42 protein-coding genes (2 of these 42 running past the window's edge) are annotated in these 57,671 nt (G+C 52.3%); 22 read left to right on the forward strand and 20 right to left on the reverse strand.

The annotated features are described in order from the left end of the window. The 13 genes from Kalk_RS10050 to Kalk_RS10110 form a co-directional block, all read right to left on the reverse strand. Positions 1-434: the 5' portion of an RCC1 domain-containing protein gene (locus Kalk_RS10050; protein ID WP_101894119.1), read on the reverse strand. Its footprint begins 1,180 nt before the window's first position; the window shows 434 of its 1,614 coding nt (coding positions 1-434); it begins with the start codon at positions 432-434; its stop codon lies off the left edge, out of view. Between the two features lie 35 nt (positions 435-469). Beyond that, a complete protein-coding gene (locus tag Kalk_RS10055; protein ID WP_101894120.1) occupies positions 470-2,575 on the reverse strand; it encodes a hypothetical protein in 2,106 nt (701 codons plus the stop codon). A gap of 106 nt (positions 2,576-2,681) precedes the next feature. Next, on the reverse strand, positions 2,682-5,366 hold the full coding sequence (locus Kalk_RS21680; RefSeq protein ID WP_324774809.1) for a LuxR C-terminal-related transcriptional regulator: 2,685 nt from the start codon (positions 5,364-5,366) through the stop codon (positions 2,682-2,684). Between the two features lie 138 nt (positions 5,367-5,504). Further along, positions 5,505-6,347, reverse strand: a complete 843-nt coding sequence (locus Kalk_RS10065) for a cupin-like domain-containing protein (RefSeq protein ID WP_158643419.1) — start codon at positions 6,345-6,347, stop codon at positions 5,505-5,507. A gap of 198 nt (positions 6,348-6,545) precedes the next feature. Next, positions 6,546-8,291 (reverse strand): methyl-accepting chemotaxis protein, encoded by a 1,746-nt coding sequence (locus Kalk_RS10070; protein WP_158643420.1) that lies wholly within the window; start codon positions 8,289-8,291, stop codon positions 6,546-6,548. A 223-nt stretch (positions 8,292-8,514) separates the two neighbouring features. Next, positions 8,515-10,824 carry a hypothetical protein gene (locus Kalk_RS10075; RefSeq protein ID WP_101894123.1) on the reverse strand — a complete coding sequence of 770 codons (2,310 nt, stop codon included), beginning with the start codon at positions 10,822-10,824 and terminating at the stop codon, positions 8,515-8,517. A gap of 201 nt (positions 10,825-11,025) precedes the next feature. Beyond that, the gene (locus tag Kalk_RS10080) at positions 11,026-13,464 is read right to left on the reverse strand and encodes an efflux RND transporter permease subunit (protein ID WP_101894124.1); all 2,439 of its coding nucleotides are present in this window, start codon (positions 13,462-13,464) and stop codon (positions 11,026-11,028) included. A gap of 186 nt (positions 13,465-13,650) precedes the next feature. After that, a complete protein-coding gene (locus Kalk_RS10085) occupies positions 13,651-14,976 on the reverse strand; it encodes a DUF1302 family protein (RefSeq protein WP_101894125.1) in 1,326 nt (441 codons plus the stop codon). Position 14,977: 1 nt separating this feature from the next. Beyond that, entirely contained in the window at positions 14,978-18,139 is a 3,162-nt protein-coding gene (locus Kalk_RS10090) for an outer membrane lipoprotein-sorting protein (RefSeq protein ID WP_101894126.1), read from the reverse strand. Between the two features lie 90 nt (positions 18,140-18,229). Further along, on the reverse strand, positions 18,230-18,649 hold the full coding sequence (locus Kalk_RS10095) for a MarR family winged helix-turn-helix transcriptional regulator (RefSeq protein ID WP_101894127.1): 420 nt from the start codon (positions 18,647-18,649) through the stop codon (positions 18,230-18,232). A 190-nt stretch (positions 18,650-18,839) separates the two neighbouring features. Beyond that, positions 18,840-19,721 carry an alpha/beta fold hydrolase gene (locus tag Kalk_RS10100; RefSeq protein ID WP_101894128.1) on the reverse strand — a complete coding sequence of 294 codons (882 nt, stop codon included), beginning with the start codon at positions 19,719-19,721 and terminating at the stop codon, positions 18,840-18,842. Positions 19,722-19,791: 70 nt separating this feature from the next. Beyond that, positions 19,792-20,379, reverse strand: coding sequence for a Crp/Fnr family transcriptional regulator (locus Kalk_RS10105; protein WP_158643421.1), 588 nt, complete (start codon positions 20,377-20,379; stop codon positions 19,792-19,794). A 201-nt stretch (positions 20,380-20,580) separates the two neighbouring features. After that, positions 20,581-22,173 (reverse strand): dipeptidase, encoded by a 1,593-nt coding sequence (locus Kalk_RS10110; protein ID WP_158643422.1) that lies wholly within the window; start codon positions 22,171-22,173, stop codon positions 20,581-20,583. 308 nt (positions 22,174-22,481) lie between these two features. Here Kalk_RS10110 and Kalk_RS10115 point away from each other — a divergent pair, with 308 nt between their 5' ends. From Kalk_RS10115 to Kalk_RS10135, 5 genes are all read left to right on the forward strand, one after another. Continuing rightward, complete coding sequence (locus Kalk_RS10115; protein WP_101894131.1) at positions 22,482-23,930, forward strand: coniferyl aldehyde dehydrogenase; 1,449 nt, start codon at positions 22,482-22,484, stop codon at positions 23,928-23,930. A gap of 127 nt (positions 23,931-24,057) precedes the next feature. Further along, entirely contained in the window at positions 24,058-24,633 is a 576-nt protein-coding gene (locus tag Kalk_RS10120; protein ID WP_101894132.1) for a hypothetical protein, read from the forward strand. An 11-nt stretch (positions 24,634-24,644) separates the two neighbouring features. Beyond that, on the forward strand, positions 24,645-26,255 hold the full coding sequence (locus Kalk_RS10125; RefSeq protein WP_101894133.1) for a GMC family oxidoreductase: 1,611 nt from the start codon (positions 24,645-24,647) through the stop codon (positions 26,253-26,255). A 144-nt stretch (positions 26,256-26,399) separates the two neighbouring features. Then, positions 26,400-27,302, forward strand: coding sequence for an LpxL/LpxP family Kdo(2)-lipid IV(A) lauroyl/palmitoleoyl acyltransferase (gene lpxL, locus Kalk_RS10130; protein WP_101894134.1), 903 nt, complete (start codon positions 26,400-26,402; stop codon positions 27,300-27,302). A gap of 6 nt (positions 27,303-27,308) precedes the next feature. Continuing rightward, positions 27,309-27,854, forward strand: coding sequence for an NUDIX hydrolase (locus tag Kalk_RS10135; RefSeq protein WP_101894135.1), 546 nt, complete (start codon positions 27,309-27,311; stop codon positions 27,852-27,854). Positions 27,855-27,867: 13 nt separating this feature from the next. Here Kalk_RS10135 and Kalk_RS10140 read toward each other — a convergent pair whose 3' ends face one another. Continuing rightward, positions 27,868-30,675, reverse strand: a complete 2,808-nt coding sequence (locus tag Kalk_RS10140) for a putative bifunctional diguanylate cyclase/phosphodiesterase (RefSeq protein WP_101894136.1) — start codon at positions 30,673-30,675, stop codon at positions 27,868-27,870. A gap of 323 nt (positions 30,676-30,998) precedes the next feature. Here Kalk_RS10140 and Kalk_RS21205 point away from each other — a divergent pair, with 323 nt between their 5' ends. From Kalk_RS21205 to Kalk_RS21685, 7 genes are all read left to right on the forward strand, one after another. Continuing rightward, on the forward strand, positions 30,999-31,154 hold the full coding sequence (locus Kalk_RS21205; protein WP_158643423.1) for a hypothetical protein: 156 nt from the start codon (positions 30,999-31,001) through the stop codon (positions 31,152-31,154). Positions 31,155-31,218: 64 nt separating this feature from the next. After that, positions 31,219-31,704 (forward strand): pantetheine-phosphate adenylyltransferase, encoded by a 486-nt coding sequence (gene coaD / locus Kalk_RS10145; RefSeq protein ID WP_199768046.1) that lies wholly within the window; start codon positions 31,219-31,221, stop codon positions 31,702-31,704. An 83-nt stretch (positions 31,705-31,787) separates the two neighbouring features. Beyond that, positions 31,788-32,039, forward strand: coding sequence for a YfhL family 4Fe-4S dicluster ferredoxin (locus tag Kalk_RS10150; protein ID WP_101894137.1), 252 nt, complete (start codon positions 31,788-31,790; stop codon positions 32,037-32,039). 81 nt (positions 32,040-32,120) lie between these two features. Next, positions 32,121-33,815 (forward strand): gamma-glutamyltransferase, encoded by a 1,695-nt coding sequence (ggt, locus tag Kalk_RS10155; protein WP_101894138.1) that lies wholly within the window; start codon positions 32,121-32,123, stop codon positions 33,813-33,815. Between the two features lie 75 nt (positions 33,816-33,890). After that, positions 33,891-35,069, forward strand: a complete 1,179-nt coding sequence (locus Kalk_RS10160) for an efflux RND transporter periplasmic adaptor subunit (protein ID WP_101894139.1) — start codon at positions 33,891-33,893, stop codon at positions 35,067-35,069. Then, positions 35,066-38,209: an efflux RND transporter permease subunit gene (locus Kalk_RS10165; protein ID WP_101894140.1), complete on the forward strand. Its 3,144-nt coding sequence runs from the start codon at positions 35,066-35,068 to the stop codon at positions 38,207-38,209. Before Kalk_RS10160 ends, Kalk_RS10165 begins: the two co-directional genes overlap by 4 nt. Positions 38,210-38,262: 53 nt before the next feature. After that, complete coding sequence (locus Kalk_RS21685) at positions 38,263-39,342, forward strand: NINE protein (RefSeq protein ID WP_101894141.1); 1,080 nt, start codon at positions 38,263-38,265, stop codon at positions 39,340-39,342. 65 nt (positions 39,343-39,407) lie between these two features. Here the strand turns inward: Kalk_RS21685 and Kalk_RS10175 are convergent, their stop codons facing one another. Together Kalk_RS10175 and mutM are read right to left on the reverse strand one after the other, a co-directional pair. Continuing rightward, positions 39,408-39,743: a hypothetical protein gene (locus Kalk_RS10175; protein WP_101894142.1), complete on the reverse strand. Its 336-nt coding sequence runs from the start codon at positions 39,741-39,743 to the stop codon at positions 39,408-39,410. A gap of 169 nt (positions 39,744-39,912) precedes the next feature. Beyond that, on the reverse strand, positions 39,913-40,725 hold the full coding sequence (gene mutM / locus Kalk_RS10180) for a bifunctional DNA-formamidopyrimidine glycosylase/DNA-(apurinic or apyrimidinic site) lyase (protein WP_101894143.1): 813 nt from the start codon (positions 40,723-40,725) through the stop codon (positions 39,913-39,915). A 154-nt stretch (positions 40,726-40,879) separates the two neighbouring features. Between mutM and Kalk_RS10185 the strand changes: the two genes are divergently transcribed. The 6 genes from Kalk_RS10185 to Kalk_RS21210 all read left to right on the forward strand — a co-directional run bounded on the left by Kalk_RS10185 (position 40,880) and on the right by Kalk_RS21210 (position 48,931). Further along, positions 40,880-42,901, forward strand: a complete 2,022-nt coding sequence (locus tag Kalk_RS10185; protein WP_101894144.1) for a hydantoinase/oxoprolinase family protein — start codon at positions 40,880-40,882, stop codon at positions 42,899-42,901. A 108-nt stretch (positions 42,902-43,009) separates the two neighbouring features. Then, complete coding sequence (locus tag Kalk_RS10190) at positions 43,010-43,843, forward strand: response regulator (protein WP_101894145.1); 834 nt, start codon at positions 43,010-43,012, stop codon at positions 43,841-43,843. After that, positions 43,840-44,679 carry an HDOD domain-containing protein gene (locus Kalk_RS10195; protein ID WP_101894146.1) on the forward strand — a complete coding sequence of 280 codons (840 nt, stop codon included), beginning with the start codon at positions 43,840-43,842 and terminating at the stop codon, positions 44,677-44,679. The genes Kalk_RS10190 and Kalk_RS10195 overlap by 4 nt, the downstream gene beginning before the upstream one ends. Beyond that, positions 44,676-45,749, forward strand: coding sequence for a response regulator (locus Kalk_RS10200; protein WP_101894147.1), 1,074 nt, complete (start codon positions 44,676-44,678; stop codon positions 45,747-45,749). The genes Kalk_RS10195 and Kalk_RS10200 overlap by 4 nt, the downstream gene beginning before the upstream one ends. 4 nt (positions 45,750-45,753) lie before the next feature. Then, positions 45,754-47,598: an ATP-binding protein gene (locus Kalk_RS10205; protein WP_101894148.1), complete on the forward strand. Its 1,845-nt coding sequence runs from the start codon at positions 45,754-45,756 to the stop codon at positions 47,596-47,598. A gap of 1 nt (position 47,599) precedes the next feature. Next, positions 47,600-48,931 carry an HD domain-containing phosphohydrolase gene (locus tag Kalk_RS21210; protein WP_158643424.1) on the forward strand — a complete coding sequence of 444 codons (1,332 nt, stop codon included), beginning with the start codon at positions 47,600-47,602 and terminating at the stop codon, positions 48,929-48,931. A gap of 18 nt (positions 48,932-48,949) precedes the next feature. Here Kalk_RS21210 and Kalk_RS10225 read toward each other — a convergent pair whose 3' ends face one another. The 3 genes from Kalk_RS10225 to rpmB form a co-directional block, all read right to left on the reverse strand. Then, positions 48,950-50,164, reverse strand: a complete 1,215-nt coding sequence (locus Kalk_RS10225; RefSeq protein WP_101894151.1) for an EAL and HDOD domain-containing protein — start codon at positions 50,162-50,164, stop codon at positions 48,950-48,952. A gap of 154 nt (positions 50,165-50,318) precedes the next feature. Beyond that, on the reverse strand, positions 50,319-50,474 hold the full coding sequence (rpmG, locus tag Kalk_RS10230) for a 50S ribosomal protein L33 (RefSeq protein WP_101894152.1): 156 nt from the start codon (positions 50,472-50,474) through the stop codon (positions 50,319-50,321). 12 nt (positions 50,475-50,486) lie between these two features. Then, a complete protein-coding gene (gene rpmB / locus Kalk_RS10235) occupies positions 50,487-50,723 on the reverse strand; it encodes a 50S ribosomal protein L28 (RefSeq protein ID WP_101894153.1) in 237 nt (78 codons plus the stop codon). A 263-nt stretch (positions 50,724-50,986) separates the two neighbouring features. Between rpmB and Kalk_RS10240 the strand changes: the two genes are divergently transcribed. After that, positions 50,987-52,636 carry a GMC family oxidoreductase gene (locus Kalk_RS10240; protein ID WP_101894154.1) on the forward strand — a complete coding sequence of 550 codons (1,650 nt, stop codon included), beginning with the start codon at positions 50,987-50,989 and terminating at the stop codon, positions 52,634-52,636. Then, positions 52,629-55,073 (forward strand): flavin-containing monooxygenase, encoded by a 2,445-nt coding sequence (locus tag Kalk_RS21690; RefSeq protein ID WP_101894155.1) that lies wholly within the window; start codon positions 52,629-52,631, stop codon positions 55,071-55,073. The genes Kalk_RS10240 and Kalk_RS21690 overlap by 8 nt, the downstream gene beginning before the upstream one ends. Here the strand turns inward: Kalk_RS21690 and radC are convergent. Beyond that, positions 55,016-55,690: a RadC family protein gene (gene radC, locus Kalk_RS10250; protein WP_101894156.1), complete on the reverse strand. Its 675-nt coding sequence runs from the start codon at positions 55,688-55,690 to the stop codon at positions 55,016-55,018. The two genes, Kalk_RS21690 and radC, sit on opposite strands and share 58 nt — an antisense overlap. 179 nt (positions 55,691-55,869) lie before the next feature. Here radC and coaBC point away from each other — a divergent pair, with 179 nt between their 5' ends. Together coaBC and Kalk_RS21695 are read left to right on the forward strand one after the other, a co-directional pair. Then, positions 55,870-57,081, forward strand: coding sequence for a bifunctional phosphopantothenoylcysteine decarboxylase/phosphopantothenate--cysteine ligase CoaBC (gene coaBC / locus Kalk_RS10255; RefSeq protein ID WP_101894157.1), 1,212 nt, complete (start codon positions 55,870-55,872; stop codon positions 57,079-57,081). A gap of 86 nt (positions 57,082-57,167) precedes the next feature. Beyond that, positions 57,168-57,671 carry the 5' end (the start) of a phosphomannomutase/phosphoglucomutase gene (locus tag Kalk_RS21695; protein ID WP_101894158.1) on the forward strand. The gene runs 2,136 nt beyond the window's last position, so only the first 504 of its 2,640 coding nucleotides appear in the window; the start codon lies at positions 57,168-57,170; its stop codon lies off the right edge, out of view.

Here is a 57,671-nt window from a genome sequence, read left to right on the forward strand (position 1 = left end):
TCATTTACCCAGCACATGGTCTGCAAGCCATACCAATCCTGCGACACGATGGTACCTTTTGGTTGGAATACGGCATGGGCTGATCCGCTTGAACCTTCATACTCTGAGCACAGCGCAGGGCCCCACTCCACACAGCGAGTCGGTAGCGGCACCGTACATTGAGGATCAGGGCCACACCGATCTCCCGTTGCAGAAGACCAGCCAAGAAAATCCCAATCCGATGTATTGTGCGCTTTAAGAGTAGTAGCAAAGGGAACCCATTGGGCTTGGGTATAGGTTCCGCTACAGGTATCACCACAGTGAATTGTACTGCCTCCGGTCACCAGACCTTCTCCCGATTTTGTGACTGTGATCTGATATTCCAGCGGATCACTGCACGCCATTAAAGACATAGCCACCATCAGCAACATAAAACCTTGCATTAAATACCGCATAAGAACCCATCCTTTTTAATCCCAATTAAAATGCCTTACTGTGAACCCAAACAACTTCCACCCAAAGATTCCCCTCGGATGATGGTAGGCGTTACGCCAGCCGCCAAATCCTGCAGAAAACAACCATACTGGTGTTGAGGCTGAGGATATTGAAAGGTTACATGGTGGCCAGTCATAATGCCGTCTTCTGGGTAACGCACAACCGCTACTGTACGACCAGCCTGATTACCCGCAACAGGGGAGAACATTTGATCATAACCCGCGTTTTGCAAATATGGTAACAGCTGACTTTCGACCGGCAGATCCAACTCCTCATTAACAAAGTTCGCTCCCAGGCTGATCAAATAAGGGCGCTGCATAGGCAGAGTGACTTGCTCATCATAGTGACCTTCCACCACAAGAACCTGCGGTGGCGTTGTTGCCTGTTCTGGCGTCTGTAACCACTTTGCAACCTGCACCGAGGTGTTAGCAGGTGCCAAAGCCAACTCAGCCATCGCCCACACTGGATGGAACAAGTCGCTAGAGACCGTACCGGGTTCTACATTGAGATATATGTTTTCAATGGCACCGCCTATGTCGGTTTCACCAATGGAGTAAAACAACGCCAAGCCCAAACCAAAATCACCGGCCCCTGTGGCAACCAAACCCTGGTAGCCCTCATCATTTGCAGCAACCGAAGAGGCAGTCATGGAGCCCAGCGATTGCCCCATTACAGCTTGCATATCGGTGTCGAACTGGAACGATCCTGAAGCAGAATATGCCTCGGCACACAAACTGGCGTCCACCGACATATTCATCACCAAATTTCGATATAACGTACGCTCTGCCACCATTTGGGCAAAGTTATCTCGCATGGCTTGAGGATTGAGGAAATTATAGGTGGCGTGATTCAGCGTAAACCCGGGAATCAGATCCAGCAAAATATCCAGAAGGCGCAATTGTTCCTGGTGATCTGCACCCAGATGACCCGCCATGGCAGCCGTTGCCCAGCCTCGCTGTGCGGCTACCTGAGCCGGACTGCCCATGTACAATTGCGAACCATCCGCCTGCGTCAGGCCCCGCTCGAACACTTGCGTCGCTAATCCGCCAGTGCCATGATGATAGTGCAATATTGGAAAGCCGTTGGCAGGCATCTCCTGCTTGGGAATAGTCAGAATAATCGGCGCTGTGCGAGTGCCGCGTACAATCGGATTACCATCGGCATCATACTCGATCGTTCCGCTGGTAAAAAAGGGAACCACACCTTTCTGCAACACCGGCGACTGCCAGGTGGATTCCAGCACACAGTAATCGTCTGTCTCTTCACGCAGATGCCACTCAGCATCAGGCTGCGCTGGCTCCCATTGAGAAACCTTTTCCACAACATTTTTCATATAGCGGCTGGGGTTGCCTGTGGTCCAAACTGTGGCACCGATAATGTCATCCACTGGGATGTCATTAGCGCTGATATACTGGGCCAATGGCGCGTATACATCCCTGGCGTGGCGCGCCTCTCCAGGCAGCAGCAGAGGATTCACAAACCAGGGATTGTTACCTTTTAATAAAGCGGTCAACTCTGAATTGGGTTCGACGGATGCTGAGTTACTGGCAAATTCGCGACTGACAATCATCGCGTAAGTCGTGTTTTCACGTAACGGTTTACCTATTGGGCGCACCTGCAACAGATTTGAGGGTCGGTACTGATCTGCTTCAGTTGTTACGGCAACGCTCAGTGGATATCGGGTGCCATAATCGGGTGAATCAGGGTCGATATCCACCACCTGCACCGGTGCAGCGGCGCTATCAAAATCCGAGGCCGCCATGGCAGCAATGTGAGGTGCGACACTTAAGCCAGACTCAAACTGCATATATAACGGCATCGCCGGGGAGAACCCAAAATCTGTGTGGCCAATCAAGTATTTATAGGTGATAGAGAATAGCTGTAACGGTCGCGGAAAATCACGAACATCGATTTCATTGTCATCATTACGCAAATCAGTGGGAAACCCCTGACTGAAAAATCCATCACGCCAGGATATTTTTAGTACCATCTCCTCATCATTGAGCCACCCAGCCTGACACCCCATCGCCAGAGTCAGCACCGGCACCGTAAGCGCGCCCTTTATTATTTTTTGGAACGAATCCCTTTGTGGTAAAAGCACAGTTCTTCTCCTTAAACTTTCGCTTATATTTATTATTCATAGGAAGCTAAAGCTTAAGGAAATACCCATCACAAACAATCACCCGTTCGGGTGGTTCGTTAATAACCTAATCAAACTCCTCCAAGATCCCCAAAAGGTGCGCCTTACGTAATGCCTGGGTACGATTGCTTACTTCGATTTTGCCGTATATTTTCTTCAGGTGGGTCTTCACAGTATTGATTGAGATGTAGAGCCGATCAGCAATATCTCCGTTACTTAAGCCTTGCGCTGCGGCCCGCAGCACCTCTCGCTCTCTGAGACTAAGAGGCTCCATGACAGATTTTACATCTGTATCCACTGCGACCAGATCGGTATGCGGTGGAGCAGTGACTCGCGAAGAAGCCAATTCAGAAATAGAGCATAAGACTGGGAATGCTTGCATCAGCTCATCAATATAGCGATGAAACTGGGTCTGCTGTATCAATCGCACAATACGATCAACTTTTTCATCCACAACAACATCACCCTGCAGGGCAAGATAACTTGCCAATGAAATGCAGGAGGCCATCAATGCATGCCCATTACGCTGATGACTCACGCACAGGCCAAATAGCTCTTCCGCCAAGTGGTAAGCCTTCTCATACACACCCAGATAATAATACGCGCGGGCAAGCAATAGACGGTCAGGAACCTGATCATAGCTGATCATTGGAGACTCACTATGTTCGAGGCTGCGCGCCCACTGATTAACGGCCACGCGGTCACCGGTGTGCATAGCAAGTTCAGCCGTCAGTGCCGACAAGGATGGCGCTCCCATCCTGATTCTAAATCGCGCGCTACGATCCAGCTCAATCAGTTTTTGTAACGATTCGGCAGCAGCAGGGTAATCTGCATCTTTCATGCACAACTTAGTATAAAAATCCAACGACAACCATTTCATATGGTGATTAGCATGGGCTCCTGTTAACAATGAAAGTTGTCGTTGTAAGCGTTCACGATCAATCGGCAGGCCAAGCTCATAACGCAATCCTGCCAGGCAGAAATCAACCACCATCGCGCTGACAAACTCATGCTGATGCTCATGAGTCACACCAAGCCACTGCTGCATCAGCTCCAGTTTAGCCATTGCCGATTGCAGTTGACCCGTTTGCAATGCAGTAAGATAAAAGAAACTTACTGCCACCATCAGCGCGTAAGGCTCCTTATCGTTCACCGCGCAATCCATTGACCTTTCAAACAGTATGGCAGCTCGATCCAGCTCACCGAGTAAGAAAGCATCCATTCCTTGCTCCAGGTTTACTTTAGACAACCTTGGATAATCTATCTGCCGAGCAAACCCCCACAAAGCCTGGCTGTATTCACTGCCGAGATAACCCGATAAACGCTGCGCCAGCGCTACCGTCGTCATGAACTCCACAACCAACTCTTTATCTTCCAAAGACCACTGATCGAGGGGCAACCTTGCATGCATGCTTTCTACAATCAGAGAGCCTTTATCTAAAAACAGGTGCATCAATTGAAAATGCCCTAGGTTTGCCAAACTCCAGCAGTAATGAATAAGAATGCTCAAACTGGATTCAATATAATCGTTAGGTAAGCGCTCAACACACTCCGATACCCGGAGAAAATCCCCTTGGCGACGATAACTCAACAACATGGACTGTAAACAATCACAAGCCTCAGACCATTGCTGAATTTCGATCGCGTAGTAAAAAGCGGCTTCCAAACCATCATATTGCTGCAAGTACTGAATGGCTCGATGTTGAACCTGCACGATGGCCTCGGCAGGCAGGCGTTGCTGAGCCAGCTCCAGTAGAACGTTGCGGAACAGATCGTGAAACCGCAGCTCGGTATGTCGATCTTCGGTTGCCGTCAACAGCGCCTTACTTTCCAGGCGCTGCAACAAAGAGCCGTAATCGACTGTTCCGCCTAAAACATTCTGGCACAAATCGATGGACAGCTTTGGCAACAACCCCAAGCTCAACAGGCTGCTCTGCTCCCAGGGCTCAAGGTCATTAATAACCTCGCGGATAAAGTAACCCACAACCTGTTCAGGCAATCGGGCAGGACTATTAGCAATGCTGTTGATGTGCGACTGCAAATGTTCAACAGAACTTAACTGCATGCATAGCAACTGAACCCCAACCACCCAACCGTCTGTCAAATTAAAAACGGCTTCGGCAACATGCTCACCAACTGCCTCTGCAAAACGTTTACATAGCATCAATTGGATCTGCGTGGCGGTAAGCTTAAGATCAGAAAAAGCATAAACCCGAACCGGCCTCTCCCCATACCGTTGCCGAGAAACATTAATCTCTGTACGACTGACAATTAAAATATGAAATGATTCGGGTAAATATCGCACACAATGCTGAACACCAAGCACAATGTCGGGATCGGTAATCAGATGAAAATCGTCCAACACCAGCACACCAGGCCTGCTTCCTGAGCGCTCAATAAGGTCGTTCACCAATGAACTTACAATGTCGTCAATACTACTGAACTGCCCCTCTCGGAGCTTTTGCTGCGCAAATTCACCCACACCAGGTGCAAGTTTTTGAAACGCCGCGATAAAATAGCGCCAAAATCGAGCCGGATGATTATCGTGTACATCCAGCGTCAACCACACATAATCCAACTCACTCTGTTGTAATTGCTGGGCGACCAAAGTGGTTTTTCCATATCCAGCTGGTGCATGGAGAACTGTGAGATTAGCATCTCGAATACTGCATTCATCGAGCAACGAAAGGTGATCGCGAGAAATCCATTCCGCTTTGGTTTTGGGAGTAAAGAATTTTGATTTAATTAACATGATCCTGCATTTCCCTTTTACAGGGCGGGTGCCTGCCACAATCGGCATGGCATACTATTGGCAGAATCTATTCTGGAATATCGAATCAGCAGGCGCAACTGGCCCAGGACGACAAATTATTTTAATAGATGTATAAACTCAACGCTTGCGAGCGGCAAGCAGATGCTTAACTCCATGGGCGATCATTGGTGGGATCATTTTCAATTGGTGAGTATTTCGACTCCACAGGCGTAAATACCACTGATTGATAGAGATGTTATTGTCATAGGTTGAAGCTACATAATGCCACCAGCCGGCCGGGATAAATACCGAATCACCAGGGCCGACCACAAACTGCAAGGGCCGAGTATTTTTAAAGTCCGGGAATTTCTCGGCATCGGGGGATGCCACATCAACCAGACTGATAGCAGGAATCTTGGGATTGGGATAAAGCCTGGCGGAGTCTTCAGGTGAAAACAAAGTGATGTGTTTATGACCGCAGATCTGATGATAAAAATTATGAGCAAAGTCGTAATGGCATGGCGTGGCCAAACCGGGGGTTCCAATCCAGACGTTGGTTTGCAGTAGATAATCTGCGCGCCTCAGGTATTTAAAGCGTGGTGCGTATATCTCAGGGTTAGAAAGCAAACCGGCCAGATTGGTCTGCGCAAGATACATCGGAGTCTCATTCTTGCCGCTACGCAGCAAATGCAGATACTGGTGCAACGGAATATCCACGGCCTCATGAGCCATACTATTCGCATCGAACAATACACCATCAGGCTTATTGCGCACGCTGACCGATTGATCAGGGATGTACTGGCTAACATTATCCAGAGTCCAGCTTGATGCTTTCCAGTCTGCAGTAGCGCCTTCTATAATCAAAGGCTTGCTACGCATGAAAAAATCCTGGATAAATCGACGCCGGGTAAATTCCGAAGCATGAACCCGCTCTATGAGCTCACCCTGCAAAAGCTCCTCCAGTACAACTGTTTTACCCATGACAACGCCAATCTCCGCAACCCAAATCTCAAGAAGAGCAGGGGCAACCATACGAAACAAACACTACTCTACTCGTTAAAGCATAGACCAATAATCGTACAGGATATAGCGATAGGATCACAGAAATATTCGTTAATTACTTACCAATATACAGCCTGTTTAAACAATCAGGGCTCTACTCGCCGATGTCTATAGCGTCTAAACCTTGAACTGTTGTACCAATGCCCGCATTTCCTTCAGCTCACAATTCATATTTTCTATCTCGGATTTATTAAGCTCAGCCCCGTCTAAGTTAGATCGGGAACTGTTTGATATCTTTTGAGTGCTTAGCGCTATCTCGTGGGTTACCTGGGATTGCTCGTCAACCGCGCTGGCAATCTGATTGCTCATTTGATTTATTCTTGATGCGTAATCCACCACTTTCAGCAAGGTATCATTTGCTTCTTTGGCGGTACTTATACACTCCTTAGAGCTTTCCAATCCGTTGCCCACGGCGTTTACGACCTTGACCGTACCTGACTGCAGGTTTTCGATAATCTTCTGTATCTCTGTTGTCGATGTTTGAGTACGCTGAGCGAGAGATCTGACCTCATCGGCCACCACCGCAAAGCCACGGCCCTGCTCCCCCGCCCTGGCTGCCTCGATCGCAGCATTCAAAGCCAGCAGATTGGTTTGCTCCGCAATGCCACGTATCACCTCCAATACCGACGCCACTTGGTTGCTGCACCCTTCCATTTCATGAACTTCGCTTTGTGTCTGTGCCAGCGTTTGGGAAAGACTGTTAATCGCTGCAATATTTTTTGACATGGATTCGTTGGCGGAGTTGGTCGCAGCTTCGGTCTGACTGGCAGCCTCAGACGATTCCTGAGCTCTTTCTGCAACGCTTTTTACCGAATAAGAAAGCTCGTTCGCCGAACTGGCCAACATTTCGGTTTCTTTCAGTTGCTCTTCTGACCGCTCAACCGTGCTGGCGACCATCTCAGTCATTATCTCGGAGTGCTGCACCACCGACTGGTTGGTTGAAGATACTTTTCTAACGGTTTCAGCAATTTTGTCTACAAACCGATTATAGGCTCCAGAAAATTGAGCAAGCTCATTCTTTCCCCGAACCTCCAGATGGTTAGTTAAATCACCGCTACCAAGAGAAATATCCTTCATGCGAGTTACGATACTCTGCAATGGCCTGGTAATAGAATTTGAAATGGCGTAGGAAGCCGCAAAAATCACCAGGATGATAGCGCCGGTAAATGCCAGCATACTTGATAGCCAACTATAGAATGCCTCTGCTTCATCCTCTCGATAAACACCGGTCAGCACAATCCAATCCCAAGGTTCAAAATAGGCAGCGTAGGCTGTCTTTAACTCAGCGGTTTCAGGAATAAAGTTTTCTGAGGTTTTTCTTATTAGTGGAAACTTGGTTTCCGGCTCTATGTAGTAGTAATAATCAAAAAAACCAGTGTAGGTTTCGGGGTACAGCTCGCCCAGAATTTCTAATGAGCTGTATATCGGCGAATCCCACCCCAAGCGCGCCTCTAGACTCTTTCTGATTTTCTTATCCAGTGCCGATGATTTTTCAATCTCTTCTGGCGTGTCATCGGAATAGAGAATTGTCGCGTAGGGATGAGAAATAATCAGATCGTGTTTCAGGTTATACATGTAGAAATAATTTCTCGGCCCTAACGCCATATTATTAATGGCTTTTTTGGCTTCTTTTCGGGCCTCTACCACACCCATTGAACCTTCTTCAGCGGCTTTGTAGTAAAAGTTAAGAACGTTAATCGCTGAATTCGTTAACTTGATGTACTCCGATTGCTTTAGCTGTACAAATTGCTGCTGGGCCTTGTTTATCGCCAACCCAGCCAAGAGCATTAACCCAATCAGGCAGAACCCTACCAATAGCCATATGCGTTGCCGAATTAAAAGAAACTGTAAAGCTTGACTCATATGACGCATCTCGCGGTTAATTTTTGCACTCCATCCATAAGACTAGACCATTGATGTTATTTATCAGCAAAAACTAATGCTGGGAAAATGCCTTCGATGACGGGAGGCTAAACGGCGAGAAGATCTAAGCTAACTAGGTTATTGACCAATAATGGCCCCCATACTGGCGGCCATTATTGGTTTATAGTGATTTGAATTGGATTGGCAGAAACCGACTACCCAGTCAATTTATTGAGATGCCATGAGTGTCGCATCGTTCAATCATATCGCTAATGTCACGCTGACAAATCTGCAGTTGATGATCACCATTAAAGACCCGATACACATTGAATCCATCCCGCATACGCCACACCGACCACTCACCATCATCTACACGATAACGGGTCTGGTTTTCCGCAACTTCCGGGTTTAGCAGGTCAATGGGTAGCATATCGATGTAATCATGGTGGCTGCGGGTGGCCTCCCCTACATATATATCAATTGCCTCGGGGTATGGCTCTGTGAAGGCGGCTTGCACTCTACTATTCGGCACCACTAAATTACCCGCTATTACTACTTGATCCAGACCCGGCGTGATCAACCAACGTTCCACCAGCGCAATCGAATAACCAGAAAATGTAGGAAGCGGCACCGATGCCAGACTATCCCCAATAGTGGGGATGATACGAGGCACCAATACATCCACCAAGGTCTCGATTAACGATCCAGGAATATTTAAACCGTTAAATACTTGCGTCGAATAGACTGTGACCTCTGGAATACCATCCAGAGCTACATCCACAGCATCATTGCCGACACCAACATCCAGCGGAGCACTTAATGACAGCTGCGCCGAAAACAACGGAACAAAAGCCGCAGCGTCTGGTTTTCTTACTTGCACCAGCGCAGTAAATCGCTCCATACCCAACTGCAACAACGCGCCATTAATATCATTCAAGTTCACATAGGCTGGGCTGGTGGGCTCTATACTAAACTGAATTTCGTCATCTGGGCCAACAAACTGATCCAAACCACTGATTGCGCTTAGCTCACCAATGGGTACAGCCTCAGCAATGTGAGTGAGACCACTGTAATATGCGGCCAGCAACGCCTGATTTAATGCACTGGAAGGTAAAGCAACCCCAGCATGATATGACGATCCAGACAGGGTGGTGTTTCCCAACCTTGGCAAAGATGTTTCTGAATAGATCGAACCCAAAGCACGGGGTACATTGACCGGCTCCATTGCCATTATTTGGGTATCTAGATTCATGCTGATATTCAGGCCTGCTGGCGACGCCAATGCTGTTGGATTCGTATCGACATTGAACGTTTTACCCAGAATAGGGATATCCGCTCCAGTTGGCAGATTCGCCCACAGCGGTTCAACAATTCCAGGCAGTCGTGCTGTCAGTTGATCCCGAATCAGATCAGAGATAAAACCACGCACTAGCGGTTCCACCAAATCAAAAATTGGCTCAAAAACGGATGTGATACCACTGAAATCTACTGAATAATTACTTACAGAAAGCGATGCGTTACTGGGGGACACATTGAACCGGTTATTGGCTATTGATAGAGCTGCAGTAACACTGAAATTGGGATTATCAGCAATACCTGTACCTGATGCGGTGATAGACACGCTGGGAATGTCAGGAATCGGCCAAGGCAGATCCACAGGATGGGTAGCCGCTCTAGCACGCAGCGAGACAGTAAAACGAGACATCCTCACATTGGTGGCTAAACGCGCATTCGATGTAGATGCCAAGGGGTCTGCAACAATTGCAGGCGGGGTGAAGCTCAAACCAGTCAACGTTACATTCGCGTAACCGACGCTGCCATCAGTACTGGCGATGACCGTTCCCACCAGCCCACCGGTTAGATCAGAACTGGTCAAATAAGGCTCAGCTACCCGATCAATCAGGAACTGAATACCATTATCCGTTATGGAGGCTTGCAACGTGTTCGGCAACATTGCCGATTGACTGGTGCCTCGCGGGTGGGCAAATACCGTGCGAGATAATTGCCCATAAGCATCTTCTGCATCAAAGGCAACCCATGATAAAGAGTCGTTTACAATATCTTCGACTATCGACTCATCAAATGCACCTTGATCGACGGCAGCAAAACTGCCATTAATAGACAGCGAACTGGCGCCAATATCATCCTGCAGGTAACCGGCCACCCGCAATCCATCACTGGTATCAACATCGAGTATTTGTACGACAGGCCCGACCCGGTCAATGATAAATCGAGCAGGAGCAACCGAGCCCGGATCTGTCACTTCAAAAACATTGGTGCCACTGCGGGTGAAACTGGCCAGAGAGCTGCCACTGGCAGCAACCACACCATCCCCAACCATAAACAAGCCGGTAACATCAGCTCCGTTCAACAATATAGTTAAGTCCGGCGCTTGTTCTGCGGTAAAGCTAATAACAAACTCCGCAGGAACATCAGGATGAACGCTGTTTTTCTTTGGTTCCTCAATGTTTACCGGTGAACATCCTGCAATAAACACTATGCAGAACATTACGATAATCCCTGTATTTCGCATTATTCTTCTCCTTGAACATCGTTAATTATTCATATTTCACGATGAATGCGCTGCTATCGTGGCACAACCCTATCACGTCAACTCACAATGATATACCGCTCACATTGCTAATCAGAACAAGAAGGAGAATAATGAGAGTCAAGTTAAAGTTCATCCGTCTTTTGTTTATATTATTGGCTCCGCCTCTGTGCCCAACAACGATTATTGAACAGGAGCCGCATCCGGTTTCATCTCTGCAACTGACTTATGTGGATGCTGTTGATGGTACTGCTTATTCGCCAGCACCATCAGCGCTGGCGCCAACAGATAGGTTGCCAACAAGGCCAGCACTATACAGCCAGCGGTAATCAATCCAAATATAATCATGTTGGACATCAACGACTGAGTATAAATCGAGAAACCAATGCTCAACACAATAGAGGTAATAAGCATTGCACGGCCGGTGGACAGCAGTGTTTTTTCAACTGCGTATGCTGGATCACCTGTTTTTAAATAGAGTTTTCGGAAACCATGCATAAAGTGAATATTGTCATCCACCGTCAGACCGATCGCAATGGAGCCAACCAACATAGTCAACATGTCCAGCCGAACATCCAGAAGTTGCAATATAGCCAGAACAATCAGAATGGGTAATAGTGATGGAATCATACTGAGCAGGCCAAGCTTAAGATTGCCGATTAACATGACCATCATCAATGTAATAATGATGGCAGCAAAACCATAACTTTCCGCGGTAGAAATCAGCATTTTTCCGAACGTCACCCCCATAATGGGTGCCACACCGGTGAAACTAACATCAACACCATAGGGCTGGAGATTCGCATTCAGATGATCCCTCAGCCGATCCACCAACTCTTTCGTATGGATTGCATCGAACCAGGGCGTGGTAACTGTCAGGCGGGCCGTTTGGTATGTTTTATCAACTAAATTCAGGATGTCATCTGGCTCATCCAGCTCAACCAAAAAAAGCTCCTGGCTGATTAACGCCGGATCGTCGGGCACTGCAAACTGAGCTTCGTCATTATCATGCAAGGCACGATTAGATTCCTTAATGACATTCACTACACTAATGGCCTTAACAATACGCCAATCCGGCGATTCCCACGTTACGACATCCTGCTGAATTTTATCCAACGCCTGCAGTAACGGCGCATTAATTACGCCCCGATCCTTGCCTGTATCCAAAAGAATTTCGAAACTGATGGTCGACCCCATGCGTTGCTCATAATTCTTTATTCCTTGCAGGGTTTCGTTATCTTCTGGCAGCCAGGCCAACGGGTAGTGCGAGAATTTGATCTGACTGGCAACGGCAGTTGCGGCCACAAATAGCACAACACCCGATACCACAATAATTTTTGGATACTGGGTTGAAACGCGGGCAAACCACGCCAGCATCGGTTGCAATCCTTTATTCTCATCCTGCTGCAATGGCCTGCGCTTTACTGGCAGAATTGCAATGAGACAGGGCAGAATAAAGATAGTAAGCAAGAACGCGATCAACGAACCCAGCGCACCATAGATGCCCAACGCCGAAACCGGGGTAAGATCCGAGGTAGCAAAGGAGGCAAGACCTGCAGCGGTGGTAACGCTGGTGAACAGCATAGCCAAGCCAGTGTGTCCCATGGCACTGGCCATAGCATGGTGTTTCTCATCACCTGCATCGTAGTTTCGGTAAAATATCGTGAGCAAATGGATGCTGTCACCCACACATACCGCCAATAGGAATGCAGGCAAAATGGAGGTGCTAACCTGGATCGGCGAACCCAGTATCGCCATCAAACTCATTGTGACAACTACACCAAGGGTCATAATCAAAAGCGGCATGAACACGCCAGATAATCGCCGAAAAATCATAAACAGAACCATACCAATAAGTAGATTGGCCAGCCCTGAAAACACACTGAAGTCCCGCTCCAGTATTTGCGATAACATGATCGCAATGGGCATACTACCTGTCAGTCGGATGTCGTCCGAGATAACCCCTCGATAGGGCTCGAGGATTTCCCTGATTTTGGCATCGGCCTCACGCGTTTCGTCTTCGCCCATGTAACCACGATGCCAGTTACCATTTTTATCCTTGGTAAAGTTAAAGGAATTCAGTCGCACTAACATTGCGACCATATGGCCATCTGCAGAGATTAGAAAATTTTTGTAGTTATCGCTGTTATACGTATACCGCTTGAGTTTTTCCAACTCAACAGGATCGCCGGGCAACGTTTCCGGCAACAACTCCTCAATATAAAGGGTGTCATCAGCCCCGTGGGTATAACGTGCATTTACCAGCGAATCCACTTTGTTGACGTGGGGAACTTCATCCTCCAGTTGGCGGTGAAGAGCGTGTAACTGAGTAGCAAATGTCTGCGTGAATATATCCTCCACTTCCATGGTGATGATAAACACTTCATCGCGCCCAAACGTTTCTTTGAAGGCGTCATAACGCTGTATTTCAACCGAGCCCTTTTCTAGAAACCCTTCAATACTGGTGTCCTTTTCAAGACGGCCAAGCTGCGACGCCATTACCCCGACCACAGCCAGGCAACTCAGCAACCACAACCATGGGCGTCTGCCCATAACCAAGCCCAGGGATTCAAAGCCGGTTTCGACTTTGGCTTTCCAGTTTGCTTTGTTCTTTTTATTCATGTGTTGCAGTTCGGCCTCGGGAATAATTGAGGACCAATCATGAAATTAGACGACCCATTGGTCAATAGGCCATTTGGTCTATATGGCAGTTAGATGGGCGCACCTGACATTGATAAGAACAACACAACAACACCTTATATAACAACAACTTAATATCGCCTTGTGGGCGCATAGGCTTGTTTACCACTAAAAGCCGAATTCCACTCCGAGCACCAAACGGTCGGTGTCGTCAAACTGGCCAAACAGCCCATCCAAGTCGCCATAGAAGATGTCCACACCACCCCATACACGCATCGTATCTGTCGCCTGATACACTAATTGCGATCGCACCTGGCCATCCTGGTCTTCATCGCTGTACAGCATAAACAACTCAATCTCTAAAGTTTCATTCATTAACGAACGGCGTATCAATAGCGTATGCTGCATACGTTGCTGTTGACGCACGATGTCATCTTCGTATTCCAGCAACGTGCTTTGAAACCATTGATAGCTAAGAAACCAGTCAGTAAATCCCCGATAATCCAACCCCAATACAGAACTGATTTCAGGTGTGTTGGCAATGCCATCCTCCTGCAAGCTGTTACGCACATGGTAGGTCTCAGTGCTGTAACCTGCCTCCATTCGCACAACCCAGTCGCCAAATGCGTTGCTGGCAGTGGCTCCATACAGCTGGCTGGGCTCATACACAGGTACCACATCTATCTGACCCGAACCCAATCTGAGATAGTTGACGGGTATATCCTGACGGTGATTTAAGTAGTTCAACGTTAGATCCCAGCCTGAGTAGAACAACCTGTAGCGTGCTCCGAATTCGACTTCATTAACGGGGCGCTCGACCTCGTGGATCATAACAGGCAAGGGTGCAGCACTCAGGGCTGGGCGGTATTTAGAGCTGGTGATGTAGTATGGCGTCCCCACATCAGCCAGCTTGCTGTAGGTTGCGTCGGGTATTATCAACAATTGCAGTGTGGAATCTTCACTGGTGTTGAACTCCACGTTCATCATCCACAAGGCGATGCGAGAATCCTCAAATTCATCAAGATTAAATTCACGGTAATCCTGGGGGTTTACAACATCCAATACTTTCAGCCCATCGGCTTGCCCCCACACAACCTGCTGCTTCCCCAGGCGCCAATATCCATCCCAGGCTGCAAAATCCAGGTAAGCTTCCGCCAACTCCAGTAGGCCATGATGATTGGACGCCAGCGGCCCATTGAAAGATGAGTAGTTACTCTCATCAGGATCATCCACATACAGCTTACTGTCTGCGGCTGCAACCAATTTCGGAATCAGGGTATAACGTATCGAAGGTGCAAGGTCACCACTGATTTCCGGTTTAATGGTGGTATTGGCATTCTGCAGTTCTGAGTCAGTAAGCCCTATGTCAAACTCGACTTCGATTTCAGTGTTAATTTCAATATCGGAAAAGGCAAATGCAGCACCAGACCAAACCACCGCATATATCCCAACTAGTAATAACACCAAAGCGGAAATGACTGTTTTATGGGTCATATTACAACCCCCGCTCCAAGGTTCGACGCGTAAACACGTCATCCTTTACTGGCGTCTGGTAATCTACGTCAGAGAATTCAAAGCGGCTATGATGACCGGTCTTATGGTTTTGCACTTCCAGCTGGTGCTTGGTCCAGATGCCGTTGACCTTGGATACTCTGGATGCAGTATAGGTTTTCAGATAACGTTCTTTCTGATCCCAGTAATCGCTTTTCACGATGACCCAGTTGTGCGGATTAACCCAGAACAGGCTGCGCACGTAGCCCAGCTCATCTGCGATTTTTGGGGTTTTGGCGATGGCAGCCACCTTATAGGTTGTTATTGATTCACCAGCCACTTCAATGATTTCTTCGCCCAAGGTCTCAAAATCGAAATCCTGCTTTTCGAGCTTGCCTGCCTTTTTTATGTCCTCGTAGGTGAAATCCGTCCCCAAAAAATAGTCGCCACGATCCGAGGCAGATATACGGCGCACCTTGCGTAGAGCCGGCAAGTAGAGCCATTGATCATCCTCTGCTTCACTATCGGCGTAATCATAGGTAAGGAAACCGGTATCTTTCACATTGGTGGGGCGCTGGTAGAACAACAATGTGCGCTTTTCTTCACCAAAATATTTGCGATAGCTGACAGCCTCCCGAGTACGGACTTTTCCTGATTTATCCGTCAACGTCATATGCAGGTTACTGACGGCATGCTCGCCTTCCTCCACTTGGTTAATACGGTCTACAATGGTGGCAGCATCCGGCAACTCACTGGCCGGAGCCGGTTGGGAGTTAAGAGCAAGCATAAGACCCACAAAACCAACGATACTTATGTTCTTTACCCACACTGCGCTACTTTCCACGTCTGCATTATTGTGTTTTCCGTACAAAAATGCGGGTTTCAGCACTAGCACCAACGCAGGCAGCAACACCAGGGAAGCAATAAAACTCATGGTGACAGACAACACTACGATGGTGCCAAAGATATTCAGCGGTACCACCTTGGATATAATCAATACACCAAAGCCACAAGCCACGGCCAGATAGTTAAACAACAGTGCACGCCCAGTGGTGGCATAAAGATTCATCACCAAATCGCCCGTTGAGGGAACGCCCTTTTGGTACAGCGACTTGAGTCGATCAAGAGTATGAATCGCGAAATCGATACCTAAACCGATGGCCACCGATGCGAACATAGAGGTACCGATGCCCAGATCAATTTTGAGTAGCGCCATGGTGGCGTATACCATGAGGATTGAGCTGACTACTGGTAGCACTGCCATCACACCGGCAACGACCGACCGGAACAACACAATAGATACAAGCAGCACAAAGCCCAGCGATATACCCACACTCAAAAAGTGACTGCGACCGATATCTTTTAGCCAATGGTAATTAAGATTGACTCGACCTGTAAGGGTGGCACTTACGTGGGCATCGCTGAAGTGCTCGCTCAAATAAGATTCCATTGCTTGTACTAATGGTGCGGTCTCGACAAACGCGGCCGTATCCAGATAAAAGCGCACATTGGCGAGCCGGTATTCATAATCCACTACGTTATCAAAATCAGTCGGATCGCTGCTGGCCGAGTACAGCAACAAATACTGCGCAGCCAGCTCCTTACTGTCTGGCAGCTTGTAGAATGCATTCTGATCCTCATTCAGCGACTTATTCATCTGCTTCAAGAAATCCACTAACGACATGGATCCGTTAATATGTGCCAGGGATTCGCCATAAGCCTGTAGCGCTTCAATTTTTGCTAATACAACTGGATCGAACAAACCCTCAGACTCATTCGTTTCAATCACTACGTCCAAAGTATTGGTGCCTTGCATGTGTTGATTAATGGCCTTATCGGCCTGATAGAGGGGCTCGTCTGGGTGGAATGTTTCAATACGGTCGTCATTCACTCGCAGCTGCACGCTCAGCACCAACCCCACCACTGCCAACGCAGCAAACACGACCACTGTGATATTGGCATTACGAGTAGCCGCACCGCCCAGTGCCAACATGCCCCGCGCAAACACATCCTTGCTGCTGGCTTGTTCCAGTTTGATCCAGCGCTTACTTACTTTAGGTTTAGTGATAGCTATCACTGCAGGCAAGACAAACAGTGAATAGAACCAAGCCACCAGTACACCGAAGGCGGTAAACAAGCCGAAATATTCAAACGGTGGCATGTAAGCAGACACATACAGCCCGATAAAGCCCGCCATAGTGGTGATGGTGGTGAGCGTGACAGGCCACGCCATCGTAGTGGTCGCTTCCTCAATGGCCTGACGACTGGAGTAGTGCGGATGTTTTGCCAACAACTCGTAATAGCAGCTAAATATATGAATGGAATCTGCTACCGCCATTCCAATTAGAATTACGGGCATCGCATTGGTTATCACATAGAAAGGCACGCCACTGTATCCCATAAGGCCTACCGTCATTAGCACAGCGGCGGCAATCACCATGTTACCCAATAGTGCTGGAGCAAAGCGTCGGAACGCCACTATCAACATAATAGTAATGATCAACCCGGCCAAAGGATTAAGGCGACTTGCATCCCGATCAATGTAATGGCCCAGGTAACCCAGCACCGCACCCTCACCCGCTGTATATATTTTTGTCGAGCCCGGCAACCTTTGATTAGCAACCAACTGCGTCAACGCCTGATAAGTAGCTTCCGCCTTGGCGTCGTCATACAGCTCGGCAATGATCAGTGTCATGGCACCATCCTCTGCCACCAACAAGCCGTTATAAAGAGGGAAATTCTGCACCGCTTGCCTTACCGCATCTGGCCCACTGTCCGCCAACAGCTCCATAAATGGAAACACCTCCATACCGCTGCTGGTTCCCATAATATTGTTCTCTGTGGCCAAGCTCATGGTGCGATCTTCATTGATATTTGGAAGCGCATTTACTGCATCAGTTAAGGTGCCCACCAGCGCCAGAACTTCTGGATCATAAATACCTTCAGGGCCTTGGCTTTCAACCGCAATCACCAATGGATCACTGATTTCAAATAGTGATCGGGCTTTATTTTTGTATATCAGTGCTGGATTCTGTGGCGACAAAAAGGCATCAGCGCGGGTGTCTTTAAAGATCTTGGTAAGGCCGGATGCCAGCAACCCCAGACACAACAACCCAATCAGCAGGGTGGATTTGGGATAGCGTACCCCAATCAATATGAATTTCATCGTGTTCGCTCCATTATATGTATATGCATGTATTTATTTAAAATTAAACGCAGGCCAAATGCTGCGTTGGTAAACTTCAGGATGTAAGTTTCAGGTTTTCATTTCTACCAGGGATTCGGATACGTTCAGCAGTTGCTGAATAACGTCAGCACCCAGTTTTTTCTCAACGCTTTTCTGTGCTTGTTGCCATTGCTTTTGCGCTTGCTTGTATAAGGCCTTACCATCATCAGACAACGAGCACAGCATCACCCGTCGATCTTCAGAATCCGGGGTTCGGGTTATATAACCTTCACGAATCAAAGGCTTAAGACTGCGGGTTAGAGTAGCTTGATCCACCAACAAGGCCTTCTCCAGTTCTTGCTGCGAGCAGCACTTCATATACCACAACACACGCAACACGCTGAACTGGGTGACTTTGATGCCACTTTCACTCAGAAAAGCGTTGTAATGGCTGGTCAGCACTCGATCGGCCTGACGCAGCTTGAGATTGAAGCAAGGATCAATAGTCATAGCGACTACTCCATGGTGACATGGATATCATATATACATGCATATGCATGCTTTGTCAAATTCGGGAAGAAAGCAAATCTGGTAATCTTGGCAGCGTAATAGGCTACGCCTCTACTCCTGAGGCTGAAATCACCCCCGCATACACTTAGTCTGTTTCCTCCTGCAGCCTATGAATCCAAGGCACACAGCCTCACTGAATATTATTTCGTTGCAAAAAGGCTAACAACAAGCCTAAAAATTCATCAGGTAACTCTGCGAAGGCCATATGTCCACAATCCAGCGCCACCAATTCTGCATGTTCCATCGCCGCTTTGGCGACTTGCCCGTCTTTTTTGAATTGAATCACCGGATCGCGCTTGCCGAACACTAACAGGCTGGGCTGGGTAATAGTGCGCGCCGACTGAGAAAGGTCGTGGCTTGGATCAAGAAAGCTGCCCCACATTTCACGAGTTACTTTTAGTACATCTGTGGTGGAATGCAGGCTCGCCGCACGATTGAATATGCTCGCAGTATGTGCGTTTCGCTGACCGATATACAGTTTGGCGAAAAATTCTGGAGCAAGCGACCAGCGGCTGCTCTGCCAACGCATAAAAAAGCGTGTCAACCACGTGTCTGGAGTAAACCCGCCCGGTGACACCAACACCAAACCCGATACCCGATCTGGAAATTCTATAGCGTAACGGGCAGCTATTTGCCCTCCCACAGAGTTCCCGATGATGACTGCTTCGGGGATCTCCAGCGTATCCATCGCTTCTACCAGTACGGCATACAATGCGGTTTCGGTCGTTGTAGTTAATGGGCCGAGCCCCGAAGACACTCCATAACCAGGCCAGTCAATGGCAATAACGCGATAGCTTTCACTGAGCGTGGGTATGATCGCATCGAAATCGCGGAGGTTGCCGGGGTTTGCATGCAGCAATACCAAAGTGGGGCCTTCACCGTGATCGAGCAGGTTGACGGGGCCAGTGCTCAACCAAATCGTTCGCTCTGATGCCATGGCGCTACTCATCCAAAAAAGGACCATTGGGATAACGGTCAAAAAACTAAACTGAAACAAGCGGGAATGACTCATAATTCATGCCTAGGATGTTATATGCAGGACAGAATTACGGTAACAACCTGTGTGCTTGGGGCTCCTTGATTTAGATCAAGGACAATTTTTTACGTACGCGGCTGAGCGCCTCTGGCGTCATGCCCAGGTAAGATGCAATATGATATAAAGGCACCTGAAGATCGACGCCTGGATATTGGCGAAGAAACTGTTGGTAGCGCTGGGTTGCATTCAGTGTAAGCAGCTCATATTCACGCCGCGCTTTCTTCATAAACAGCGCTTCCGCCATCTGCAAATGCCACACATTCCAACAGGGGAACTGGGATCTCAATGTTGTGAATTTCCGAAAATCCATCAGAAAGCCGTCGCTACTTTCAAGGAATTCGATACTCACCGTCGAGGGTTCACCGCTATTCAAATCATACAGGGAGCCTGCGATATCACCCGCAAACACAAATGATTTGTTGTGCTGGGTGCCTTCAAGAGTGATGAAGTATTCACGGCAAACACCGCTCATAAGCCAAAAGCTGTAGATTGCCGGCTCGCCCCCTCGTAGCAGGAACTCCCCGGCATTAAAGGAACGATATTGCATTAAGGGTTCGATGGCCGCCCATGCCTCGTCGGTAATATTTCGGAATATTGGGGCATGGCGCATGCGCTGGAGATAAATTGCTGTCACGGTGTTCACGTCAACGAATGCTTTGAAGACAAGCAGTATAACCCCGCAGCTTCAGGCTGGCATATCATTTCTGTGTTGATATAACGCTGATTTGAATCCAGTTCGTTCGTGAAATAAACGTATGGAGAGACGAACAGAAAGGGGATATACGTTATAAGCCCCAGGCTTTGCTCGCTGGGGCTTATAACAATACACACTGTTTTATTGTGGCAAGATTTTCCGCATAACCGCCAGTGAATTTCCACCTAATATTTTGTAAGCTTCTTCTACCGTGAATGGATTATCTAAACAGTTCGTTTTCCACCAGGTTTTTTCGCAGATTAATGCCTCTGTGTATTGGTTCAAACTGTCTATATCCGTATAGGTTTCAACGCCACCATCGTAATCTGTCCCCAGGGCGACATGATCCACTCCGTTGACTAACGTGGTACAGTTATCTGCGCCCGATTCAGCGCAACCCGCGTCGGTAACCGTCAACCCTGCATCCGTAATCACATCAACGGCATGACGTACTGCTTTTGCCCATGCAATGGGTTTGGTATCACAAATAAATGCTTCCGCAAATCCAATACCAATAACACCACCAGTAGCTGCCACATTTATGATTTCCTGGTCATACAGATTACGAGAGTTTCTGCAGGTTTCATCCGTGCCAGGTATTTCTGCTAATCCTGTATGGGACACAACCACGGGCACGTTGCGCTCAAGCGCATAGTCCACCAAGTTCACAAAGGTCGCTCTCGATGCGTGTGCTAGATCCAATATGGTATTGTTATCAACAACTTCTTTTGCAAAGTGCAGGCCTTCTGCCTTGATTTCTCTTCCCAGCCCTAGCTCATCATGCGCTCTAGCCATTCCAGTGGACGATCCACCGTAGTCGTTATCGATAAAGTGGGTCAACGCGAACATACGAAACCCGGCATCATAAAGTTCATGGTAAGCACTGGTCAGGGCCGCCTCACCTTCAGGGGTGGATACATCACTGCGAAAATAGATGCCCTCGGTTGATAGCATGGCTCCCACTAAAGCCTCACCATTCTGGCGCCTTGCAATCAAGTCATCCAGATCACTTTGCGCTTTGATCAGCTTTATCCTGGAATCCAGATTAGCTGCGCGATGTAGTTTTTTAGCTGTTTCAAGCAATCGCACGATGTACATTCTTTCGGGGTCGAACTCTGTACACTCCGAGGTTATCCCCCAGTCCAAAGACCACCCACCATCCTCATACCATGTGGTGCAAGGCATTCCTGAAACCCGGTAAAAATACGTCGCTAAATCCCTTTCCATCGACACCCATGCATAATGCTCAGCATACGGTGAATTTTCGTCATCGTATTCCCATACATTTGGATCCCTGACGTAGTTATAGCGTGAGTGCTTAACCCCATCGTCATCGGTGTAATACCCTGTAATCCAGGGAATGGTATCGCCGGCGATGTCCAAGGATCCTTTACTGGCAGCTGCAAATACTTCCATGGCAACATTGCCCTCAATCATTCGATTGATATCGACATGCCCTTCACGCTCCTCATTAACCAACAATCGATAGCCATCATCCCCACCTGCGTCAGGGTGTAATAACGTATCGGCGTGCAGATCGACAATAAACGGAGCCGCGTTGTGTATAGCCTGAATCTGACTGCTGGGAGGAATTGGGTTTTTGTATTGGGTACGAGCACCAAACCATTCCAGAGCCTCATGATAAACACCATCGGGGTTTCCACAACCGGTTAATGCCGTTGTTACCGCCAACCCCACAACCAGCTGTTTAGTATTTTTATAATTCAATCGCATAGGTAAATTCCAAGACAAAGGTAAGACTCTTACTAAAGAGACTCGCATTATAAAGACCAGCGAAATCAATAGATTTGACAGACGGAGACAGAATAGTGACACCAAGTGGCCAAGCTTTAATAAGTGACGAGCGCAGGCGGCCCCACGCACAGTAATGATTCACCCTGCCATTGACACTTTAGAGTAAAAGCTCTAAAACTGGATAGGATGTTTACTAGGACACCAAATACGCAGTATCGGCCTGATTTTTGTGGTTACAGACGCGTCCTAATGACTTTTTGACACAATAACACAGAGGGAAATTCATCATGGTCGCCAAGGTTGCCAATTTTGCTGATCACAACCCGGCTATTGCCGATATGGAGCGGATACTGAAGGCGCAAAAAGCCTCTTATAATCAGCACCGCATGCCCAGCGCTGAAGAGCGCATCAGCCTGATCAAACGCCTGAAACCGGCGTTGATTCGTCACCAGGATGCTCTGGTGGATGCCGTAAACAAAGATTTCGGCAACCGCTGCGCCACCGAGACTCGCTTTGTCGAGATAGCGTCCCTGGTGGAGACTATCAAATACAACACCAAGAATCTGACCAAATGGATGCGCCCTGAGCGCCGCAGCCTGCCGGTCAATCTGCGCCCGGCAAAAGCGAAAGTGGTGTACCAGCCTCTGGGTGTGGTGGGCATTATCGTGCCCTGGAATTACCCCTATTTCCTTGCGCTAGACCCGATGATTGCGGCCATGGCAGCCGGCAACCGGGTGATGATCAAGATGTCCGAGTTCACCCCCAATGCCGCCGAGGCCATGAAAGCCATGCTGGCGGAGGTGTATTCCGAAGATCAGGTTGCCGTGATCACCGGCGAAGCCGACGTGGGCATCGCGTTCTCTAAACTGCCCTTCGATCACCTGCTGTTTACCGGCTCTACCGCGGTGGGCAAACACGTTATGGCCGCCGCCGCCGAGAACCTGACACCTGTAACGCTTGAGTTGGGGGGCAAGTCGCCAGCACTGATCCACGAATCGTTCCCATTGAAAGATGCGGCGGAGCGGATGTCCTGGGGCAAGTGCATCAATGCGGGTCAAACCTGTGTGGCACCGGACTACACTCTGGTGCACCGATCCAAACTGGATGAGTTCACCGCTGCCTTCAATGAGGTGGTATCCACCTGGTATCCCAGCAAGCGCAACAATGATGATTACACCGCGGTAATCAATGAGCGTCAGCTCAATCGCCTGAAAGGCTATCTGAAAGACGCTGAAGAGAAAGGTGCTCGCATTGTGCCACTCAACCCAGCCAATGAGGATTTTGAAGGCAGCGGTAAGCTCCCAATCACCTTAGTGTTTGATACTACTGAAGATATGCTGATTGAGCAGAATGAGATCTTTGGTCCGCTGCTGATTGTAAAGCCTTATGACAATCTGGAGGAGGCAATGCAATATATCAACGATCGCCCCCGTCCGCTGGCTTTGTACTACTTCGACTACGATAAAGATCGCGCCGACTATGTGTTGAACCACACCCACTCCGGCGGGGCCTGCGTCAATGACACCCTGTCCCATGTTGCTGCAGAAGATATACCGTTTGGCGGCGTTGGCCCCTCCGGTATGGGCCACTACCACGGCAAAGAGGGCTTCCTTACCTTCACCAAGGCAAAAGGGGTATTCTACAAAGGCAAGGTAAATGCGACCAAGCTGTTGTTCCCCCCGTGGAACCGTCGCATTCACAAAATGGTGCTGAAATTGGCATTGAAACCAGATTAAGCTTAGTGCTTTAATATTTGATCGGATCCCAATTTATATCCGATCACCGCAAACCCGCAACAGGCGCACCCCAATCAGTGCGCCTGTTTAATAAACACAATAACGACAATAAAGTACGGGAAACCCCATGCACCCAACGAACGAACCTGCGCTAGATCGCCGGTCGTTTTTGAAACTGGGTGTGGTTGGAAGCAGTGTGCTGGCAAGTGCCGGTATCATTGGTTCACTGCAGGGCTGCAGCAGCCACACGGTTGAAAACGACACGCACACCGGCACCATAACACTGTCATTCCTTAGGGAAAAAGACGCCATCATACTCAGCGCGGTCGCACCCGCGGTTCTGAAAGGTAATTTTCCCACCGACCCCGCAGCGCGTCAGACCGCACTGGATCAGCTGTTGGTGGATATCGACGATTTCATTCTGCACACTACGGCACAAACCCAAAAACAGGTGCACGAGCTGTTCGACCTGCTCTATCTGGCTCCGTTTCGGGTGATGGTGGCCGGTTTATGGCCCAGCTGGCAGGAAGCCAACGACAAAGACGTCACGGAGTTCCTGGAAGGCTGGCAAACCAGCCGCTTCAACATGCTGCGCCAGGGCTATGTCCTGCTCACACAGCTGCCCTCTCTGATGTACTACGATCAGCCCGCCAATTGGACTGACGACATCTACCCGGGCCCACCACAACACATACCAAGCTGAGTGAGACTGACATGAGCAATAAAACCGTCGTAAAGGATATTCCTGATATCTTTCGTCTGGGCATGGCCGGTGGCTGGGTTACCCACAACGGTGCCGCCCTGGAACAACCGCTGAACCTTGAATGTGATGTGCTAGTGATTGGCACCGGCGCTGGAGGCGGCACAGCTGCCGAGATTTTTGCCCAACAGGGCTTGAAAGTCATCATGCTGGAAGAAGGCCCTCTGCGCACCTCGAACGATTTCGACATGCAGGAAAAGAAAGCCTACAGCAGCCTGTATCAAGAAGGTCTTACCCGAGGCTCTGCTGATGGTGGATTTACCATTATGCAGGGCCGCGCGGTGGGTGGATCTACCACGGTGAACTGGACCGCCAGTTTCCGCACCCCCGATGAAACCCTGGATCATTGGACTCAAGTTCATGGCCTGAAAGGCTTCAGCAAAGAGGAGATGGCTCCCTGGTTCGAGCAGATGGAGCAGCGCCTGAACATCAGTAAGTGGAAGATGGTGCCCAATGCCAACAATAACGTCATTGCCCAGGGTTGCGACAAATTGGGTTACGACTGGCAGATCATCCCCCGCAATGTAGAGGGTTGCTGGAATCTGGGCTACTGTGGCACTGGCTGCCCCACCAACGCCAAGCAGAGCATGCTGGTCACCACCATTCCCGGCGCATTAAAAAATAATGCAGAACTGGTGTATCGCGCCCGCGCCGACAAACTGATCATCGAAGGCGATCAGGTGAAAGGTGTAAGCGGTTATGGTTTAGAGGAAAACGGCATTACGCCAACCCAAAGCTTCACCGTCAAAGCCAAACACACGGTAATGGCCTGTGGCGGCATCAATGGCCCTGGCCTGCTGATGCGTTCCAACGCCCCCGATCCACATAATCGCATTGGCAAGCGCACTTTCCTGCATCCGGTGCCTGCCACATTGGCGGATTTCCCGGAGCGTCTGGACGGTTTCTACGGCGCTCCGCAATCGGTCTACTCAGATCATTTCCAATGGAAGGACGGCGTGACCGGGCCGGTGGGCTTCAAGCTGGAAGTGCCACCCATGCAGCCAGGGTTTGTGGCGTCCATCGGTATGCTGCACGGCCAGGCCCATTCCGATCAGATGAATCGCCTGCCGCACCTCAACATGATGATTGCACTGCTGCGGGACGGCTTTGTAAAAGAAAGTCAGGGTGGAGAAGTATTCCTGCGGGATGACGGCATTCCTGGCATCAACTACGAAATCAATGACTACCTGCGGGAAGGCATTGTGCGCGCCTGGCGAACCATGGCAGAGATACAGTTCGCCGCCGGTGCCCAGTCCGTAAGGCCGGTACACAGTCAAGGACGCTATGAGAAATCCCTGCAAGCTACGTTGAAGCAGATCGATGGCCTCAGCCTGGACATTAATAAAATGCGGGTAGGCAGCGCCCACGTAATGGGTGGCTGCGGCATGGGCGAAGATCCGAGCTCTTCTGTCGTGGACAGCATGGGCAAGTTCCACCATTTGGAGAGCCTGCATATCATGGATGGCTCGACATTCCCCACCAGTATCGGTGCCAACCCTCAGCTTTCTATCTATGGCATGGTAGCCAAGCAGGCAACTGCATTGGCTGCAAAGCTGAAAGGCTAGCCAACCCACCAAGCTGATTGAGATTGGCAGGCCGTAGCCCGGTCTCAATCAGCGCTTTCGGATGTGTGCCAACACCTTATCCTCTTGCGGCCCTGTGCTATCATTGCGTCTCACTTTACAAGCAGAGCCGGACACCACGCAGCAATGAGCGCCTACAAAATTGAATCTCGCCACTATCACCCCCGTTTCTGGCCTGTGTGGCTGTTACTTGGGCTGGGTTGGTGCGTGGCACAACTGCCGTTCAAGCTGCAACTGAGCCTGGGGCGGGGCTTGGGCCGCCTGATCAAGAACATCAGCCGTTCCCGTCGTCACGTTACCCGCCGCAATCTGGAAGTGTGCTTCCCTGAGCTTTCGGCAGCAGAGCATAAACGCCTGCTGGATGAAGCCTTTGATGAACTGGGAACAGGCTTTATCGAAATCGGTCTGGCCTATTGGGGCAAGGCCTCGAAAGTGGATCCGTTATGCCATTTGAGCGGCATGGAACATATCGAGCAAGCCGCCGCTGATGGTAAAGGCGTATTGCTGATTGCAGCGCACATGACCTCGTTGGAGCTGTGTCTGCGTATGTTCTCCGAGCGCCACCCTACTGCTGCCATGTACAAGCCGGCCCACAACGATCTGTTCGAACAGTACAGCGCTCTGAAGCGATCCCGCTACACCATCCCCGTGCCTAACCGCAATATCCGCCCTTTTCTCAGTCATATGCGCAAAGGTGGAGTGGCGTTCTATCTACCGGACCAGCACTACGGTGACCGCTTCAGCGTGTTCGCACCGTTCTTCGGTGTCCAAACCTCAACCATTGCCAAAACCCCAGAACTGGTCAAAATCAGTGGCGCGGCAGTAATCCCAGTGCTGTTCGGCCGCCAGCAAGACGGCTACCACATCGAAGTGCAGCCACCACTGACGTACCCAACAGGTGATGCAGTCACCGATGCCACACTGCTGAACCAGTGTGTTGAAAACAACATTCGTCGCTACCCGGCCCAATACCTGTGGCAGCATCGACGTTTCAAGAGCCGCCCCGAAGGCGAGCCCTCCATTTACTAAGGTCCAATGATGATGCTGGGAGGGTGGGTCGACCAGGCAGCGGTGGCTGTAATCTATCGTCACACTGACAATGGCTGTGAGCTTTTTTTTATTCAAAGAGCCAAAAAGCGCGGCGATCCGTGGTCTGGTGATATGGCGTTTCCCGGCGGCCGCAAGCAGATCGAAGACGCCACCCTAATAGACACCGCTGTACGAGAAACCTGGGAAGAAACCGGCCTGGACCTGTTTCATCACGGTGTTTTTCAACACAAGCTAACCCATCAGCTCACCCGCAGCCATCGCAAGCATGCGCCCATGATCGTGACGCCGCATCTGTTTTACTGGCAGGGTGATGACGCGATCAATCTGAATCACGAATGCGACGACGCCCTGTGGATTCCGCTGGATTTTTTCAATGATCAGCGCCAACGCAGCTCGCTAACCTGGAAGCAAGGCCACTTTGCTCTGCAACTGCCCTGCTACCGTTATGGTGAGAAAACCGTATGGGGACTGACCCTGCGCATGCTGGATCAGATCAGGCAACGCTCAGAGCTGTTCGGGTTGAACCCATAAACCTGAGCAGAGGTTATTTCAGTTCAACGTCCGGCTTGGAATGCTTAATGAACGCCGTGACTTTTTCTGCAGTAAGAGGACGGCTCAGAAGAAACCCCTGCATAGCATCACAACGCATGGCCCGCAGGTGATCCAATTGCGCCTTGGTTTCAACCCCCTCGGCAATCACCTGCTTGCCGAAGGATCTGGCCAGATCGATGACGCTGCGGGTAATGGCTTCGCTGGCCTCATTTTCGCCAATGCCACTGACAAACTGCTGATCAATTTTCACCAAATCAAACGGCAAGCGATGCAAATAGCTCAACGAGGAATAACCGGTTCCAAAATCGTCGATCGCAATAGTGACACCCAATTCACTGAGCTGGGCCAACTTGCGGGCCGCGCTTTCCGCATCCACAATCAGAATTGACTCCGTCACCTCCAATTCCAGATCGGTAAAATCCAGTTTGGCATCGTTGACCGCCGACTGCACCACCGATACAAAGTCCATCCGCTCCAGTTGACGCCCTGACACATTTACCGATACGCGCTTAATGCCAATCTGATTGAGACGCCAGCGGGCCATCTGCGCACAGGCTTCTCGCAAAACCCACTCGCCAATATCCAGAATCAAACCGGTATCTTCTGCCACATCAATAAACTCTGCCGGCAGCAACAGGCCTGCTTCACTGTCACGGATGCGTACCAGCGCTTCTACGCTGAATTCATTGCTCTGTACAAACCACTGAGGTTGATAACGCAACTCAACCTGATCGGTTTCCAAAGCATGACGAATTCGATGCTCCGCCGTAACCCGCCGCTGGGAAGCCCGATTCATTTCCTCTTCAAAGTAACGATATTGACCACCGCCGTCGGACTTGGCTCGATGCATGGCGGTATCAGCCTTGCGCAGCAGGGATTCCACATCCAACCCATCGCTGGGAAACACAGCGATGCCAATGCTGCTGTTTAAAAAGAATTTTTTGCCTTCGATGGTAAAAGGCGATCCCAACATGGTGATGATTTTGTCCGCCACTCGGGTGGCCCGCATAGGGGAATCGATATTATTGAGTACCACCACAAACTCGTCACCACCCTGACGCGCCACCGTATCCTCTAACGTAACGCAAACCTGCAGACGCTCTGCCGTACGCACCAGAATCTGATCCCCAAGGGAATGGCCATCGGTATCGTTCACCTGCTGGAACTTATCCAGATCCACAAACAACACCGCACCGGCGCTGTTGTTCTTGGTGGCGTGCTTCACCGCCTGATCAAGACGATCTTTCAGCAGCTGACGATTGGGCAGCTGAGTCAAACCATCAAAGTGTGCTTGGCGATAGAGTTGCTTTTCACGCCGCACTGCCGTGATGGCCACGGCCAGACGGTCGGCAAAATCTCGCAACAAACCACGATCCTGCTCTGACAGCTTGTAGGATTTCTCCCAGCCCAGCGCTAACACCCCTCGGTTTTTGCCTGCCGCTGTAATGGGAAACAGGTAGGAGTTTCCACCAAGCAGCTCCCGCCGCTCCGGCCACAACCAGTTTAAATATTTAGCATCACTGAGGGATGCCCGATGGCTTGATGCCAACACCCCCAGCCAATGATTTTCATCATCGCTTAAGCGCTGTTGCAGTAATTGATACTGACCTGTCAGGCGTGAATAACTGAACAGCCACATTTCATCAATATCGTCAGGGTTACGCAATGCCACCGCCGCTGCATCACTGGTCACCAGCCCCTGCAATGTCGACAACGTGGATTGCGCCACCTGCTCCAGATCAGGCACACTCAGTATCAGTTGATCAATGATAGACAACCCGGTAAGCATCTGGAATTGTTTACCTATTTGGTGGGCCATCTGATTAAAGGCGTCCGCCAGCTCACCCAGTTCATCCTGGGAGGGCACCGACAGATTGATTTCGAAATTACGATTGGCAACCGCGTGGGTCGCGTCCATCAACTGCCGTAACGGGCTCAGAATTCGACGTATCTGTAAGGCACTCACCAACGCAGCCAGCAACACTGTCACCGCCACCAGCAGCGATAACGCCCGCTGCAATACATTGAGTGCCTGAAACACATTGGAGTGCGGATGACTCACCCACAGCTTCCAGGCTTGATGGGTGCCAAACTGCTTTTCCAGGAATACGCTGCGCACACTCACCTGCTGCAAGGCACTGCCGTCGTACCAATCCACTTGAAAATTGGATCGATTGCCCTGCTGCCGAGCCAGCTCTGTAAATTGACTGGCGCTGATCAACTGTGAACGGGAACAGTAAAGCGACTCACCTTCGCTACCAAACACACAATAATTCAAATCCGGGTTACGACCCTCACCGTCGCTCAGCAAATACCCAACGTCCAGTTCCGCCATATACAGGGGCAGCACAGCAGCAGCGCCCGGTTGCTGCTGTAACAACAGGGCTCGCCCATCGTCGGTACTCAACAGCAAACGCAGCCCCTGCTCTAAACGCTCACGGGCTGCCACCTGCTGGCGAGAGGAAAGATGCGCACTGAAACGTTCAAAATCAGGCCAATCCACTCGCGACACGCGCTTGAACGGGCCGGGCAACGGGGGATCACCTACCGTAGCGGCCTCTTTCTGTATGACAGCGGCTTCCAGCTGACTGCTGGCCAACAGCAAACGCTCATACAGGATGGTGCTGTAGAACCGGGCCTCCTTCTTCAGGGTTTCTCTGCTCTCCTGCAGCAGCGCATTGCCCACGTAATTGTATGAAAAAGAGGCAAATAGCAGCATCGGCAGCAGCGCCGCCAGAAACACCAGCAGAAAAAATTTGCGGCCAAGCCCGCTGCGTAACTCTTTTATCTGGATAAACATAGCGCCGGGTATCGGGGGCTCAATTTGGTGAAAGAGGTTTTTTTAGAGCATAGCATAGCAACCCACCTCACCACTGTGCCTGTGTCGAATTCCTTAGCAAATACAAACACTCTCGCAGCAGGGAGGCTGCCCTATGCACCCGAGCCCCGGCGTTAGCGAAGACTCACTGAGCATCTAGCCGCTGTCGAATTTTTTAACATATACAGATTTCACCTATACCAATAATATTTTTATGTCATTGTTTTTATTATCAAAAATAGTATTGGCTTTGATCTTGCTTGCGTGAACGGGCCCACACCCAAGGAAGTCCACGGAGAAGATTCATGAAATCGCTCATGCTCGCAGTATTCGCAGTGCTCAGTGCACCCGCCGTTGCTGAGCCCCTCACCGCCACCCATTATGGCGACCAGCTCGGCCTCATCGCTGTTCTGATCATCGGTGCCGTATCCCTTATCCTGGCCCGCCGCAAATCAGCGTAAAAGTTGAGGTTCATACAGGCTTACGTTAACCTTCGCCCACATTTTGCCACGGTGAGCGTAAGCCATGACATTGCACACTCGGGTCGTCTATCCCGGAACCTTTGATCCCATAACCAATGGCCATCTGGACTTGGTAGAACGGGCCTCACGCCTGTTCGACGAAGTGGTTGTGGCCATCGCTGCCAGCGAAAAGAAAAAGCCCCTGTTCGACCTGGAACAGCGTATAGCCCTGGCGCAGGACGTGGTGGCCCACTTACCCAATGTGGAAGTGAAAGGTTTCAGCAAATTACTGGTGCATTTTTGCCAGGATGAGAAAGCCAACGTGTTGTTACGAGGCCTGCGTGCCGTATCGGATTTCGAGTACGAATTCCAATTGGCCAATATGAATCGGGCTCTGGATAGCGGTATTGAAACGGCATTTCTCACGCCGTCCGAGCACCTGTCCTTTATCAGCTCCTCCCTGGTGCGCGAAATTTCAGCACTGGATGGCGACGTGAGCCCGTTTGTACCCAGCCAGGTGTTAGCCGCCTTGAAAGCAAAACACGGTTAAATACCCTTACAGTCTGTCCGTAGAAGTAGCGGCAGTGGCGGATTACACTGCGCAATGGTTAAACGTTAGTAGAGAGACACAGCATGGCCCTTATTATCACCGATGATTGCATCAACTGCGATGTATGCGAACCTGAGTGCCCCAACGGCGCCATTTCGCAGGGTGACGAAATTTATATTATCGACCCCACCAAGTGCACCGAGTGCGTGGGCCACTATGACGAACCCCAATGCCAGCAAGTATGCCCGGTCGATTGCATACCCTTGGATCCCGAAAATGTGGAATCCGAAGACGAGCTGATGGAGAAATACGAGCGCCTGCAAGCAGAAGGCTGACGGTTCAAAGCTGGACTTATTGGGACGGAACCACTAAAAAGGCCACACGGCCTTTTTTTTGTATCTCTTCAAGGAAGGAACATGTTGATTCGATTCTGCTTTTTACTCTGCCTACTGGTTAGCCCTGCGCTTCTGGCCAGTGTCGCGCCCAAACAGCCTGCGGTGGCCAGCGCCCACCCTCTGGCCACCGAAGCGGGCATCAAAATACTGGAATCAGGGGGCAATGCCTTTGATGCCGCAATAGCCGTGGCCGCCGTACTGGGTGTCGTGGAGCCCTACAGCGCCGGCATCGGCGGTGGTGGCTTCTGGCTGCTGCACAGCGCCAAAGACGGCAAAACCACCATGGTGGATGCCCGTGAAACAGCACCGGCGGCCGCCCACAAGGATCTGTATCTGGACAAGCACGGCGACGTAGATCGGGACAAAGCCACCAATACCGCGCTGGCGGCAGGCATTCCCGGGCAGGCTGCAGCCATGGTTCATCTGTCGCAACACTATGGCACGCTGCCCCTAAGCGACACCCTGTCCCCTGCTATTCGGCTTGCCTCCGGCGGCTTCCCAGTGAATAAAGTCTATCAACAACTGGCGGATATGCGTGCCTCCACCCTGCGCCGCTATCCCGCCAGTAAACGCATCTTTCTAAAAGATGGAAAAGCACCGGATAGCGGCTTGATCGTACAACAGGGGCTGGCCCATACCCTCAGGCTGCTGGCAGAGAAAGGTTTTGATGGTTTTTACAAAGGCGAGATAGCCCAGCGGCTGGTTGAAGGCGTCGCAGCCCACGGCGGCATCTGGAGCCTGGAGGATCTGGCCAACTACAAAATCATCGAGCGCGACCCTATCAAGTTTAACTACGGCGACGCCGTGATCTGGTCTGCACCGCCGCCGTCCTCTGGCGGGGTGGCCCTGGCTCAAATGTTCGGCATGCTGTCTCTGTTTGACCTGAACAGCAAATCCGACGTTGAGCGCACCCACCTGCTGGTGGAAGTGATGCGCCGCGCTTACCGCGATCGGGCTGAGTATCTGGGCGACCCGGACTTTGTAAAAATCCCTATCGAGCGACTGACCAGCGCCAGTTATCTGGATGACCTGTCCAGCAACATCTCCATGAGCCACGCCACCCCCAGCAGCGAACTCGGCCTGCCCAAGCAAACGGGCTCCGGTACCCACACGACCCACTTCTCTATTATCGACAAACAGGGCAACCGGGTGGCGGCCACCCTGTCTATTAATACGCCATTTGGTTGCGGCGTAACCGTGGCAGGTACCGGCGTACTGCTCAACAACGAAATGGACGACTTCTCTGCCAAACCCGGCAGCCCCAACGCCTACGGTTTGATTGGCTCGCAGGCCAACGCCATCGAACCCGGCAAACGTCCTCTGTCCAGCATGACCCCCACCTTTATGGAATACGGCCCCGCCGACAATCGCCAGGTTGCCATCATCGGCACCCCTGGGGGCAGTCGCATCATCACCATGGTGATGCTGGGTCTGCTGGAAGCGCTGGATGGCAAAGGCACACAAGCCTGGGTGGATCGCCCCCGCTTTCATCATCAATTTGTCCCAGACGTTATTCAATATGAACCCGATGCCTTCGATGACGCGACCCTGGCCGAGCTGAAAAAAAGAGGCCATGAGCTGAAAGATACCGGACGCGCTTACGGCGATATGCACGCCGTGCGCTGGTATATGAAAAACGGCAACGTGGAAGCGGGCGCAGACCAGCGCCGCCTGGGCAAAGCACTGCTGGGTAACACCGCAGCCCCAATCCACTGATTTACTACAAGCACTGATAGCCGGTTGGTGGCACACTACCCGGCGTTCAAATCAAAACGATAATCGGAGATCTTTATGCGCCCACTTTCTGCGCTGGCTGGAACCCTACTACTCACCCTCGGCCTGGCTGCTTGCGATAAGCCCGAAGAGAAAAAACAGGAAGCCCCCGAAGTATTCGTGAGCATTGCCAGCGAGCAGCCCTATCGCCCGCAGCAGGGTTTTAATGCCCGTATCGAATCCAAAAGTGATGTGAACATTACCGCTCAGGTATCCGGCAAATTGTTGGCCATCCATTTCAAAGAAGGCGATCAAATCAGCGCGGGTGATCCGTTGTTCGATATTGATCCAGCCCCTTATAAAGCCGCGCTGTCCCGTGCCAAGGCAGAACTGGCCAAAGCCGAAGCCAACAAACAAAGCGCCGAGAAAAACTTCGAACGAGGCGAAAAGCTGGTCAAAGATGGCTACATTTCCGGCTCCGAATACGACACGCTGGAGGCGCGCATGCTGGAAACCGCAGCCGCTGTGGAAAGCGCCAAAGCCGCTGTAGAAAGCGCCCAGGTTGACCTGGAATACACCTCAATCAAAGCATCCCAGGATGGCCGGGTGGGTCGCGCCCGCGTCGCCGTGGGTGATGTGGTCAGCCCTCAGTCCGGCACGCTCACCACGCTGGTAGGCCAGGATGGTATGGAAGTTGTGTTCCAACTGCCGGAAAAATTGCTGATGGCCGTTACCAAGCGCGACTCCAAAATCACCGTTAAGGACATCGTGGTGGCGGTGACCCTGTCCGACGGCAGCGAATACGCTCACACCGGCACCATTGATTATTTCTCCAACCGGGTAGACGCCACTACCGGCACCCTGGAAGCCCGCGCCAGCCTGCCCAACCCGGAAGATCAGCTGCGCCCCGGACTCTACGTGCGCGCCATTCTGCGTTTGAAAGCGCCTCTGCAAGGCTTGATGATTCCACAAGCAGCGGTACAGGTTGACCAACGCGGCACCTACGTTTTAGCCGTGGATGACAACGACCGCGTTACCCGCATCAACCTGATCACCGGCGAACGCATTGGCGAGAACGTGCTGGTGAATTCTGGGCTGGACGCCGGTGCCCGCGTAATCGTACGTGGCGTGCAGAAAGTTCGCCCCGGCACCAAGGTCACCGTGTCAGAAATGAAACCGGCCACCCCGGAAAGCGGCACAGATTCAATGCCAGGCACGACAGACACCGGCCAGACCAATGGGAGCACTGAACAGTGATCAGTCGCACTTTTATCGAACGGCCCAAGTTTGCAATGGTCATTGCGCTGGTCATCACCATCGCTGGCCTGATATCGCTGAATCTACTGCCGATCTCTGAATACCCGGAAGTCGCGCCGCCCCAGGTCAAGGTGCAGGCCAAATGGCCAGGTGCCTCTGCCGCCGTCATGGAGGAAAGTGTCGGCCAGGTCATCGAAGATGTGGTCAATGGCGTTGAGGGCATGGAATACATGTCCTCGAACTCGGCCAACGACGGCAGCTACAACCTCACCATTACCTTTGCCGTGGGCGATGACCCCGACATGGCGCTGGTACGGGTACAGAACCGGGTCAAGCTCGCCGAACCCTCACTACCGGCAGAAGTACGCGCCCAGGGCCTCACCATTGACAAGATCTCGCCCGACATTCTCTTCACCGTCAACCTGTACTCCCCTGATGGCAGCCTTGATGAGCTGTTCATCGCCAACTACAGCCTGATCAACATTCAGAGCAATGTTAAGCGCATCAACGGAGTGTCGGATGCGGTGCTGTTCAGTACCGCTGATTACTCCATGCGCCTGTGGCTGAACCCTGCACAAATGACCGCCCTCGGCATCACCCACACCGACATCGCCAACGCCCTCAATGAACAGAATATTCAGGCACCAGCCGGTAAAATCGGCGCGCCCCCCTATGACGGCAGCCTCAGCACGGAATATTCACTGCAACTGAAAGGCCGCCTGAAAAGCACTGAGGAATTCGAAAACATCGTGCTGCGGGTGTCCAAAGAAGGTGCCCTGGTGCGGCTGAAGGACGTCGCCCGTGTGGAGCTGGGGCAACTGGACTACAAAGTGTCCGGCAACTTCAAAAACCGCCCAGCCACCGTCATGGCTATTTACCTGCTGCCGGGGGCCAACTCGCTCATCACAGGTGAAGCGGTAAAAGCCCAACTGGCGGAAATGTACAAAACCTTTCCCGACGGCCTGGAATACGAAGTGGGCTACGACACCACCCGCTACGTAGAAGTCTCCATCAGTCAGGTGAGCGTGTCCTTGCTGCAGGCGGTAGGCCTGGTCATTTTAATCACCTTTATCTTTCTCGGTGACTGGCGCCCCACCCTGGTACCCTCGGTTGCCATTCCGGTTTCGCTGATCGGCACCTTTGCCGTCATGCTATTGATGGGCATGACCATCAACACCGTCACCCTGTTCGGCCTGATACTGGCCATCGGTATCGTAGTGGACGACGCCATTCTGGTGGTGGAAAACACCGACCGCCACCTGCGCACCGATCCCAACATCAGCACCAAAGATGCGGTCATCAAAACCATGGAAGAAGTGAGCGGCCCCATCGTCGCCACCACCCTGGTACTGCTGGCGGTGTTTGTACCGATCGCCATGCTGCCGGGGATTACCGGCATCATGTACAACCAGTTCGCCGTCACCATCTGCGTTGCGGTGGTGTTGTCCTCCATCTGCGCCCTCAGCCTGAGCCCTGCCGTAGCCAGCCTGGTATTGCGCCGCACCGAAAAAGAACCCGGCTGGTTCCGCCGCTTTAATCAGATGTTCGGCGGCATTACCAACAAATTCACAGGTGCAGTGGGCATGCTGCTGGCCCGACGCTCCATCGCGGGCATCTTTTTCATAGTGGTCATCGCCGGTCTGTTGTGGGGCACCCGCGTTATCCCCACCGCATTTGTACCGATTGAGGATAAAGGCATCTTGCTGCTCAACGTACAATTACCCGATGCAGCCTCCATCACCCGCACCCAAAAAGTCATGGAAAAACTGCAAACCATTATTGAAAACGATCCGGCGGTAGAATCTGCCACCTTCCTGTCCGGCTACTCCATTCTGGCGGGTGCGGCCCAAAGCAATGGCGGCACCGGCTTTATCGTACTGAAGCACTGGGACGATCGGCCTGACTTCAAGGATATTGCCTTTGCGGTAGCGGCACGCATCAATAAAACCGCCTACAAAGAAATACCGGAAGCTCTGATCCAGGCCTTCCCGCCTCCCTCGATACCGGGTATGGGTGCCGTCGGCGGTCTGGAACTGGTGGTAGAAGATACGCAGGGCCGCAGTCACGAAGAGCTGGCCGGTGCCATTCAAATCCTGGCCGCCGCCGCCAATCAGTCACCGCTGATTCGCGACGCCTTCACCACGTTCCGCGCCAACGTGCCACAGTATTTCGTCGACGTGGATCGCAACAAGGCCAAAACCCTGCAGGTACCGCTCACCAACATATTCTCCACCCTGCAAACCCAGCTGGGGTCGTCCTACATCAACGATTTCTCCCTGTTTGGGCAGACCTTCCGGGTCATGATGCAAGCCTCACCAGAGTTCCGCTCCAGCCTGCGTGACATCGATCAGCTCTACGTGCGCTCCACCCTGGGCAATATGGTGCCTCTATCCACCCTGGTAAAAGTGACACCCACCCTGGGGGCCGATGTCGGAACCCGCTACAACCTGTATCGATCGGCCATTTTGCGGGCCAACCCGGCAAACGGCGTAGCCACCGGTGAAGCCATGCAGGAACTGGAACAACTGGCGGCAGACAACCTGCCTGCAGGATACAAGGTGGAATGGACCGGGATGAGCTACCAAGAGGCCAAAGCGGGCAGTCAGGCAGGTATCGCCTTCCTCATGGCCATGGTGTTCATCTATTTATTCCTGGTGGCCCAATACGAAAGCTGGTCGATTCCGGCCGCGATTATTCTGGTTGTCCCTATCGCGGTAGCCGGAGCCATCGGCGGCTTGCTGGCGGTTGGCCAAATCGGCATCCCGCAATTGGGGGCACTGGATCTGTTCGCCCAGGTGGGCCTGGTGTTATTAATCGGGCTGGCAGCTAAAAACGCCATACTGATTGTTGAGTTTGCACGGGAGCTGCGCGAACAAAGCGGCAAGAGTATTGAGGAAGCCGCCGCCAGTGCCGCCAAACTGCGTTTCAGGGCCGTCTGCATGACCGCCTTGTCCTTCGTACTGGGGATTCTGCCACTGGTGACCGCTTCCGGAGCGGGCATGTTCAGCCAGCTCTCACTGGGTCATACCGTCATGTGGGGCATGGTCACCGCGCTGGTGGTAGGCACGCCCATGATCCCGGTGTTCTATGCCATTGTGCAGTCCACCCGAGAGAACCTGAAAGCCAAACTGCGGGCCTGACCAAGGCCCGCACCACCGTTGAATTAATAAGTAATTGCTCACATAGGGATCGCATGACCGAACCACGCTACAACATTGTGCTAACGGGCCACATACAACCCGGCCAAGATGCCACGGCAGTGGCAGCCAAACTGGCGGCGCTGATGAAGCTGCCCCCCGAGAAGGCCCAGGCTTTACTACAGGGCAACGCCAGCAAAGTGAAAACCGAACTGGATGAAGCCACAGCACGCCGCTACCTGGCCGCACTGGAAAACACCGGAGCCCAAGTGAGGATGGATGAGCTGGTGGCCGCAGTGCAGCCACTGACACTGGAACCGGCTGCGCCCACCCCACCGCCAGCACACCAGCCAACGGCTGCGGAAGAACCAAGCACGCCCACTCCCTACGCAACCCCGGCAGACGATCACCTGCACCCGGATGAAATGCGCTTTTGCAGCCACTGTGGGGGCGAGGCACCTCGACTGGCGCGCAGCTGTCCGCACTGCAAACGTAAACTGCCAACCCTCGGGCGCAGCCGGGAGGTCGCCGCCTTGCTGGCCTTTCTACCCACCGGTGCATGGGGCGTCCACCGCTTCTATCTGGGACAATGGTGGGGCATTTTCTACCTGCTACTGTGCTGGACCGGCATTCCCAGCGTCATCTCTCTGGTGGAGTTTGTTGTCTTCCTCTGCACCGGCAGAGAAAGCTGGGATGCCAAGCACGGCCATAAAAACGCCGTCAGTGGCTGGATCTGGGTTATTCCCAGCCTCTTCATCTTGATCATGATACTGGGGGTTGTGGCTGCGGTAGCCATCCCTGCCTATCAGGATTACCTCACCCGCTCCCAGGTGAATCAGACCCTGTATGAAGTGGAAACACTGGAGCAGGAAATCACCGACTTTATCGAGCGCACCAACTTCGTACCCAATAGCGGGATCGACATGGGCAAAAGCGACGTGGGCGAGCTGACTTATGCCACTTGGAGCATCAGTGAAAACGCCGTCATCACGCTTACCTTCGATAGCAGCACGGACATCATTGCGGGGGAAAGCATCACCCTGATTCCATACTTGGAGGAGGATGCTTTCATCTGGGATTGCACGGGTGGAACATTGGACCCCAAATACCGGCCCATTGGATGCCAGCCGGAATAAACCAAAATCCAGGCACAAAAAAGCCCTGCCACTGAACCTTCAGGGCAGGGCTTTTTGTATATCTGTTACTGCTCAGCTGATTGCGCTGTACTCAAATGCTTGTCTGAACAACCCAGACAACGCATAAAAGTGGCTTTAAAGGGCGTTGCTACCAAGGTATTACCGGCCTCACCAACGTTGCCACCCAGCGCCGAAAAGGGCAGAGACACCACGAACAGGCCCGCACCAATGACCGTCGCCACCAGGGTCAAGGGTCGAACCAGTAAAACATCACCGGTCATTTCCAGTCCGGATGGGCGATCCGTCACCGTTTGCGCCTGGGATACCGCCGGTGCCGCCGCAAACAAAGCCATGGACAAGGCGACCATAACGGATCTAAAAGTGCTCTTCAGGCTGCGCATAATGTTTCCTCTTTATAATATTCTCGAAGGTAGCCACCTAAGTGCTTTATTCTAGTGTATTCCCTAATTAAGAAACGATCCACTTTTGACAACCCGGAAGGCCGTATTTTTCGGGCGGATTTTGTACTGGATCGCACTTTTTACGGCCGCAAGGGTGCCGCAGGGTCATTTAAGTCTGGCACAGTTTACAAAAAACGGTAGAGCGCTGCCCCAAGCGGATCTCGGTCAGGGGCGCTTTACAGGTCAAACAGGGCTGTCCGGCCCGCCCATAGACCCGCAACGTCTGCTTGAAATAACCGGGCTTGCCATCCCCTCCGACAAAGTCCCGCAGGGTTGTGCCCCCCATCTCGATGGAAGCCGCCAATACGGTTTTGATGGCCTGCACCAGCTTCTCATAACGCGCTTCGCTGACCCGGCCAGCCGCGCGCTTGGGGTGAATACCGGCCATAAACAGGGCCTCATTGGCGTAGATATTGCCCACCCCCACCACTACATGACTGTCCATGATAAAGGTCTTCACCGCACTTTTGCGGCCTTTGGCCTTCTCCAGCAGATAATCCACATTAAAGGCATCCGTCAGGGGCTCTGGCCCCAACTTCTCGATCAAGGCATGCTGCAGAGGGTCATCCGTGGTCCACAACCAGGCCCCAAAGCGGCGCGGATCACAGTAACGCAAGGTGGTGCCATCGCTGCATTCCATATCCACATGATCGTGGAACATGGGTGGTTCACCTTTGGCGATAATACGCATACTGCCGGACATCCCCAGGTGCGCAATGATGGTGCCGCTGCTGAAGCGAAATAACAGGTACTTGCCGCGCCGCTCCACCGCTTGCAGCTTTTTGCCTTCGGCCTGATGAATAGCGTCGGGCACCGGCCAGCGCAGTTTTGGCTGGCGTACATGCAACGCCTTGATACGTTTACCGACAATATGCGGTTCAATTCCGCGGCGAGTGGTTTCCACTTCCGGTAATTCTGGCATGGGTTCTCTTCAACTGATCGTTAGAAATACCAGCGCAGGCTGGCGTAAAAGCTGACCGGGTAAGTACCAAACTCCGATCCAAACTGCAATTTTTCTCCCCCGTTACGGTACAATTGTGCGGCGCCCTCAACCATAGTCTCCGTTTTCGATTTTTATGGCAAATTCAAAACTCAACGCGTCAGCCCGCGCCCGATCCATACTCGGTATCGACACCGGCGGCACCTTCACCGACTTTGTGCTGTTGCAAAACGGTTCGCTGCGCATTCACAAGGTCTTGTCTACGCCAGACGCCCCAGAGCGGGCCATATTGCAGGGTATAAACGAACTGGGGCTGGAGCAGGCCGTGAAAACCGGGCACGTCAGCATCGTGCATGGCTCCACCGTCGCCACTAATGCCGCTCTGGAAGGCAAAGGCGTGAAAACTGCGCTGATCGGCAATATCGGTTTTCGCGATCTGCTCAGCATCGGCCGCCAGACCCGCCGGGAACTGTATAACCTGCAACCATTGCCCTGCGCTCCGCCAGTACCGGATGCCTTATGTTTTGAAATGGCGGGCCGCGCGGACAGTCACGGCCAGCAACTGGAGGACATCACAGCGGCCAGCCTTGAACAACTGTGTCAAGCACTGCAGAAAAGCGGTGTGGAAGCAGTGGCCATCAACCTGTTGTTCTCGTTTTTAAACCCTGAGCCCGAACAAGTCATCCAAATGGCCATCCAAAATGCACTGGGGCCACAATGCTTTGTCACGGCATCCCATGAGGTGCTGGCCGAAGCCGGGGAATACGAGCGTGGTATCGCCACCTGGCTCAATGCCAGCTTGGGCCCCAAGGTGCAGCATTACTTGCGTCGCCTGCAGGAGGGGGTTCAACCCTCGCCATTGGCGATAATGCAGTCGACAGGGGGCACCCTCGATGCCAGCGACGCAGGGCGTGCCGCCGTCAACATGCTGCTGTCCGGCCCCGCCGGTGGTCTCGCCGCCGCTCGCTTTATTGGCGAGCAGACCGGACTCAAACGCTTGCTCACCTTCGATATGGGCGGCACCTCCACCGACGTTGCCATAATTGATGGCGACATCCGTCTTACCAATGAGGGCAGTATTGGGCCCTGGCCAGTGGCCGTGCCCCAGGTGGACATGCACACCATCGGTGCCGGAGGTGGCTCCATCGCCTACATCGACGCCGCAGGCATGCTGCAGGTAGGCCCTCAGTCTGCCGGTGCCAATCCGGGGCCCGCCTGCTATGGCCGCAAAGGTGAACAACCAACGGTAACGGACGCCAACGCCATACTGGGCCACCTGCAGCCAGACTATTTTCTGGGCGGTGCCATGCCACTGGATCTGAACGCGGCACACACTGCCGTGGATCGACTGGCCCACCCCTTGAAACTGACAACCGCAGAGACCGCTCAAGGTATTATCGCCATCGCCAACGAACACATGGTGCGCGCACTGCGAGTGATGTCCATCGAGCGGGGCTATCATCTGGAGGATTTTCATCTGTGCTGCTTTGGCGGTGCCGGTGGCTTACACGTATGCGCTTTGGCGGAGGCACTGGAGATGAATCATGCGCTGGTGCCCCTCATGGGAGGCGTGCTGTCGGCGCTGGGCATGGTCGTGGCTCATCCGTCGCGCTCTTACTCTCAGGGGATTCAATCACCGCTGCGCCAGTTGCAGGTGGCCGAGCTCACCGAGCAGTTCCGTTTACTGCATCAACAAGGCGAAGCGGCCTTCGCTGCCAATGGCAACAACACCCCATCATTGCACTATACCGATTCGGTGGATCTGCGTTATCAGGGTCAACGCTTCTATCTGAATTTACCCTGGCAACCCAACCTGCAGGCGCTGGAATCGGCGTTCCACCAACAACACCAGCAACGCTTCGGCCACCGCTTACCGCTGCCGCTGGAATTGGTTAACGTACGCAGCACCATCACCCCCCCCGGTGCAGTACAACAACTACCGCAGTGGTCATGCAACCCCGAACAAACCAAGCCGCATCACGTGAGAATTTACGGTGAAACCAGCCCGGTTCCCGTCTATCAGCGCGACACACTCGCGGCCGGTCAACAGCTACCGGGGCCAGCGTTGATTGTCGAAAACATTTCCACCACATTGGTTGCCCGCCATTGGCAGGCTCAGGTCGACGCATGGGGTAATTTGGTATTAAGCAGGCAGTGAATGCACTGACTTAGATCATTCCGTGCTAAGCGCAAACACACCCCTGCTTTTCAGCTCAGGTTTGCTAAAGTTAGTTGAAGATTAGCAATATAGAAGTGTTCAACTGCTATGGAAAGGCACATCCTCATCGTAGACGATGAGATCAACATCTTGAACGCGCTGGAACGAGTGCTGGAAGAACAGGACGATTACGTCGTCTATCGGGCCTGCTGCGGTGAAGAAGGGCTCGACACCATTGACGCTCACCCTGAGATTGGTGTGGTGCTTTCAGATCAACGCATGCCCAATATGACCGGCACTGAGTTTCTCAAGCAGGTAAAAAGCAAACACAACTCGGTTGTGCGCATGATACTGAGTGGGTACTCCGAACTGGCTACAATCACTCAAGCCATCAACGAAGGTTCTATCTTTAAATTCCTCACCAAGCCATGGGATGAGCAACTGCTGCTGAATGCCATCGAAGAGGCATTCGAATACTATGAGCTGGCCGACCAAAATCGCCGCTTAACCCAGCAACTGCAGGCAACCAATCAGCAACTGGCAGAATTCAACGCCAGCCTGGAGGCCATCGTTGCCGAAAAAACCCGCCGCCTGCAGCTGCACATTGCCTCCCTGAAAGTGTATCAGGATGCCATGGAACATTTTCCATTTGCCGTCATCGGTTTAGATGACGCAGGCTCGGTGGTTCTGGAAAACAACGCAGCACGACAACTGTTTTCCAAACAGCAAAACAGCCTACTGGGGCTGCCCGCCAGCATTGCCTTTCAAGGTAACTGGTCAACCCTCAGCCCTCAACTGGAAGCCTTCGGCCAACAGGATCACATTCAAACCCAGATACCGTTTAACGACAACATCATAACCATTGTACGGCTAGGCAGTGGTGCCGAATTCATTGGCCAACTGCTTATCAGTATGCCGCTCACCCAGAGGACTACCGCATGACGGGGACACACACAGCGCTCATCGAGAAAATCAATCGCATACAGCCGCTCAACCCCATCATGATGGAGCTGCTTGCGGCAATTCAAAACCAAGATAGCCAAGCCACCGACCTTGAACACATTATTCGCTCCGATGCCAATACCTCTGCCACCATCCTGAAGATTGCGAACTCCCCTTTTTATGGCATGTCCGGTCGCATTAAAAACGTGCGCGATGCTTGCGTGTTGTTGGGTTTTGATCAGCTCCGCAACATCATCTACGCCACAGCACTGGAGCACGCCAGCAACGGAGGGCCACACAAAATATGGTGCCAAAAACTGCGCCGCCACACCCTTGCAACGGCTATTATCGCATCGGAGCTGTCCCTGCACATGACTGTGAGGATTGAAAAAGGGCAAGCCTATTCGCTTGGGCTATTGCACGAACTGGGCAAGCAAATCCTGGTGTCCGAACTGCCGGATCTGTTTCATGAATACATGAACACCCAAGGCCAACCAGAACAAGAATCCATCGTCGGCACGCTCATTGAGGCAGGCACCATCATTGCGCAAAAGTGGCGGCTGCCTGAAGTATTTCAGACCTGCATCCGCTTTGCACTGGTTCCCAGCGATCCACCCGAAGCATTTCAGAACGAGGTCATACTGATTCGCTGCGCACATCAACTGGCGCAGGAATTGGGATTTGATTCACCTGGAGACCAGTACACACCGAGCGAGCCTGGCGCCCTGCTTCACTATTACCCCACCCTGCCAGCAGATGTGATCACCGAAACAATACAAGATTGCATCAACAGTTGCCCTGATCTGGATCGCAGCACAGAGGAGGCTCAATCATGACCACCAGCAATATTCTTTTAGTGGATGACGAGACCAACAATCGCAACTCGATCAGACGTCTGTTCGAAGACTACGACATAAATTTTATTGAAGCCGAAAATGGTGAAGAAGCTCTCAATCAGCTATCCGCCCATGATATTGATCTGATTTTGCTGGACATCAGAATGCCCATACTTGATGGTTTTGGCTTTCTGGAACGCTTTAGTGATTTACGGCTTAAGCCAAAGCCGCCCGTGTGTGTAATGACCGCTTTCAACGACTCCGACACCCGACGCAAGGCAATCTACCTGGGGGCCGACGACTTTATCAATAAACCACTGGACCCTGTTGAACTGGAAACACGGATTGCCTCTTTGCTTCGCATCAGCAGCTTTCAACGGGATCTCAACACTTTCAATCAAACCCTCGAGAACCTGGTTAGTCAACGCACCCTTCAATTACAGAAAACCAATGAGCGTTTAAAAGCCACCGAAAAGGCCAACGCCCAGGCTTACCGGGAAATGATAGGGCGACTGGCACGGCTTACTCAATTCAACCAATCGGTAAGCCATTTGGCACCACACAAACTGGCACTGTGCACCACCGCGCTGGGATGGCTGTATGGCTTGCCTGAAGAAGATACCGAGAACTTGTCCATGTCTTCCCAGTTGTACAATATCGGCATGCTGGCATTACCCGAGAAACTCAGGGATACGCCTGTTGAATGCCTGAATCGGGATGAAATTGCCATTCTTACCTCCCATACAAAAATGGGCAGCCGACTGTTTGCGGACTCGCCCATTCCACTGCTGAAGCAAACCTACAATATTTGCCTGCACTGTGAGGAACATTACGACGGCAGCGGCCTTCCCAACAGAATCAAGGGCGACGACATTGCCATCGAAGCACGCTTGTTTGCTGTCGCCAAATTGATTCTGCAATCCCTGCCCTTGGCAGCACATGATGCTCCAGCAGAGCACATCAAACGTATTTTGGAAGAACACGCCGGCACACTGCTTGACCCTGGCATCGTCGGCCTAATCACCAGCAACGATGACACGCTTGAGAATTTGATCAGGGAGCTGAGGTAACACCATGAGTAAAAACTCCACCGACCAAATGGTGCTCATGGCCCAGATGATGGCCGACAGCGACGACCACCGTCTGAAAATGCGCCTGGACAGTTACCTGCCACTGCTCTTTATTGTCGTGGTGGGCATTATTGTTACCATTATCGCTCTATATTCTGCGATTCAGTGGGAAAACCATGTCGAAATCACCATCGCTGAAACCAATGAGCGTGCTTACTACAATGAAGCAAATCGTAATCTGACTACTCAAAAGCAAAACACCAATGCAATCAGGGGTTTTATCGAATCATCCTCATTTGTAGATGCAGACGAATTCAAGAGTTTCTCACTTCGATTACTCGGCGCGCACTCTAACATCGAGTTTGTCGCCACTTTGAACTACAAGAACTTGAACTATATCGAACCAGCATCAGAATCGCGGCAAACCCATCTGCAGTATCTGGTCAATCATATTACGCCCTTGGTGCGCAATCACGCCAACGAGAACGCATTCATTAATTTACAATTCCCAGGCGACAGTATTAAATACGTTGCCCACATTCTGATCCTGCCTTCTGAAAAACCAGAAGCCCCAATGATTATCATTTCTGCAGCGCCACTGCCATCATTAATCAGCGGCATGACAAGCACACAACACGCACACTTAACGCTGACCGATTCATTCGGGCTGTCCACCTCCGTCGACATTAATAGTCACATAAAGGATGTCGATCTCTACGTGAGCCAATACGATTTCGACGATACACACCTGACTCTTGCCACCCAAAACACATTGGAAACCCTGCAAAGCGCCAGCTTTCTAAAATGGATTCTGGTGGCATTCAGCCTGGTGTTCACTATTTCACTTTGCATCCAGTTTATTGTCGCCCGCCGCTCCATAAAGAACCTGGCAAACCTTGCAGTACAACGCGCTAACGATCTCACAGCCATCAACAGTGATTTAACCGATGAGATTTTCAGTCGCATAGAGTTTCAAGCAGAACTGCTTTCCAAAAATCAAAAAATTCAAAACATGAATAAGCAGCTCGAGGAGGCTCAAAACCAGCTCATCCAGCAGGAAAAGTTAGCATCACTGGGTCAGCTTGCCGCAGGCGTAGCCCATGAGATCAACAACCCCGTCGGCTTTATTAATTCCAACCTAACCATGTTGAAAAAGTATGCTGACCGCGCACTGGAATTGATCACAACACTGGACGCCAGCCTGTCTGGAATAGCAGATGAAGACTTGATGACAACCATCAATCAAAAGAAGAAAGCCTTAAAAATTGATTCCATCAAGCGCAACATGTTGGCTGTTATTGATGAATCCATGGAGGGCGTCACTCGCGTCAAACAAATTGTTCAGGATCTGAAGGATTTCTCCCGTATTGATGAAGCTGAATGGCAATGGACAGACCTTCACGCTGGCATCGACAGCACCCTCAATATCGCCTGGAATGAAATCAAGTACAAGGCGGTTGTGCACAAGGAATACGGCGAACTACCCAATGTTGAGTGTGTGCCCTCTCAAATCAACCAAGTGATCATGAATCTGCTGGTGAACTCCGCTCACGCCATGGAAAACTCCGGCAACATCTACTTGCGCACGTCCGCCCAAAAGGACACGATCACCATCGAAGTTGAAGATGACGGTTGTGGCATCCCAGAAAAAATCATCGGCAAGATATTCGATCCTTTCTTTACCACCAAGGAAGTCGGCAAGGGCACAGGGTTAGGATTATCGTTATCCTATGGCATCATCAAAAAACACAACGGGGAACTTTCGGTTAAATCCCGCCCCGGAGAGGGCACAACATTTACCATTACTTTGCCCATTTCCCGCAAACTATCTGATGACAAGGCAGCCTGATATGAGCGTTGCAGATCACGCACCTGTTAGCTCAACGACTCTTCTGATCGTAGATGACGAAGCCCATATTCGCTCCAGCCTGGCACGACTGTTTGAGGATGAAGACGACTACATCGTTATTACTCAAGCCAGCGCAGCCGAGGCGCTGTCTGTGCTTGAGGAAACAACGGTAGATGTCATTCTGTCAGATATGAGAATGCCCGGCATGGACGGCGCGACGTTTCTGGCCCAGGCTGCGGAACGCTGGCCCGACAGCGCCCGTATACTACTGACCGGTTATTCCGATATTGAATCCACCATACGCGCTATCAATGAAGGTCGTATTTCGCAATACGTTTCCAAACCCTGGGATGACGATCAACTTATCCAGGTGGTGCACAACGCGCTGGAACTCAAACGCCTGCGAGAACATAACCAGGCATTACTGATAATCAAAGAACAACAACGGGCGCAACTGCAGGCCCTTACCGAAAATCAGGAAACCATTATCCGTAGCCGCACGGCAGAACTGGAACAGACCGCTCAACAGTTGGATCTGGCCTACCAGGAACTGCAAGAAAGCTACTATCAGTCGGTTCCCCTGCTCAGCCATTTGGTTGAACTGAATGAACGCACCAAGAAGAATCACTCGTCGCGGGTCGCAAACATTGCCAAGTTGATAGGCGAAGCCATGGGTTTGGATGATCGTGATTTGCGCCAGCTATTTTTCGGTGCGTTGCTGCATGACATCGGAAAGCTTGGCTTGGAACAATCCATTCGCGCCAAATCCCCGGACAGCTTTTCGCCATTGGAAACCAAGCGTTATCAACAGCACGCTCTGCTGGGAGAAAGCGCGCTGTTATCATTTGACCCGCTGCGTGAAGCGGCCGCCATCGTGCGCAGCCATCATGAACGCTATGACGGCAAAGGCTTCCCTGGCAAACTTTCCGGCGATGCAATTCCGCTCGGCGCGCGCATCGTGGCGGTGGCGAACGATTACGATAACTTGCTGCTTCCGAATAACTTTATGGGCAGAGCATTGCACGATTTGCAGGCGCATGAATTCATTATCCAGGAATCAGGTAAACGCTACGACCCTGTGGTGGTATCGGCGTTTGATAAGGTCGTCGACAAGGTCCGTCTGCTGCTGGCAAACGATAAAGAGGTGGTCTTACCCCTCGACAAGATCGAGCCAGGCATGGTGCTTAGTCAGGATCTGATTAACCAGCATGGCATGGTGATGCTGGTGGCGGGCCGCACCCTGAGCGATGCGCATATTAAAAAGCTGAAGCAATTCGAAACAGCGTTTGAAACCAAGTTATTAATATCAGTGAAACAAACCAACACTGACTGAGGCCACTGCCATAACCGACTATTCCCCCAACATGCTGTGCCGCGCGACATCGGCCCATTCCAGGGCTTCCATATAGACCTCCCACATATCCGTGGCCTCCAGCCCCATGGTGGGAATGTCATCGAAGCGCCCATCTTCATAGGCTTTTACCGAAAGCAATACGCAACCAATGTCACCACTACCGGTGAGCAACGCCAATTCCAACTCCGCCGACAGGGGCATCTGGGAGAATATTTGCTCTAAGGGGCGATCCAGCAATGCATCCAACATGCTTAGCAAGCCTGCCGTAAAATAGCTGCCAGGGTGCTGACGCTGTAGTCGCTTTGCCACCAATTCACACATTTTGGCACGGATGATTGCGGTCACCATCAGCTCGCTGGCCTTGTTGTCCACCGCCGAGAACGCCAGCATGGCTGCCCAGCGCTTCAGCTCATAGGCCCCCAGCAATACGATGGTATCGTCAATGGATTTAACGGTGCGCGACAAACCAAATGAGGCCGAATTCACCACCCGCATCAATTTGTAGGATAGGCGCGGATCCTGAGCAAGGATGTGAGCCACCCGATCAACATCGTAATCATGCTTACTGACCTCTCCCAGCAGTGACGTGATCACAAGGCTGGAAGCGGGCACCGACTGGCCCACCATGACATGGGGTTTGCTGAGAAAATAGCCCTGAAAAAAATCGAAGCCCAGCGCCTTGTATAGCTCGTACTCTTCGTGGGTTTCAACTTTCTCCGCCAGCAGCTTGCCCTGCACGTTGCCACAGGCTTTAAGACGTGCCAGCTGTTCTCTGACCCCGGCTGTTCCAAGGGCCATCACATCCAGCTTGATGTAATGAGCCAGGCCAATAAGTGGCCGCCAGGCATCGGAATACACAAAATCATCCAGCGCCACCTTGTAACCCAGTGCCACCAGGTTCTTTACTTCCTGAATGACATTGCCATCCACCACCACATCTTCCAGCACTTCTGGAATCAGCAGCTTCTGCAGGCCTTTGGGCAGGTCTCCGCGCACTAGAATATCGTGGGTAATGTTGACCAGGGCCGGTTTGCCATTGGTGATTTTTTCCAATCCGATTTCAGAGAAGGCATTCACCATGACTTGCATGGTGGCTTTGGTGGGATCATCAATAATCGCAGTGCCCACGTTGCCACTGCGAAACAATAGTTCGTACGCGACTGCGTTGAGGTTACGATCAAACACTGGCTGGCGCGCCAGGAATATTTCCATTCGGTTACTTCCACTTAATCGGACAAAGCCTCGATTAAGTGTGGCATAAATCCATCGAAGGTAAACGTGTGGGGGCGCTTATATATGCCTTAAACGCAAAAAGCCGGGCTGGAAGGCTCCAACCCGGCTTTTCTCAATTCAGCTTTAAAATCAATTACTTGATTTTAGCTTCCTTGAACATTACGTGCTTGCGAATTTTGGGATCAAACTTTTTGATCTCCATTTTCTCAGGCATGGTGCGCTTGTTCTTGGTAGTGGTGTAGAAATACCCAGTACCGGCGCTAGAAACCAATCGAATTTTATCACGCATGATACTGACTCCTTACACTTTTTCGCCGCGGGCACGGATTTCAGACAAAATGATGTCGATGCCCTTTTTGTCGATGATACGCATACCTTTAGAAGATACACGCAGTCTTACAAAGCGCTTCTCGCTCTCAACCCAAAAGCGGTGGTGGTGCAGGTTGGGCTCAAAACGGCGCTTGGTTTTGTTGTTTGCGTGTGAAACATTATTACCAGTGATCGGACGCTTACCGGTCACCTGACAAACCTTAGCCATTACTCGTCTCCAAATCGGCCATATCGCTGCTCGACACAACCTATCAAAATAAAATCGTTACCCTGATCTGGGGGGCTGCTTTATACCAAACCCACTTGTCAAAATCAACCAATCCGTCCGAAAAGCATGTAAATGGCGGGCCAAAGCCGGTTAGGGCCAGCCCAATTGTCGCTTCCGGCCAGTGTCCGCTGGAAGGCTTTCGTTCTAAACTGAAACGCTTAAGGGAAACAGTTTCACCCAAAACGATAACAAGGAGAAAGGGCATGAGCGACTGGTTTGACTATCTGGTGGTGGGGGGCGGTTCCGCTGGCTGTGTACTGGCCGGCAGGCTGACCGAAGACCCGGCGGTAAGCCTGTGCCTGCTGGAGGCCGGGGGCAGTGGTGACAGCGCGGTGATCAATATTCCCGCCGGGGTGGTGATGATGGGGTCGACCTCCCTCAATAACTGGGCTCTGCAAACCGTTCCGCAGCCAGGCCTGGGGGGGCGCAGGGGTTTTCAGCCCAGGGGCAAAACCCTGGGGGGGTCTTCTGCCATCAATGCCATGGTTTATATTCGCGGCCATCGCTCTGATTACGATCAGTGGGCACAGTTGGGCAATGAGGGCTGGTCTTACCAGGATGTGCTGCCCTATTTTTGCCTCAGCGAGCACAATGAGCGCATTGATAACGAGTATCACGGTCGCAATGGGCCGCTCTGGGTCAGTGACATTCGCACTGGCAGCCCTTTTCACGATTACTTTCTGAATGCCGCCAGGGAATGTGATATCCCGGTACTGGATGATTTCAATGGCGCCGAACAAGAGGGTGCCGGGGTGTTTCAAGTAACCCAGAAACACGGTGAACGCTGGAGCAGCGCCCGCGCCTACCTGCTGCCTCACATCAACCGCCGCCCTAATTTATCGGTGGAAACCCAGGCTCAGGTCCAGCGCATTCTGTTTGAGGGCAAGCGCGCGGTGGGGGTGGAGGTCAAGCAGGGTAAGCGGGTTCGTAGTCTGTACGCGCGCAAGGAGGTCATTCTGGCCGCCGGGGCATTCCAATCGCCACAGCTGTTGATGCTGTCCGGGGTGGGGGATCAGGCTGAACTGGCCACCCACAAGGTGCCCTTGGTGCATCACCTGCCGGGAGTGGGCAAGAATCTGCAGGATCACCCTGATTTTATCTTTGGCTATACCACCAGCAGCATGGATACCTTTGGCCTGACCCCGGGAGGCATCCTGAGACTGCTGAAAGGAATCAAACCCTATCGCAAAGAGCGCAAGGGTATCTGGACATCCAACTTTGCCGAGGCCGGTGCTTTTCTGAAAACCCGCAAGGATCTTAAGGCCCCGGACATTCAGCTGCATCTGGTCACCGGGCTGGTGGACGATCACGGTCGCAAAAAGCACTATAAACAGGGCTTCTCCTGTCATGTGTGCCTATTGCGCCCGCGCAGCCACGGCAGTGTTACGCTGGCCAGCGCCGACCCTGCTCAGCCCCCCCTGATCGACCCGGCGTTTTTGAAAGATCCTCAGGATCTGGAGGATCTGGTAGCCGGTTACAAGATCACTCGCCGCCTGATGAATTCTCCCGCCATCGCTAAATGGATTGAGGAAGATACCTTCACCTCCGACGTTCACAGTGATGACGAAATACGCCAGATCCTGCGGGATCGGGTCGATACCGTGTACCATCCGGTGGGCAGCTGCAAAATGGGGATAGACGACATGGCAGTGGTGGACCCCGAGCTGAGGGTGCGAGGCCTGGAAGGGCTGCGGGTGGTGGACGCCTCCATCATGCCTACTCTCATCGGTGGCAACACCAATGCTCCCGCCATGATGATCGCCGAAAAAGCGGTGGATATGATCCGCGGCGTCAGCCGGATCAGTGCAGCAACTCAGGAGGCAGCATCCCGACAGGAGCCCGCCAATGCTTGATTCAGACCAGTCTGTCATTATCATCGGCACCGGCTTTGCTGGCTTGGGTATGGCCATCGAGCTGCAAAAAAACGGGTTCGACGACATCACGCTGCTGGAAAAGCGCGATGATGTGGGGGGCGTGTGGCGCGACAACGGCTACCCCGGTGCCGCCTGTGATGTGCCCTCCCACTTGTATTCGTTCTCTTTCGAGCCCAACCCCCGCTGGAGCCATGTGTTTGCTCCCCAGCCAGAGATTCTGGACTACCTCAATCACTGCGCCGACAAATACGATGTGCGTCGCCGGGTGCGGTTTGGTGCTGAAGTGCAAAGCGCCGGTTACGACAGGGCGACCAATTGCTGGCAAGTACAGCTCACCAGCGGTGAATTACTGAACTGCCGCTACCTGATCACCGCCACCGGCCAGCTCAGTCGCCCCCTGCTGCCAGACATTCCCGGTATTGACCAATTCGATGGGCCCCGCTTTCACTCCGCCCAGTGGGATAACCAGGTGGAGCTGACCGGGAAAACCGTTGCCGTCATTGGCAGCGGCGCCTCGGCGGTGCAGTTTGTACCTGAGATCGCCAAGCGCACCAAGCAACTCCATGTGTTCCAGCGCACCCCTAATTATTTCCTGCCTCGCAAGGATAGAAGTTATACACAACTGGAACTGAAGCTGCTGCAGCGCTTTCCTGTTCTCACCAAACTCTATCGGCTGAAGATTTACCTGAACTTCGAATCACGCTCCATAGGCTTCAGTCGCTGGAGCTGGCTGATGACGCCCATGGTAAAATGGCCGTTTTTGCGCATGCTGAAACAACAGGTGAAAGACCCGACCCTGCAGCAAAAGCTGACACCGGACTTTCCGATCGGCTGCAAACGCATCCTGCTGAGCAATGAATATCTGGAAACCATGGCCAGACCCAACGTGGATTTGGTCACCGACAGCATCGCTTGCATCAGCAAGGATGCCGTTGAAACCCAGTCCGGCCAACGCTACCCGGTGGATGTCATCATCTATGGCACCGGGTTCGCCGCCACCGAGTTTCTTGCCCCCATGACCATCACCGGACGCAGCGGCAAAAGCCTGAACAGCGTCTGGCAACAGGGCGCAGAAGCCTATCTTGGCATTACCGTGCCGGACTTCCCCAACTTTTTCATGCTCTATGGCCCCAACACCAACCTGGGACACAACTCCATTATCTACATGCTGGAAAGCCAGATCGCCCACGTCAGGCGCTGCCTGAGGTTTATGCGCACCCAGCAGGTACAACATATGGATCTGGACGTGGATCATTTCCGCCAATTCAATCGCCGAGTGCAAAAGATGCTGCAACTGAGCGTGTGGAATGGCTGCAAAAGCTGGTACGTGGACGCCAACGGCCACAACAGCGTGAACTGGGCGGGCAACACGTTACGCTATCGCTGGCTCACCAAGTTCATGCCTCTGGCAGGCTATCGTTTTGAACGCCAGGCGCCATCGACCGACACCTCTGTGCTGGTGGAGCCGGGCAGGCTGGAGTGGATCAGCGCAGCCATTTTACGGAACATGATGCGGCTGGCCTTCAAACCTTTTATCGGGCCGCCTTTCAGTGTCGGCAGCCAGCGCGGGCTGAGCAAAATACTGGCCCTGACCATGCCTGCCAGCTCCCGCGCTTTGCGCTACCGCTTTGAAGAAGGCAGCATCCAGGGTGAGGTATTAGCACCAAAAGGCAATGGCGCCGGTGGTGTTGTCCTCTATTTGCACGGCGGCGCATTCTGCCTGGGCAGCCCCTTCACTCACCGCAGCCTCACCAGCCATTTGGCCGCCACCGCCACCATGGATGTGTGGGTGCCAGACTACCGGCTGGCACCGGAGCACCCGTATCCCGCAGCCCTGGACGATGCCCTGGCCAGCTTTGATCTGCTGCTCAAGAAAGGCTATCGCCCGGCGGATATCGTTATCGCCGGAGATTCTGCCGGCGGCGGGCTGACGCTGGCTCTGGCACTTAAATTAAAACAAGCGGGCCGGCCACAACCGGCAGGGCTGATGCTGCTGTCCCCCTTTGTGGATAACAGCCTGGGCGGCGACACCCTGCACAGCAACGCCCAGCGTGACCCGATGTTAAGGCAGGGCTGGCTGCGACAAGCCACCCAGTGGTACGAAGGGCCACAGCCCGGCCGCCCCCTGCTTGAACACGACCTGAGCGGCCTGGCCCCGATGCTGATTCAAGTGGGGGAAGATGAAATTCTGCTGGCTGACTCCACCCGCCTGGCAGACAAAGCCCGTTCCGATGGTGTTGAAGCATCATTGGAAATATACAGCGCACGGTGGCACGTGTTTCAACTGGCAGCGCCACAGCTGCGCTCCGCCCGCAAGGCTATCAAGGCATTGGCAGATTTTGCGAACCGAGCCACCGGCTACAGCATCCCCCGCTCTGCCATAGACACCACCTCACCATCCCCCACCACAAAATGATCCAACACCCGCACATCCACCAAATCCAGCGCCGCTTGCAGGCGCTGGGTGATGTGGCAATCCGCCTGACTGGGCTCCGCCACACCACTGGGGTGGTTGTGGGCAAAGATCACCGCCGCTGCATTCAACGCCAGCACCCGCTTCACCACCTCTCGCGGATACACCGAGGCACCATCAATCGTCCCTGTGAACATCTCTTCAAAGCGAATCAGGCGATTCTGATTATCCAGAAATAAACAAGCGAACACCTCGTGGTGATAGGCCCGCAGCCGCGCCTGCAAAAAACGCCGGGTGAGGACCGGGCTGGTAAAGGCCTCGCCACGATCCAGAGTGGACTCCAGATAACGTCGCCCCAGCTCAAGGCAGGCCTGCAACTGCGCCCACTTTGCTGTCCCCATTCCATGGATCTCACTGAACTGATCCGGCGACGCCTCCATGGCACCGCGCAGGCCACCAAAGCGCGACAGGATCTCCCGCGCCAGCTCCACTGCACTTTTTCCCTGCACCCCGGTACGCAGAAAGATCGCCAGCAGCTCGCTGTCGGTCAGTGCGTCACCCCCTCGCGCCAGCATTTTTTCCCGTGGTCGCTCATCCACCGGCCAATCCGTGATTGCCATCGACTGTTTTCCTTATTCCACTTTCCAATTTTCACTTTCCAATGCCCCTGGCACATAGACAGCCAACACGAAAAAGCCGGGGTGATTTCCCCACTTACACGTTGAACACTTGTGAAGCGGCGTCCAGCCTTTTAACATGCACTACACTGTCTACGATAAGTCACTGGAATCAATACACTATGCTGGAACTGGCGAACCGCCGCATTGTGCTCGGCGTGACCGGCGGCATTGCTGCCTACAAGAGCGCTGAACTGATTCGCCGTCTCAAAGAGCTGGGGGCGGATGTACGTGCAGTAATGACCGCCGCTGCTCAGGAATTCATTACCCCCCTCACATTACAGGCGCTGTCAGGCAACCCGGTACACACCACCCTGCTGGATACCGAGGCCGAAGCGGCCATGGGCCATATCGAGCTGGCACGCTGGGGGGATCTGATTCTGGTGGCCCCCGCCAGTGCCGATTTTCTGGCCCGCATGGCCCACGGCCATGGCAACGACCTTCTCACTACCCTGTGCTTAGCCGCTCGCTGCCCCCTGGCAGTGGCCCCTGCCATGAATCAGGCCATGTGGGCGGCCCGCTCCAACCAGGACAACGTGGCGCTATTGCAGCAGCGCGGCGTCCACCTCTTTGGCCCTGCCGAGGGTGAACAGGCCTGCGGCGACGTGGGCCCCGGCCGTATGCTGGAACCGACCCAACTGGCCCAACTCACTGCCGACCTGTTCCCACGTCAGATCCTTACCGGCACCCGCGTTACCATTACGGCAGGCCCCACCCGCGAAGCCATCGACCCGGTGCGCTACATCAGCAACCACAGTTCCGGTAAGATGGGTTACGCCATTGCCGAAGCGGCCCGCGATGCCGGTGCCGAGGTCACCCTGATCAGCGGCCCGGTGAACCTGCCCACCCCTGAACGCGTTAAACGCATCGACGTGGTGAGCGCCCAGGACATGTATGCTGCCAGCATGAATGCCCTGATTCAGACCGATATATTTATCGCAACAGCCGCAGTGGCAGATTTTCGTGTGGAAAATTCACACAATCAGAAAATAAAAAAGCAGCATAATAGCAGCGGTGCCATGACACTCACCCTGGTGGAAAACCCCGACATCGTCGCCGCCGTAGCCAAACACAGCCCCAAGCCCTTTACCGTTGGATTCGCTGCGGAAACCCAGGATGTGGAAAACTACGCTCGCCAGAAAATCCAGCGCAAAGGCCTGGATATGATCGTTGCCAATGACGTAAGCCGCACGGATATCGGCTTTAACAGCGACCAGAACGCCGTCACAGTGATCTGGCCAGAGGGGCAACAGCCCCTGGAATTGGCCAGCAAGGCACAGATCGCCCGTGACCTTGTGACCCTCATCAGCGCACATTACAAAAAAGCTCGATAGCCTAAGCAGTGTTGGCCAGAACTGCTACGCTAATAATGACTTGGATAACAAAAATGGCCATGACCAAACTCTGAGCAGGACACTCCATGGTTAAGAAAGCAAAAAAGTCGCCCGCCGCCGCAGAGCCAACATCTGACGCGGAAACGACCAACCCGGACACCAGCAAGAAAGCCAAAAGCTCCATCAAATCCGGTCTTCTCGCCATCATGCTGCCCGCCATCGCGGGATCCGCCCTGGCAGTAGCCATCTGCGGCGCACTGCTGTTGTTCCTGGTGATACAGCCAAGTGCCAATCAGCAAATGTCCCTCTTCGGGGAAGCACAAGCCAAACAATACCTGAATGAACTGGTTCAGCTTGGCCGCAGCTATCAGGCTTCTGTACAGCAGGTAGCCAATAGTGCCCTGGTAAAAGACGCCATACTGGCCGACAACAGCGCCATAGAGCGCCGCCAGCAGCAACTAATGGAACTGTTCCCCGCAGCCAGTAACATTCACCTGTTCAAAAAGGGCAAGGCCGCAAAAGACCCAGACAGCGTCCCTCCCATCAGTTTTCCCCAATTGGACATGGTGGCCAAAGCCGAGAAAAAGAAT

The sequence above is a fragment of the Ketobacter alkanivorans genome, assembly GCF_002863865.1.
Taxonomy (GTDB): domain Bacteria; phylum Pseudomonadota; class Gammaproteobacteria; order Pseudomonadales; family Ketobacteraceae; genus Ketobacter; species Ketobacter alkanivorans.

Bases quoted from the DNA above. Each gene is read 5' to 3' on its own strand.
- Kalk_RS21680 (WP_324774809.1), bottom strand. From the start codon at position 5,366: ATGTTAATTAAATCAAAATTCTTTACTCCCAAAACCAAAGCGGAATGG.
- Kalk_RS10065 (WP_158643419.1), bottom strand. From the start codon at position 6,347: ATGGGTAAAACAGTTGTACTGGAGGAGCTTTTGCAGGGTGAGCTCATA.
- Kalk_RS10070 (WP_158643420.1), bottom strand. From the start codon at position 8,291: ATGAGTCAAGCTTTACAGTTTCTTTTAATTCGGCAACGCATATGGCTA.
- Kalk_RS10075 (WP_101894123.1), bottom strand. From the start codon at position 10,824: ATGCGAAATACAGGGATTATCGTAATGTTCTGCATAGTGTTTATTGCA.
- Kalk_RS10080 (WP_101894124.1), bottom strand. From the start codon at position 13,464: ATGAATAAAAAGAACAAAGCAAACTGGAAAGCCAAAGTCGAAACCGGC.
- Kalk_RS10085 (WP_101894125.1), bottom strand. From the start codon at position 14,976: ATGACCCATAAAACAGTCATTTCCGCTTTGGTGTTATTACTAGTTGGG.
- Kalk_RS10090 (WP_101894126.1), bottom strand. From the start codon at position 18,139: ATGAAATTCATATTGATTGGGGTACGCTATCCCAAATCCACCCTGCTG.
- Kalk_RS10095 (WP_101894127.1), bottom strand. From the start codon at position 18,649: ATGACTATTGATCCTTGCTTCAATCTCAAGCTGCGTCAGGCCGATCGA.
- Kalk_RS10100 (WP_101894128.1), bottom strand. From the start codon at position 19,721: ATGAGTCATTCCCGCTTGTTTCAGTTTAGTTTTTTGACCGTTATCCCA.
- Kalk_RS10110 (WP_158643422.1), bottom strand. From the start codon at position 22,173: ATGCGATTGAATTATAAAAATACTAAACAGCTGGTTGTGGGGTTGGCG.
- Kalk_RS10115 (WP_101894131.1), top strand. From the start codon at position 22,482: ATGGTCGCCAAGGTTGCCAATTTTGCTGATCACAACCCGGCTATTGCC.
- Kalk_RS10120 (WP_101894132.1), top strand. From the start codon at position 24,058: ATGCACCCAACGAACGAACCTGCGCTAGATCGCCGGTCGTTTTTGAAA.
- Kalk_RS10125 (WP_101894133.1), top strand. From the start codon at position 24,645: ATGAGCAATAAAACCGTCGTAAAGGATATTCCTGATATCTTTCGTCTG.
- lpxL (WP_101894134.1), top strand. From the start codon at position 26,400: ATGAGCGCCTACAAAATTGAATCTCGCCACTATCACCCCCGTTTCTGG.
- Kalk_RS10135 (WP_101894135.1), top strand. From the start codon at position 27,309: ATGATGATGCTGGGAGGGTGGGTCGACCAGGCAGCGGTGGCTGTAATC.
- Kalk_RS10140 (WP_101894136.1), bottom strand. From the start codon at position 30,675: ATGTTTATCCAGATAAAAGAGTTACGCAGCGGGCTTGGCCGCAAATTT.
- Kalk_RS21205 (WP_158643423.1), top strand. From the start codon at position 30,999: ATGAAATCGCTCATGCTCGCAGTATTCGCAGTGCTCAGTGCACCCGCC.
- coaD (WP_199768046.1), top strand. From the start codon at position 31,219: ATGACATTGCACACTCGGGTCGTCTATCCCGGAACCTTTGATCCCATA.
- Kalk_RS10150 (WP_101894137.1), top strand. From the start codon at position 31,788: ATGGCCCTTATTATCACCGATGATTGCATCAACTGCGATGTATGCGAA.
- ggt (WP_101894138.1), top strand. From the start codon at position 32,121: ATGTTGATTCGATTCTGCTTTTTACTCTGCCTACTGGTTAGCCCTGCG.
- Kalk_RS10160 (WP_101894139.1), top strand. From the start codon at position 33,891: ATGCGCCCACTTTCTGCGCTGGCTGGAACCCTACTACTCACCCTCGGC.
- Kalk_RS21685 (WP_101894141.1), top strand. From the start codon at position 38,263: ATGACCGAACCACGCTACAACATTGTGCTAACGGGCCACATACAACCC.
- Kalk_RS10175 (WP_101894142.1), bottom strand. From the start codon at position 39,743: ATGCGCAGCCTGAAGAGCACTTTTAGATCCGTTATGGTCGCCTTGTCC.
- mutM (WP_101894143.1), bottom strand. From the start codon at position 40,725: ATGCCAGAATTACCGGAAGTGGAAACCACTCGCCGCGGAATTGAACCG.
- Kalk_RS10185 (WP_101894144.1), top strand. From the start codon at position 40,880: ATGGCAAATTCAAAACTCAACGCGTCAGCCCGCGCCCGATCCATACTC.
- Kalk_RS10190 (WP_101894145.1), top strand. From the start codon at position 43,010: ATGGAAAGGCACATCCTCATCGTAGACGATGAGATCAACATCTTGAAC.
- Kalk_RS10195 (WP_101894146.1), top strand. From the start codon at position 43,840: ATGACGGGGACACACACAGCGCTCATCGAGAAAATCAATCGCATACAG.
- Kalk_RS10200 (WP_101894147.1), top strand. From the start codon at position 44,676: ATGACCACCAGCAATATTCTTTTAGTGGATGACGAGACCAACAATCGC.
- Kalk_RS10205 (WP_101894148.1), top strand. From the start codon at position 45,754: ATGAGTAAAAACTCCACCGACCAAATGGTGCTCATGGCCCAGATGATG.
- Kalk_RS21210 (WP_158643424.1), top strand. From the start codon at position 47,600: ATGAGCGTTGCAGATCACGCACCTGTTAGCTCAACGACTCTTCTGATC.
- Kalk_RS10225 (WP_101894151.1), bottom strand. From the start codon at position 50,164: ATGGAAATATTCCTGGCGCGCCAGCCAGTGTTTGATCGTAACCTCAAC.
- rpmG (WP_101894152.1), bottom strand. From the start codon at position 50,474: ATGCGTGATAAAATTCGATTGGTTTCTAGCGCCGGTACTGGGTATTTC.
- rpmB (WP_101894153.1), bottom strand. From the start codon at position 50,723: ATGGCTAAGGTTTGTCAGGTGACCGGTAAGCGTCCGATCACTGGTAAT.
- Kalk_RS10240 (WP_101894154.1), top strand. From the start codon at position 50,987: ATGAGCGACTGGTTTGACTATCTGGTGGTGGGGGGCGGTTCCGCTGGC.
- Kalk_RS21690 (WP_101894155.1), top strand. From the start codon at position 52,629: ATGCTTGATTCAGACCAGTCTGTCATTATCATCGGCACCGGCTTTGCT.
- radC (WP_101894156.1), bottom strand. From the start codon at position 55,690: ATGGCAATCACGGATTGGCCGGTGGATGAGCGACCACGGGAAAAAATG.
- coaBC (WP_101894157.1), top strand. From the start codon at position 55,870: ATGCTGGAACTGGCGAACCGCCGCATTGTGCTCGGCGTGACCGGCGGC.